General features: G+C 39.1%; 49 protein-coding genes (2 of these 49 only partly in view). 23 read left to right on the top strand and 26 right to left on the bottom strand.

The genetic code is table 11. From position 1 onward, the window contains the following. The 3 genes from thiO to H6G59_RS06735 form a co-directional block, all read right to left on the bottom strand. Nucleotides 1–1,869, bottom strand: partial view of a glycine oxidase ThiO gene (thiO, locus tag H6G59_RS06745; protein WP_190712682.1) — the 5' portion only. The gene continues 93 nt to the left of window position 1, outside the view; the window shows 1,869 of its 1,962 coding nt (coding positions 1–1,869); the start codon lies at nucleotides 1,867–1,869; the stop codon falls past the left edge of the window. A 169-nt stretch (nucleotides 1,870–2,038) separates the two neighbouring features. After that, the gene (locus H6G59_RS06740) at nucleotides 2,039–2,479 is read right to left on the bottom strand and encodes a hypothetical protein (protein WP_190712680.1); all 441 of its coding nucleotides are present in this window, start codon (nucleotides 2,477–2,479) and stop codon (nucleotides 2,039–2,041) included. Nucleotides 2,480–2,495: 16 nt separating this feature from the next. Next, the gene (locus tag H6G59_RS06735) at nucleotides 2,496–2,834 is read right to left on the bottom strand and encodes a 2Fe-2S iron-sulfur cluster-binding protein (RefSeq protein WP_190712815.1); all 339 of its coding nucleotides are present in this window, start codon (nucleotides 2,832–2,834) and stop codon (nucleotides 2,496–2,498) included. 74 nt (nucleotides 2,835–2,908) lie between these two features. Between H6G59_RS06735 and cimA the strand changes: the two genes are divergently transcribed. Beyond that, nucleotides 2,909–4,567 carry a citramalate synthase gene (gene cimA / locus H6G59_RS06730; protein WP_190712677.1) on the top strand — a complete coding sequence of 553 codons (1,659 nt, stop codon included), beginning with the start codon at nucleotides 2,909–2,911 and terminating at the stop codon, nucleotides 4,565–4,567. Nucleotides 4,568–4,931: 364 nt separating this feature from the next. Here the strand turns inward: cimA and H6G59_RS06725 are convergent, their stop codons facing one another. Beyond that, nucleotides 4,932–5,441: a DUF29 family protein gene (locus H6G59_RS06725; protein ID WP_190712675.1), complete on the bottom strand. Its 510-nt coding sequence runs from the start codon at nucleotides 5,439–5,441 to the stop codon at nucleotides 4,932–4,934. A gap of 173 nt (nucleotides 5,442–5,614) precedes the next feature. Then, entirely contained in the window at nucleotides 5,615–6,457 is an 843-nt protein-coding gene (locus tag H6G59_RS06720; RefSeq protein ID WP_190712673.1) for a lysophospholipid acyltransferase family protein, read from the bottom strand. Between the two features lie 167 nt (nucleotides 6,458–6,624). Here H6G59_RS06720 and H6G59_RS06715 point away from each other — a divergent pair, with 167 nt between their 5' ends. Beyond that, nucleotides 6,625–7,182: a nucleotidyltransferase family protein gene (locus H6G59_RS06715; RefSeq protein ID WP_190712671.1), complete on the top strand. Its 558-nt coding sequence runs from the start codon at nucleotides 6,625–6,627 to the stop codon at nucleotides 7,180–7,182. A gap of 210 nt (nucleotides 7,183–7,392) precedes the next feature. Here the strand turns inward: H6G59_RS06715 and H6G59_RS06710 are convergent, their stop codons facing one another. Beyond that, complete coding sequence (locus H6G59_RS06710; RefSeq protein WP_190712669.1) at nucleotides 7,393–9,426, bottom strand: tetratricopeptide repeat protein; 2,034 nt, start codon at nucleotides 9,424–9,426, stop codon at nucleotides 7,393–7,395. 419 nt (nucleotides 9,427–9,845) lie between these two features. Here H6G59_RS06710 and H6G59_RS06705 point away from each other — a divergent pair, with 419 nt between their 5' ends. After that, nucleotides 9,846–11,108, top strand: coding sequence for a proton extrusion protein PcxA (locus H6G59_RS06705; protein WP_190712667.1), 1,263 nt, complete (start codon nucleotides 9,846–9,848; stop codon nucleotides 11,106–11,108). A gap of 546 nt (nucleotides 11,109–11,654) precedes the next feature. After that, nucleotides 11,655–12,956, top strand: a complete 1,302-nt coding sequence (locus H6G59_RS06700; RefSeq protein ID WP_190712665.1) for a hypothetical protein — start codon at nucleotides 11,655–11,657, stop codon at nucleotides 12,954–12,956. Nucleotides 12,957–12,992: 36 nt separating this feature from the next. Here the strand turns inward: H6G59_RS06700 and H6G59_RS06695 are convergent, their stop codons facing one another. Continuing rightward, nucleotides 12,993–13,736: a cyclase family protein gene (locus H6G59_RS06695; RefSeq protein ID WP_422601999.1), complete on the bottom strand. Its 744-nt coding sequence runs from the start codon at nucleotides 13,734–13,736 to the stop codon at nucleotides 12,993–12,995. Nucleotides 13,737–14,558: 822 nt separating this feature from the next. Here H6G59_RS06695 and H6G59_RS06690 point away from each other — a divergent pair. Continuing rightward, nucleotides 14,559–15,527, top strand: a complete 969-nt coding sequence (locus H6G59_RS06690; RefSeq protein ID WP_190712662.1) for a YegS/Rv2252/BmrU family lipid kinase — start codon at nucleotides 14,559–14,561, stop codon at nucleotides 15,525–15,527. Nucleotides 15,528–15,569: 42 nt separating this feature from the next. Here the strand turns inward: H6G59_RS06690 and H6G59_RS06685 are convergent, their stop codons facing one another. Together H6G59_RS06685 and H6G59_RS06680 are read right to left on the bottom strand one after the other, a co-directional pair. Then, complete coding sequence (locus H6G59_RS06685) at nucleotides 15,570–15,977, bottom strand: hypothetical protein (RefSeq protein WP_190712660.1); 408 nt, start codon at nucleotides 15,975–15,977, stop codon at nucleotides 15,570–15,572. A 273-nt stretch (nucleotides 15,978–16,250) separates the two neighbouring features. After that, on the bottom strand, nucleotides 16,251–16,655 hold the full coding sequence (locus H6G59_RS06680) for a DUF6335 family protein (RefSeq protein ID WP_190712658.1): 405 nt from the start codon (nucleotides 16,653–16,655) through the stop codon (nucleotides 16,251–16,253). A gap of 826 nt (nucleotides 16,656–17,481) precedes the next feature. Here H6G59_RS06680 and H6G59_RS06675 point away from each other — a divergent pair. Then, nucleotides 17,482–17,940 carry a Fur family transcriptional regulator gene (locus tag H6G59_RS06675; RefSeq protein ID WP_190712656.1) on the top strand — a complete coding sequence of 153 codons (459 nt, stop codon included), beginning with the start codon at nucleotides 17,482–17,484 and terminating at the stop codon, nucleotides 17,938–17,940. Between the two features lie 117 nt (nucleotides 17,941–18,057). Further along, nucleotides 18,058–19,788 carry a DUF3685 domain-containing protein gene (locus tag H6G59_RS06670; protein ID WP_190712654.1) on the top strand — a complete coding sequence of 577 codons (1,731 nt, stop codon included), beginning with the start codon at nucleotides 18,058–18,060 and terminating at the stop codon, nucleotides 19,786–19,788. A gap of 61 nt (nucleotides 19,789–19,849) precedes the next feature. On the opposite strand, the gene H6G59_RS06665 is transcribed toward H6G59_RS06670, so the two are convergent. From H6G59_RS06665 to pilM, 8 genes are all read right to left on the bottom strand, one after another. Beyond that, nucleotides 19,850–21,376, bottom strand: coding sequence for a dihydrolipoyl dehydrogenase family protein (locus H6G59_RS06665; protein WP_190712652.1), 1,527 nt, complete (start codon nucleotides 21,374–21,376; stop codon nucleotides 19,850–19,852). 255 nt (nucleotides 21,377–21,631) lie between these two features. Next, nucleotides 21,632–22,765, bottom strand: a complete 1,134-nt coding sequence (cobD, locus tag H6G59_RS06660; RefSeq protein ID WP_190712650.1) for a threonine-phosphate decarboxylase CobD — start codon at nucleotides 22,763–22,765, stop codon at nucleotides 21,632–21,634. Between the two features lie 26 nt (nucleotides 22,766–22,791). Continuing rightward, a complete protein-coding gene (locus H6G59_RS06655) occupies nucleotides 22,792–23,076 on the bottom strand; it encodes an HU family DNA-binding protein (protein WP_016950232.1) in 285 nt (94 codons plus the stop codon). A gap of 336 nt (nucleotides 23,077–23,412) precedes the next feature. Then, entirely contained in the window at nucleotides 23,413–23,808 is a 396-nt protein-coding gene (locus H6G59_RS06650; RefSeq protein ID WP_190712648.1) for a four helix bundle protein, read from the bottom strand. A 416-nt stretch (nucleotides 23,809–24,224) separates the two neighbouring features. Then, entirely contained in the window at nucleotides 24,225–26,657 is a 2,433-nt protein-coding gene (locus H6G59_RS06645) for an AMIN domain-containing protein (RefSeq protein WP_190712646.1), read from the bottom strand. 308 nt (nucleotides 26,658–26,965) lie between these two features. Next, the gene (locus H6G59_RS06640; RefSeq protein ID WP_190712644.1) at nucleotides 26,966–27,742 is read right to left on the bottom strand and encodes a pilus assembly protein PilO; all 777 of its coding nucleotides are present in this window, start codon (nucleotides 27,740–27,742) and stop codon (nucleotides 26,966–26,968) included. Next, nucleotides 27,739–28,533, bottom strand: a complete 795-nt coding sequence (locus H6G59_RS06635) for a PilN domain-containing protein (RefSeq protein WP_190712642.1) — start codon at nucleotides 28,531–28,533, stop codon at nucleotides 27,739–27,741. The genes H6G59_RS06640 and H6G59_RS06635 overlap by 4 nt, the downstream gene beginning before the upstream one ends. 4 nt (nucleotides 28,534–28,537) lie before the next feature. Further along, entirely contained in the window at nucleotides 28,538–29,677 is a 1,140-nt protein-coding gene (gene pilM, locus H6G59_RS06630; RefSeq protein ID WP_339327930.1) for a type IV pilus assembly protein PilM, read from the bottom strand. Nucleotides 29,678–29,820: 143 nt separating this feature from the next. Here pilM and H6G59_RS06625 point away from each other — a divergent pair, with 143 nt between their 5' ends. Next, nucleotides 29,821–31,119 (top strand): ABC transporter substrate-binding protein, encoded by a 1,299-nt coding sequence (locus tag H6G59_RS06625; RefSeq protein ID WP_190712640.1) that lies wholly within the window; start codon nucleotides 29,821–29,823, stop codon nucleotides 31,117–31,119. Between the two features lie 56 nt (nucleotides 31,120–31,175). Here the strand turns inward: H6G59_RS06625 and H6G59_RS06620 are convergent, their stop codons facing one another. From H6G59_RS06620 to H6G59_RS06610, 3 genes are all read right to left on the bottom strand, one after another. Beyond that, complete coding sequence (locus H6G59_RS06620) at nucleotides 31,176–32,435, bottom strand: bifunctional folylpolyglutamate synthase/dihydrofolate synthase (protein ID WP_190712638.1); 1,260 nt, start codon at nucleotides 32,433–32,435, stop codon at nucleotides 31,176–31,178. A 156-nt stretch (nucleotides 32,436–32,591) separates the two neighbouring features. Then, nucleotides 32,592–32,717 (bottom strand): photosystem II protein Y, encoded by a 126-nt coding sequence (locus tag H6G59_RS06615; RefSeq protein ID WP_016950225.1) that lies wholly within the window; start codon nucleotides 32,715–32,717, stop codon nucleotides 32,592–32,594. A gap of 299 nt (nucleotides 32,718–33,016) precedes the next feature. Continuing rightward, nucleotides 33,017–33,538, bottom strand: a complete 522-nt coding sequence (locus tag H6G59_RS06610; protein WP_190712635.1) for a gamma carbonic anhydrase family protein — start codon at nucleotides 33,536–33,538, stop codon at nucleotides 33,017–33,019. A gap of 344 nt (nucleotides 33,539–33,882) precedes the next feature. On the opposite strand from H6G59_RS06610, the gene H6G59_RS06605 reads away from it, so the two are divergent. From H6G59_RS06605 to H6G59_RS06575, 7 genes are all read left to right on the top strand, one after another. After that, a complete protein-coding gene (locus H6G59_RS06605; RefSeq protein ID WP_190712633.1) occupies nucleotides 33,883–34,395 on the top strand; it encodes a TIGR02652 family protein in 513 nt (170 codons plus the stop codon). A gap of 200 nt (nucleotides 34,396–34,595) precedes the next feature. Further along, nucleotides 34,596–35,030, top strand: a complete 435-nt coding sequence (locus H6G59_RS06600; protein WP_190712631.1) for a VOC family protein — start codon at nucleotides 34,596–34,598, stop codon at nucleotides 35,028–35,030. Between the two features lie 293 nt (nucleotides 35,031–35,323). Continuing rightward, nucleotides 35,324–38,134: a M16 family metallopeptidase gene (locus tag H6G59_RS06595; RefSeq protein WP_190712629.1), complete on the top strand. Its 2,811-nt coding sequence runs from the start codon at nucleotides 35,324–35,326 to the stop codon at nucleotides 38,132–38,134. Between the two features lie 262 nt (nucleotides 38,135–38,396). Continuing rightward, entirely contained in the window at nucleotides 38,397–38,795 is a 399-nt protein-coding gene (locus tag H6G59_RS06590) for a cupredoxin domain-containing protein (protein ID WP_422601964.1), read from the top strand. 702 nt (nucleotides 38,796–39,497) lie between these two features. Further along, nucleotides 39,498–40,325, top strand: coding sequence for a type I methionyl aminopeptidase (gene map, locus H6G59_RS06585; RefSeq protein ID WP_190712626.1), 828 nt, complete (start codon nucleotides 39,498–39,500; stop codon nucleotides 40,323–40,325). Nucleotides 40,326–40,847: 522 nt separating this feature from the next. Then, nucleotides 40,848–42,245 (top strand): amidase, encoded by a 1,398-nt coding sequence (locus H6G59_RS06580; RefSeq protein WP_190712624.1) that lies wholly within the window; start codon nucleotides 40,848–40,850, stop codon nucleotides 42,243–42,245. Next, on the top strand, nucleotides 42,245–42,943 hold the full coding sequence (locus H6G59_RS06575) for a Crp/Fnr family transcriptional regulator (protein ID WP_190712622.1): 699 nt from the start codon (nucleotides 42,245–42,247) through the stop codon (nucleotides 42,941–42,943). The genes H6G59_RS06580 and H6G59_RS06575 overlap by 1 nt, the downstream gene beginning before the upstream one ends. Nucleotides 42,944–42,970: 27 nt before the next feature. Here H6G59_RS06575 and H6G59_RS06570 read toward each other — a convergent pair whose 3' ends face one another. The 3 genes from H6G59_RS06570 to H6G59_RS06560 are packed head-to-tail and all read right to left on the bottom strand — an operon-like array spanning nucleotide 42,971 to nucleotide 44,621. Then, nucleotides 42,971–43,459, bottom strand: a complete 489-nt coding sequence (locus H6G59_RS06570) for a hypothetical protein (protein WP_190712620.1) — start codon at nucleotides 43,457–43,459, stop codon at nucleotides 42,971–42,973. A 21-nt stretch (nucleotides 43,460–43,480) separates the two neighbouring features. After that, nucleotides 43,481–43,807, bottom strand: a complete 327-nt coding sequence (locus H6G59_RS06565; RefSeq protein WP_190712618.1) for a cupin domain-containing protein — start codon at nucleotides 43,805–43,807, stop codon at nucleotides 43,481–43,483. 37 nt (nucleotides 43,808–43,844) lie between these two features. Continuing rightward, on the bottom strand, nucleotides 43,845–44,621 hold the full coding sequence (locus H6G59_RS06560) for an SAM-dependent methyltransferase (RefSeq protein WP_190712617.1): 777 nt from the start codon (nucleotides 44,619–44,621) through the stop codon (nucleotides 43,845–43,847). Between the two features lie 244 nt (nucleotides 44,622–44,865). Between H6G59_RS06560 and H6G59_RS06555 the strand changes: the two genes are divergently transcribed. The 3 genes from H6G59_RS06555 (at nucleotide 44,866) to H6G59_RS06545 (ending at nucleotide 47,909) form a co-directional block, all read left to right on the top strand. Further along, entirely contained in the window at nucleotides 44,866–45,579 is a 714-nt protein-coding gene (locus tag H6G59_RS06555) for a hypothetical protein (RefSeq protein ID WP_242038804.1), read from the top strand. Between the two features lie 201 nt (nucleotides 45,580–45,780). Continuing rightward, a complete protein-coding gene (locus tag H6G59_RS06550; protein WP_190712612.1) occupies nucleotides 45,781–47,010 on the top strand; it encodes a family 10 glycosylhydrolase in 1,230 nt (409 codons plus the stop codon). 119 nt (nucleotides 47,011–47,129) lie between these two features. Further along, nucleotides 47,130–47,909: a Uma2 family endonuclease gene (locus tag H6G59_RS06545; RefSeq protein WP_190712610.1), complete on the top strand. Its 780-nt coding sequence runs from the start codon at nucleotides 47,130–47,132 to the stop codon at nucleotides 47,907–47,909. Between the two features lie 269 nt (nucleotides 47,910–48,178). On the opposite strand, the gene ilvC is transcribed toward H6G59_RS06545, so the two are convergent. Then, the gene (ilvC, locus tag H6G59_RS06540) at nucleotides 48,179–49,174 is read right to left on the bottom strand and encodes a ketol-acid reductoisomerase (RefSeq protein ID WP_190712608.1); all 996 of its coding nucleotides are present in this window, start codon (nucleotides 49,172–49,174) and stop codon (nucleotides 48,179–48,181) included. Between the two features lie 334 nt (nucleotides 49,175–49,508). Between ilvC and H6G59_RS06535 the strand changes: the two genes are divergently transcribed. From H6G59_RS06535 to H6G59_RS06520, 4 genes are all read left to right on the top strand, one after another. Further along, nucleotides 49,509–50,867, top strand: a complete 1,359-nt coding sequence (locus tag H6G59_RS06535) for an NAD(P)/FAD-dependent oxidoreductase (protein ID WP_190712606.1) — start codon at nucleotides 49,509–49,511, stop codon at nucleotides 50,865–50,867. Between the two features lie 202 nt (nucleotides 50,868–51,069). Next, entirely contained in the window at nucleotides 51,070–51,603 is a 534-nt protein-coding gene (locus H6G59_RS06530; RefSeq protein WP_190712604.1) for an REP-associated tyrosine transposase, read from the top strand. A 136-nt stretch (nucleotides 51,604–51,739) separates the two neighbouring features. Then, nucleotides 51,740–53,053 (top strand): FAD-binding oxidoreductase, encoded by a 1,314-nt coding sequence (locus H6G59_RS06525; RefSeq protein ID WP_190712602.1) that lies wholly within the window; start codon nucleotides 51,740–51,742, stop codon nucleotides 53,051–53,053. A gap of 81 nt (nucleotides 53,054–53,134) precedes the next feature. Next, entirely contained in the window at nucleotides 53,135–54,484 is a 1,350-nt protein-coding gene (locus H6G59_RS06520) for a (Fe-S)-binding protein (RefSeq protein ID WP_190712600.1), read from the top strand. 255 nt (nucleotides 54,485–54,739) lie between these two features. Here H6G59_RS06520 and H6G59_RS06515 read toward each other — a convergent pair whose 3' ends face one another. Next, the gene (locus tag H6G59_RS06515) at nucleotides 54,740–56,107 is read right to left on the bottom strand and encodes a cytochrome P450 (RefSeq protein WP_190712598.1); all 1,368 of its coding nucleotides are present in this window, start codon (nucleotides 56,105–56,107) and stop codon (nucleotides 54,740–54,742) included. A 153-nt stretch (nucleotides 56,108–56,260) separates the two neighbouring features. Between H6G59_RS06515 and H6G59_RS06510 the strand changes: the two genes are divergently transcribed. Continuing rightward, entirely contained in the window at nucleotides 56,261–57,559 is a 1,299-nt protein-coding gene (locus H6G59_RS06510; RefSeq protein ID WP_190712596.1) for a cation:proton antiporter, read from the top strand. Nucleotides 57,560–57,609: 50 nt separating this feature from the next. Here H6G59_RS06510 and H6G59_RS06505 read toward each other — a convergent pair whose 3' ends face one another. Then, a protein-coding gene (locus tag H6G59_RS06505) for a saccharopine dehydrogenase family protein (RefSeq protein WP_190712594.1) crosses the window boundary here: on the bottom strand, nucleotides 57,610–57,671 show its end. It continues 1,051 nt past the right edge of the window; only the last 62 of its 1,113 coding nucleotides appear in the window; the start codon falls outside the window, past its right edge — the gene reads right to left on this strand; it ends in the stop codon at nucleotides 57,610–57,612.

Below are 57,671 nucleotides of genomic sequence, written 5' to 3'. Positions count from 1 at the left end.
AGTTGCTAAATTCATTGCATAAGCCATTGCTGGGGCATTTTCAGCCAGTGCGATCGCACTATTAATTAATAATGCATCAGCCCCCAATTCCATCGCCTCAGACGCTTCGGAAGGCGCACCAATGCCCGCATCTACTACCACAGGTATATTGGCATTTTCAATAATGATCTGAATATTGGCAGTAGTTTTTAGCCCTTGTCCAGAACCGATAGGCGCGGCTAAAGGCATGACTGTTGCACAGCCCACCTCTTCTAACCGCTTGGCTAACATGGGATCAGCATTAATATAAGGCAATACCGCAAAACCTTCTTTTACCAACTGTTCAGCAGCTTGCAAAGTGCCAATGGGATCAGGTAATAAATATTTAGCATCAGGAATGACTTCTAACTTGACAAAGTTATTATCTTCCTGTCCTAATAATTTCGCCATTTCTCGTCCCAAACGGGCTACGCGAATTGCATCTTCTGCGGTTTGACAACCAGCGGTATTCGGCAACATCCAAATTTTATTCCAATCCAGCGCTTCCGCTAAACCTTCATGTCCCGCTGCTTTAGTTTGGACTCGTCGCACTGCTACAGTCACGATTTGGCAACCACTAGCAACGACACTGCGCTGCATTTCCTCAATACTGCGATATTTACCAGTTCCCGTCATCAAGCGAGATTTAAAAGTTTTGCCAGCAATAATTAATCCTGAATCTTGAATGTGGAATTCTGATGATGGTAAAGATAAATTGGTGCGGTTGCCGTTAGTAAAATTAGCAGAATTAGTGAGCATGGATGTAGTGGTAGATGTCTGAGCTTGGAAGCGCGAATAATGAAAATTAGTCAATAGAGGATCAGCTGTTTGTGAACAAATTAAATCAGCAATTAATGTGGCTGTGACAGGTGCGAGTAAAATTCCATTCCGGTAATGACCTGTAGCCAAAGTTAAATTTGGACAATGGCTATTGCCCAAGATGGGTAATTCATCGGGTGTAGCTGGGCGAAATCCCCACCAAAGTTCTTGAATAGGATAATTCTCTAATTGGGGATAAAGACGAATTGCTGCTTGGAGTAAGCTTTGAATCCCACCTGGGGTGTTATGGGGAGTAAAGCCCACATCTTCACTAGTTGCACCCAGAATAATAGAACGATTACGGCGGGGAACAATGTAAATATTTTCACCGAATAAAACCCTTGTTAAGGGTAATTCCGGCAAGAATTCTGGTACTTGCAAACTGAGCATTTGTCCTTTGCGGGGACGTATAGGTAAGGGTAACAGTTCATTAGCCCAAGCACCAGCGGCTAAAAGATAATGTGCGGCGCGAATTAATCCAGTATTTGTTTGTACACCGATGACTTGTCCTTGCTGTTGTGCGATCGCTTCTACTTTAATCCCATCTTTGAGTTCTACGCCCAAAGACTGAGCCGCAGTACGTAAAACTTGGGCTAAGGCGCGATTGTCAACTTGACCATCTTCAGGATACCACCAGCCACCGATGACATCTGCTCCCAATCCTGGTTGATATAGTTCAATTGCTGATTTGTCTAACCAATAAGCAGGAGATTGATCATTAGTTCTCGTTTCTGGTTGTTGATAAACTGGTGCCAGGATGCCACAAGGCCAATAACCTGTGCTTAAACCAGTCAGTTTTTCGAGTTTAGCAGTCCATTCGGGATATAAGGCACGCGATCGCCAACATAAAGAAAGCATTGCCTCATTGGCGATATTTTCCGCATCAGATGCTAACATCCCGGCAGCGGCGTGGCTGGCAGCAGCTGAGAAATCACGACAAAGCACGGTAACATTCGCCCCGCGCGATTTGAGTTCAATGGCGCAAGCCAAGCCGATTACGCCACCACCAATAATTAAAACGTCACTAGTCATTAGTTATTAGTCATTAGTACATAACTAATAACTTATCAGGGGTCAACAAAGGGCTGGTGATTAGGGAAGAGGTGATTGGGTATTGGATTTCGGATTGTATTTAATTAACTCCAATCTAAAATCTCAAACCTAAAACTCATCTCCCCATCTTTACCTCCCTAGTCACCAGCTACCACAAAGCCCGAATAGGTTGTTTTTCTTGATTCGTGTCACCTGAACCACTGTCTGTTGAGACTGATTGAGTATCAGTGGTAGATATATCCGTATTGCTTGTACTGGGTGTATTGTCAGTGGTGGATGTTGGCTCCGTAGAAGCATTATTTTGAGCTACACTAGTGCGGCGGGTTTCACCATCAAAATCGTTACTAGTGGTGGTTTCCGAATTATTGCTAGTAGCGGTTTCCGAATTATTGCTAGTAGCAGTTTCAGGATCATTCCTGGTAGCAGTGCTATTAACATTAATATTAGCTGGGAGGACGCTAGACGCTCTGCGACCAGGGGGAACATTAGCGCTTTGTTGTCCGCCCATGGGAAAGTTAATACCTAGCAACGTACCCAGCAAAATCGCCACGCCTCCTGCCATCAAAATCAGAGGTGTCCATCTGCCCATCTTGTTTGTCTCCTTTTTAACCTTCTGGTGTCCAAACTAATTGAGAACCTTGACCCCAAAATCCATCAAATTTTGTGACTTTTACATCGCCTAAAACCTGAGTTTGACAAGCTAAACGCAAATCAGCTGTAGGAGAATGGGGCGGAAGCGAACGCCGTGTTTGATCACGCCAATTCGCTACTGATACTTCGCCTTCTACCTTAACCGCACAAGTACCACAACTGCCAAGTCCCCGACAGTTTATGACCTGAGAACCGCCATTATAGAGATCTACACAATTGTTTAACAGCACCTTGCGTAAGTTGGCTTTGCTTTCACACTCAATTAATTTACCTTGAGCTACTACCTGGGGCATATTTAAAATACCAAACTGGCTTTTTGTTGTATATTGGCACATCGCCACAAAGTTGTCTCTCATGTCTTAGTTTTATGACCACAAACCCCTCTCTTCAACTTTGGCTCTATGACACTACTCTACGAGATGGCACTCAACGGGAAGGACTATCAGTCTCTATAGAAGATAAATTACGCATTGCTCACAAACTTGATCAATTAGGGATTCCCTTTATAGAAGGTGGTTGGCCAGGAGCAAATCCTAAGGATGTACAATTTTTCTGGGAACTTCAAGAAAATCCCCTCAAACAAGCAGAAGTAGTTCCTTTTTGCTCTACTCGTCGCCCTCACACCATAGCCGCAGATGAACCCATGCTGCAAGCGATTTTAGCAGCAGGTACTCGCTGGGTGACAATTTTTGGTAAATCTTGGGATTTACACGTTACAGCCGGACTCAAGACCAGTCTGGAAGAAAATTTAGCCATGATTGGTGACACAATTGAGTATCTGCGTTCTCAAGGACGGCGTGTAATTTACGATGCTGAACATTGGTTTGATGGCTACAAGCAAAATCCTGATTATGCTTTACAAACATTAACAACAGCAATGACATCAGGTGCTGAATGGTTGGTTTTGTGTGATACCAATGGCGGAACTTTACCTCATGAAGTTTCTCAGATTGTTAAAGATGTAGTTAAGGAAATAGGGAACAGAGAACTCTTAACCAGGAATGAGGAAAAAGCTCTTACCCAATTCCCAATCACCAAAATTGGCATTCATACTCATAACGATTCAGAAATGGCTGTAGCTAACGCCTTAGCCGCAGTTATGGCTGGGGCAACGATGGTACAAGGTACAATCAACGGTTATGGGGAACGCTGCGGTAATGCTAATTTGTGTTCTCTGATTCCTAATTTACAACTAAAGCTTGGTTATAGCTGTATCGGTGAACACCAGCTAAATCAACTTACAGAAGCTAGTCGTTTTGTCAGCGAAGTTGTCAATCTCGCACCTGATGAACACGCGCCTTTTGTCGGTCTTTCGGCTTTTGCTCACAAAGGTGGTATTCATGTATCGGCGGTAGAACGTAATCCTTTAACCTATGAACATATTCAGCCGGAACTGGTGGGAAACCAACGTCGTATTGTTATTTCTGAACAGTCTGGTTTAAGCAATGTTTTAGCTAAAGCCCGAACTTGTGGAATTGAATTAGATAAGGATCATCCCCAAGCTAGACAAATTCTCCAACGCATGAAGGAATTGGAAAGTCAAGGATATCAATTTGAAGCCGCAGAAGCTAGTTTTGCATTGTTAATGTATGAAGCGTTGGGACTTCGACAATTATTTTTTGAGGTTAAAGGGTTTCAAGTACACTGTGATTTAGTGGAGGTGAAGGAAACTACTAATTCTTTAGCGACCGTGAAAGTAGCTGTTAATGGTAAAAATATTCTCGAAGCTGCGGAAGGAAATGGACCAGTTGCAGCTTTAGATGCTGCTTTGCGTAAAGCTTTGGTAAACTTTTATCCCCAAATTGCCGACTTTGAGTTGACTGATTATAAAGTCAGAATTCTCAATGGACATACAGGAACAGCCGCAAAAACTCGCGCTTTGGTAGAATCTGGGAATGGTCAACAACGTTGGACTACTGTAGGCGTTTCTACGAATATTTTGGAAGCTTCCTATCAAGCTGTCGTTGAAGGTTTGGAATATGGTTTGTTGTTGCATTTCCAAGCAGAAAAGGCGTTGAAGGTTTAGAAGTAATTAGATTTTGTAGAGATGTTTTATCAAATGTCTCTACGAAGATATTTTTCCTAAACCTATTGACAAGTTTCTGGCTTTGAATTATGCTTATTTTATAATGGGAATCTGTGCGCGCATATATACTATGATTTTGATTTCCCAAAGTTATTATTAATGTCTGAATTAGGATTTTCAGGTGAGTAAACTACACCTCTTTTCCTCACGCAGAGTCGCAGAGAGTAATTAAGAGTGTGGTCTAAATACATACAAAATCTTCACATCCAAAAAACCTCAACGCAAACCAACATCCTTTTCGCGTAGCTTGGCGTAAGCCATAAATCCCTAAATCCTCTAAATCCTGATTCTGACGTAATCAATTCTACCCCCAATATTCTCCCCCAACCAATTGACTAATATAATCATCCATAATTGCTGGTAATTCCTTAGCAGAATAAATATAAGTTAAAGATAGCAATTTATTTGCAGTAGTTAAAATCTCATCTTTATCTATAATTGCTGAAAGTTGTGAACGAGTATATTTACCATTCATCACTTCCAAACTAGCATCGGCTATAGCATCTTCAATCACCTCCTCCTCTATTAAATCTTTCCATTCATCTTCATTGACATAATAGGATTTTTTATTATCTTTCTGATTTACCTTCTTAATTTCTCTAATTGAATTACGAATAGAAGCAACCCAAGAAGAAGTTAATCTCCGTTCTACTTGGTTTTTAATCAAATGAATCAATAAAATTGTTAAATAAGATTGGATATTTCGCAGAATAGCTTGTTTATTCATTCCTTCCAATTCGTCCACGATTTCTAAAGCTTCTGCGTAACGTCCTTGTAAAATACTATTTCTGAGGTCTATTAATTCCTGAGTCATCTGTTTTAACCTCAAATTATCAAAAACTTAAAATCCCATTTATCCTTTAATATTACCAAATATTTCTAACTGATTTTTCTTTTCCCAGTTAAGAGTTAAGAGTTCCCTCTCTCAACGAGTGAATTTAATTTTGTCCGACTACTTATCTAGGGGCGAAAGTCCGCCCCACTATATCAATTACCAGCTTGTTGGATTAAATTATCCAATTCCTGCTGCATCTGACTTTTCACTAACTCATAGCATTCATTAACATAAGTGCGATCGCTTGCGGCTTCTTTTCCATAGCGTTCAAACACAATTGGTGGACATACTCTGGTGTGGATAGGCACAGGCAAGGGAATATTAGGCAGAGGCCCAAGGGCTAAACCCCAAGGTAGTCCCAGATAAATAGGAAAAACTAAGGGATCAACCCCAAACAGCCACGGCATACCCCACTTATGGAATTGCTCAACAACTTTGTACAAATCTGCCAAAATAAATAGGGTATCATGGGCCCCCCAAGAAATCGCCGGCACAATCGGCACATTTTCCCGTAACGCCAGCTTGATAAATCCACGTCGTTCAGCAAAGTAAATTTTGTCCCGCATTTCATGGGGACGGAACACATCTTCTGCACCACCAGGATAAACTAAAACACTAGCTCCAGACCGTAAAGCCTGATAAGCCATTTGCGGATGAGCGATAACAGCCCCACCCTTCATGGCTATTTCTGCTAAAGCAGGGAAAACTTGCCAAGCTTTGGGATGCATTAAACCGTAAATTGGTTTTTCAGCACCAAAGCGGCGTACCCAGTCGTACATCATCATCGACGTGTCGGGAGAAGCGAGTCCCCCATTATGCGAGCCGACAATGAGGATTTTTTCATCTGGGACATTTTCCCAACCACTAGTTTGAACTCGAAAATAGTAGTTATACAAAAAGCCTAAGAGGGGCATGATTGTTTCGATGAACTTTGGATCTCGCTCGTCCAAAGACCAACCGGGTTTTGTTTTTTGAGGATGTTTTATTTTTAACATCTAAACATTTTATCAGGATTATAAAAGAGCAACAATCTGATCTGTCATAGTTGGATAATAATATCAGTGGTAAAAATCGGCTATGTCCGTAGCTATCTTATGGAAGAATCATTTCAGATCAGAAAAAGTGTTTTCTCTTTCACTCTAAAAATTCCCTGTAATAGATTATGAATATTCAGACAAGCCTTAAAATCATTTTAGCTGATTCAATTATTGGCACGGTATTACCAGAAATAGCCTTACTGGACTTACCTAATTGGTGGTTGGCTGGGGGTGCAGTGCGAAATACCGTTTGGCATTCTATATTTGGAACAGAATGTGGGTTAGTCATCAACGATTTTGATATTGCATTCTTTGATGACGGGGGAAACCGTTCCCAAGAACTAGCAGCAAAGGCTACTCTCACAGCCCAATTTCCTGATTATGTGTTTGATATTAAAAATCAATCCAGTTTTGCTCGTTGGCGCGATGGTCGTAGAACTTATTCTAGTGTAGAGGATGGCATTAAAGATTGGCTACATACCGCCACTGCTGTAGGCGTAAAGATAGATACACAAGGAGAATGGCAATTTTTCACCCCCTATGGATTAGATGACCTATTTGCTGGGATTATTCGACCGACTCCAGCCCACACTCATAACCCAACTGCGGATAAAAAAGCATCTGGATTTCTAGAAAAGTGTTCCTGTCTGCGGTTGATACCGTGTTCTGTTAAAGACTTATAATTAGGGAACCGCGCGGAGATGGGGTGACGCGGAGACGCGGAGAATTTTTTTGATCAGAATTAGCTAGTCTTGATATTAGAGGTTGTTTAAAAAGTCTCACAATTTACTTAAAAACCTTTCTCCTTGTAGGAGAGAGACTTTAAAACCGCCATTTTATTGTATAGGAGGAGGATGAGGTTTTTAGGGTTTATCGGTTTCATATAAATCAACTTATTTGATTAATTCTTGAAACCTTGGTTCCTTTTTAATATCATCAAAATCTATATCACTCGCAGCATCTTCTCTATATTGAGGATTAAGTTGAATCGCCTTTTGGAGATTTTCTAAAGCTAATTCAATTTCTCTTTGTAGTGCATAACAAGCTGCTTTATTGTAAAAAGCACTAGCATAGTCTGATTTTATTTCTAGGGCTTTGTCAAAGTTGTTAATTGCTTCTTCATCTTCTCCTAACATGACCAAAGTGTAACCCCGTTTATCCCAGATTTTAGGGGAATTGGGTTGGAATTGCAACGCTTGATCAAAAGAAGTGATTGCATCTTCATAACGTTCTAATTCTACCAAAGATAAACCACGGTTTAACCAAGCAACTCCATCATCAGGTTTAATTTGGGTAGCTTTATCAAAACAGTTAAATGCTTCTTGATGTTTGCTTAAATTTCCACAAGCCACACCAATATCACACCAGGCTTGATGATAGTCAGGATTAATTTTAATGGCTTGATTATAGGAAGCGATAGCTTCTTTATAACGTTTTAATCTACTCAAAATTAGACCCCGCTTCAGCCAAATTCCAGCATCATCAGGTTGAACTTTTACCGCTTGTTCATAAACTGCAAATGCATCTGCATAACGTTTTTCTGAAAAAAGAATATCTCCTTCTTTGACATAATCATCAGCAGAAACTTGTGGTTGAGGTGGTTCTGGGACTTGTTCTGACTCAGGAATAGCTTTAGTTGTGATTTGGATTAATTCTTGTAACTGAGAATTTTGCCTCTGTTGAGCATCTAATTGTAATTCTGCAAGTTGATTAACAAATTCTGTTTCTAACTTTTCTAACTTCTTCAAAACCCGATTTTTTTGTTGTTGCACATTATTTTGTAATTCTGAAAATTGCGAAGTCAACTCACCACCAGATTTGTCTAAATTGGCAATTACTAACTGTTGGTAGTTTTGAGCATCTAATTGTAATTCTGAAAGTTGATTAGTAAATTCTATTTTTAATTTATCTAAACTCTCCAGCATCGTATATTTTTGAGTTTGAGCATCACTTTGTAATGCGGAAATTTCTGATTTCACTAAATTATTTAATTTTCCTAAGTCCGCTATTATTTTATCTTTTTGAGTTTGAGCATCTAACTGAAATTGAGATAATTGAACTGCAAAATCTGAATTTAATTTTACCAAACTTTCAATAGTCTTATCTTTTTGCTGTTCAGTTTCCGAATGTAAAACTTGAAATTGAGATATACAATCAGCACTATATGTTTCTATATTGCTAAGAGCTAAATCTTTTTCTTGTTTAGCGCTTAATTGAAATTCTCCTAATTTATCAGCTAAATCAGATTCTAATTTACGTAAATTTTTAGCTGTTATATCCCTTTGGAGTTGAGCGAATGAATTAAATTCATCTATTTGAGTATTTAATGTTGCTTGTAAAACCTTGATATGCTCTTGAGCCGTGTTTATTTCACTTTCTAATGTTAACAAAAATTCTTGTTTTGATAGAGATAAATCAGATAATAAGATAGATAAATTTTCTTCTTCTGCTTGGATTTTTTCTTTTAAAGATTTAACTTTTTGAGCTAATTCCTGAGTTATAATATTAGCATCTTGAATAATATTTTCTGCTTCTTGCTTGACCGTAGTTAGCTGAGTTTGTAACTTTTCCATTCCCTGTATTTGCTGCATTGCTCTGTCAACAATTTCCCGAATTGCTGCTCGGCGTAATAACCACAATACCGCAATTAAAGCCACGGGAAATAAACTTAAAATAGTTAACCAGACATTAAGCAAAGTATTTGTGCGAGTAAAAGCACGTTCAAAATTAGACTGCACTTGCTTTTGAATTCTGTTTTCTGCTCGCAGTCGGGTTAATTCTTCTCGTTCCTGATTTGATAATATCTGAGAAGATGGTGCAGATAGCGCAGGTTGTCCACTGACAAAACCAGTGGATAGCAGCAAGGGTGAAAATAAAATCGCGCTTTTCAAAGCTAAAGCTAAGATTATTGGGTTTTTGCTCTTCATGACAACCTTTCCTATCCGTTGATTAGTTTTGGAAGCGGCGTGCCTATATGCAATCTATAATAGATGATTGGTGTGAGATTACCGGACTCTATTAGTCTGTCAACTTCTATCTTACTCCCTTCCCAGTGTAAGATTACCTATCTTCTTCCTTATTTCTTTGCGTCCTACTATTTGCTACGCAACGCTACTGCGAACGAGATTGCAATAGTGTCTTAGCGGTTAATTTAATTGGTATTCTTCTGGTAGGAAGGTAATAATTTTATATTACACCACGCGGTTTGAACAAAAAGTCCTAAATCATATCTTGCATCATCATCTCATTACCAATATCAAAGTCTAGAACCGTGGTTATTTCCTACTCTTCATTTGTGATATAAATTTTAATAAAATTAAAAAATTAACCGTTTACATTAGCTGTCATGAAATTATCTTTTTTCGCGCAAAAAACCCAATTAATCCGCCAAAAATTTACAGAATATTGGCATTTATTTAATCAATGGTTTATAAATACTCCAGAAAGAGCTATTTTAGATGCTTATCAAGCGGCTGAAGCCATCCAAAAGATAGAAATAGAACAATTTAATGGGCAAAAAATTTCTCCTGAATTAGCCAATTACACAGAAAATGTGATGTCTTATTGGCAGGGAAATCTCAATAGAAATTTAACTACTATTAAAGTGAGATTAGCGGAATTTAATTTAGGAAGTACATTTATTAATACTTCAGATTCTAGTATTTTAGAAAAGCTCAAATTTATTGATGAAGTAATAGCTAGATATACGCCGCGAGATGGATCAATTTTTGAACCTCTGCCAATTAATCCTAATCCAGTTCAAAAATTATCCAATTTACCCGATAAAGATGTCACAAATTCCGCACCTACAATTCAAAAAACGGGGGTAATTCCTAGATCTATTGGCATAACAATTAATAAAATTACCCAAGATTTTGCCCCTAAGGCAGAAGAAGAATTTGTGAAAAAGTATCGAATTTCTAGAAATAGGACAAGAAGGGCAATCAAATTTTTGCTGTTGTTAATTATTGTACCACTATTAACTCAGCATTTTTCTAAAATTTTGTTAATTCATCCTCTAGTAGAAAACTTTAGAATCGAAAACAAAACACAAATTTTTCTAAATTCTGAAATGGAAGAAGCAGCTTTGAAAGAATTAACAAATTTTGAAAAACAATTAAAATTTGAAAGTCTTTTACTTCCAGCACCGGAAATTTTACCAGAAAAAATTGAAGCCAAGCTTAAGAATAAAGTTAGGGAAATAGCCGCAGAATTTACTTATAAAAGTAGCAATGCTATCAGTAATGTATTTGCTGATGTAATTTCACTGGTTGCTTTTGCTATAGTTATTGCTTTCAGCAAAAAAGATATTATCTTTGTAAAATATTTTCTAGATCAAATCATCTATGGTTTAAGTGATAGTGCTAAGGCATTTTTAATTATTTTATTTACAGATATATTTGTTGGTTTCCACTCCCCGCATGGGTGGGAAATTCTTTTAGAAGCAGTAGCAGAACATTTGGGTTTACCAGCAAGTAGAAACGGAATATTTCTATTTATTGCTACATTTCCTGTGATTCTAAATACTATATTTAAATACTGGATATTCCGCTATCTCAGCCGTTTATCTCCTTCAGCTTTAGCAACTTTGAAAGAAATGGATGAGTAAAGAAAGAATGTAGTACCGAGAATCCCTACCTATACTTATCTTTAGGGAACCGCACGGTGACAGGTCGAGTTTTTTTGATAAGCAATTAGCTGAATTTGATATGAAATGTCTCTACAAGGGTTCTGGATAAGGCATATTTAATTTAAATAAAATTCGATGTCTATTAAAGTATTTTTAGTAAAAAACATTTTTTTGTATTAATCAATTAACAAATTAAGATTTGAATAGCATAACGTAGTCAAAAATATAGTAACAAAAATACCAAAAATTCCAATTAAGAGTAATCCAATATTTTGCCGCTTAGATTTAGATTAATAAGTGAGAATTAACTACTTATTGATTTTGTCAAGATATCAATAATTTTTTATGAATATCTAGAAAGTGTTTGTGCAAAATCTAAGTTTATCTGTTACTAATTAAGATTGATAATTGCTTTTTATCTCCTATGAAAGTAATTATTAAGAGTACTGAGGTATAATAGCTTATCAAGGTTTTTTACTTCGGGCATACAAACAAATTTAGAAACTAATTTCCTGATTTAGACTTATGAGTATCTTCTTCAATCAAAAATTTCAAATCACAGCAGGTGTTGCCACGTTAATACTTGCTAATTTAGCTAATAACTATCTAGCTCCACAGTCTGTGAATAAGCAGCTAATTCAGCAACAACAAGTTACACCTAATTTAGCTTTTATTCAGCCGTCAAATACTGCTAAAACTCAAACCCCTCTGACTGAAGCGCCCATTAGTAATTTTATTAATCAGCAAATATCTGAACTAAATAGCAGCCAGAAGTCTAAAAGTACATCTGTATTCTATTCTGTTATTGATGAGTGGAAAAAATATCAATATAGTGTGAATGGTAATCATGTTTTAAAACCAGTAAAATTACCAGCTACCAAAGTTAGTTTTAATCAAGCAGATTTATTAACGGTTCTTACCAATACTAGAAAATATTTCCAAGATCATGCCCAAGAAGACCCTGATATTTCTCGAAATGGGCTGTTATTAAGCCAGGGAGTTACTCTAGAAGATATTCTCAAAACTTTAGATTTTATGATTACAGTTTTACAGGAGGATATTAGTAATAATCGCACCACTCGGTTACAAGATCCGAATTTTATTAACGCTAATTTTCGAGTAATTAAATGGTCTGCTTATAACCCTGAAAAGCCAAAACAGAAGCAATTACGAATTACAAAATATGCTGTTTTTACCCATTCTGGTTCTCGCAGCAAAACTTCTAAATATAATATACCAATTTATAGTTTAAAAGAAAATTCAGATGCAGATAAATTTTACATGAAATATACGAAGCAAGATGTTTTGTCAGGTATTTATGAACCTGGGGGTAAAGAATTTGGGAAAGTTGAACCTTTGGCATATTTAACTCGTGAAGGTTTAGAAGAAGCTTTAATGCAGGGAACAATCTTAATTAATTTTACAGACGGTTCTAAAGCATTTTTTAACGTTGATAAAAATAATGGCATATCTTATGTGAAGGGATTAAAAGCAACATCACAAAAACGTTATTGGTATTTTAGAAAAGTTGATCAAATTAAAGGTTACGGACACCAAATAGATGCAAAAATATCTATCAAACCAGGAGTAACTTTTGCCGGGGATGTATTAAACATGGGGTTAGGAAGGGTGATTATTATGGAGTATAATCAAGCTGGAAATAAACGCTTACAAATGGGAGTAATTGCAGATACAGGTGGAGCGTTTTTGCCAAATCTTGCTCAACTTGATTTTTTGGCGGGTATTTTTCAGAATCAAAGAGAATTTAGGCAGCATATTCAGCAATTACCAGAATATGCTACTGCATATATTTTGGTGAAAAAGTAACAAATTTCTAGCTCAAAGTCTTAGTTGTGGCTGAAATCAAAATAAAGCCATTACAGCCGCAGGAGAACCGGAACCACCCCGCAATCGGAGAATACCAATCACTAGAGTAGCGCCTTGAGGCGGTAGTTGATCTAAATTGGTTAGGTTTTCTAATACAATCAGCGATTGGCTTCGAGACTGCTCTCTATGCGATCGCTCTAACAACAACCGATTAGTAGTAAAATGAATATCTTGCCCTGAATCTACACCATGTGTATCAATTCCTACTCCAGCAATTTTTCTTTCAGTAATTAAAAACTGGGTTGCATCACTCCCAAAGCCTGGAAAATGCATATTTCCTTGTTCGTCGTGGTTCAAAAAGGCGCTTTTATCTAGCCATTTAGCTTGCCATCCTGTATAAAGTAGTACGGCACATTCAGCAGGAATAGTCCCAAATTCTGCTTCCCAAGTCAGAATATCAGCAATAGTGAGGAGATAATCAGCATTCACTGCTGCTTGCTTGCAGATATCTATAACTACCGCAGGTACTACCAGAGACTGGGCTGGGTATTCATCAATACTTGTAGCATTCGTATAAAAACTATTAGGGGCATTAATATGAGTAGCGCTATGTTCCCCTAAAGAAAAACGTCGCAGATAATAACCATCATCTTGCAGTTCGGCAACAGTAGTAAATGTTACGGGAGGATCACCCGGCCATTGAGGAATACCCGTGTCGATGACATGACTCAGATGAATGACACAGGAATAGGCGATACTATTTTGCTTCTGGGTATGTATAATAGCGTTCCTCTCTGATTTAGCTACTGCTATTATTTTAAACAATTCAAAAGTCAAAATTCAAACCTGTTTCAGTTGAGGTCTAATATCGTTTCACTTTAAAGTGGATACAAATGAACTGACGCTCTTAATCGGAGACTGTGAGATTCTTATGTAGCTTTAGGGACTTCCAAATAGAAAAATCCCCTAATTTTATGGTGGGTTACGGACTACCGTCCTAACCCACCCTACGATTTTTGGGTAATTTATTTTTTGATGTTCCCTTAATTAAGTGAATTGATATAAATCGCCGACTGTAACCCGCCCAGAGCAGGTTAACATAATTAAGTATAAATTACCGCTTTTATTGCTGCCGTCGAGTAGAAGTCTTTAACCCTTGAATTTCTAATAAATAATCCCCCAATTCCTGCAAATACCAGGTCTATGGGGGTTCTAAATGTTGCAGCAAAAAGTGAATATATTGTTAGTGAACAGCCAAAAGGTTAAGTTTTTAGTAATATAAGGTTAAAATTTGGTAAAAATATACGCATATTTAGCGATCAATAGTGCTTAAGATTTGTAAGACGATATTTGGAAAGTTATCAAATATACTCAACAATTTGTCATATCATGTTCGGTTGAAAACTGATAATTAGGGTTTGTACTGAGAATTTTGGTGACAAGTCATTTAGGAAACTTAGTATAAAACTACTCATGGAACGTTTCTATCAGGTTTCTGGATAAAGAATATTTAATTTCTAGAGATATCTAATAGATAGGTAGAAGTAGACACTACATTACCTGGAATATACTACTATATGAGTAAACCTATTTTTTAGCTCTATGAATCGTTCAGCCTGCCTGATATTTAATCCGGTTGCGGGTCAGGGGAATCCAGAATTAGAATTAGATCAAATTAGGGCATTATTAGAGCCAACAATTGACTTAGATATTTATTTCACAACTGAAGAAATAGATGCTGATCAACTAGCTCAAGCAGCGGTAGAAAGGGGAGTAGAGGAGATTATTGTTTCCGGGGGAGATGGAACTTTATCAGCTGCTGCTGCTGCGGTAATTAATACTAATATTCCCTTTGGGATTATTTCCAGGGGAACAGCAAACGCTTTTGCAGCAGCTTTAAATATTCCCAATACCATCGTCGCCGCTTGTGAAACAATTTTAGAAGGCAAAACCCGCACAGTAGATATAGCTTATTGTAATGATAGACCGATGGTCTTATTGGTCGGTATTGGCTTTGAAGCGGGAGCAGTCGAAAAAGCAGACAGGGAAGCCAAAAATCGTTTTGGAATGATAGCCTACATTTTAGCAGGCATCCAAGAACTACAAAATTTGCAGAAATTCGCTGTCGAAATTGAAACAGAAGACAAGATAGTGAGAACCATTGCGTCAGCGGTGACAGTGGCCAATGCTGCACCTCCCACATCAGTTTTAGCTCAGGGTCCAGCGGGTATTATTTTTGATGATGGATTGCTAGATTTAACAATTGTAGCTCCAGATAATAAAGCTGGTGCGATCGCAGCCACGTTCCATTTACTTCAAAGTGCTTCCACAGGTACCGCAACGGAACGTAATGATATTGGCTATCTGCGAAGTCAAAAGTTTAAAATCACAACTGACCCACCACAAAAGATAGTCATAGATGGGGAAATAGTGGGTACAACTCCTGTAGAAATTAACTGCATACCAGGTGGCTTGAGGATTTTTGTGCCATCAGTAGAGGAAGAAATAGTCACTGAAAAATTAGAAGGACTGCCGCATTTGAATGTGGAAATAAAACACTCAAATGAATAATGGGTGCAATCAAGTAATTACACCCAGAATACAGCATCTTCACTAAATAATGCCGGTTCCTTTACCTCGTTTATCGCCTTTTTCTGTCAATTCACCGGCTTTATCTTCTTTAACTTCTTGTAGTTCCTCAAGGCGTTCTGCGGCATCTCTGGCTATTTCTTTTCGCGCATCCCCTGGAACTTCATAATACATCTCTGGTTCAACTGGATAGTTATTTAAAAGACCTTCTTGATCAACAGTGTAACCATCAGTGGTGCGGATGCTTTCATCATTAGTTTGGTCATCTGTAGGCGCACTTGAGAGTTGTTCTTCCGTAGGAATTTTTTTATAATTTTCTCCTTCTCTGGCTATGCGCGCCGCTGTTTCTGCTGGAATGATGCCCCGATCATATGTATCTGAATCAATACGATGAGCCGAATCAATGGGTTTCTTCCCTGCTTCCTTAGCCATCAATTTTTTCCTCATTCTGTTTTCATAACTTCGAGACTAGATTATACTTATAAAAAACATAAATCTACTATCTCAAGAAGTAAAGAAATAGAAAATATCAACTAATATTCTCTATCGGAAGATTTATTCATCATGGAAAAACAACTAAATAACTGGTTTTTATCGTATTAATTATCAATAATGTGAGGTAATAACCACACAGTTAATTATTGGCAATTTTTTCCGAATCTCTTGTAAAGAAATCCTCTTCCTGTATCGTGTTTACTCTGCTTGTCACTCCTTAACTTCGGCAGACCGAGGATCTAGTTCCCATCGAGCTTCATCACGGTGTTCTAAAATATCCTTCGTATGGAGAAAGGTATCATCATTTATTTCTAAACCTACCGCTGCTTCTAATTCCTCCGTTATATTGTGTTCAGGAGTAGCCACAGTACCACCCACAGCTTCATCTCCTACAGTCTCTTGCCAATAAACATCAACTTCATCAGCAATAATATTATATTCCGCCGGAAATTCAGGACTGCTTTCTATATACTCTTGCCCATGATCTCGCCCTGAACGTTGACCAACATTATATCCCGGTAAGTCTTTTACTCCAGTTCCATAGGATTCAGTAATTTTCTGTGGCAGATCAACAGATTGATTTTCGTCTTCCTTTTTCTGTCGTTTTTTTGTCATAAAAATAACCTGGTGGTGCATCTCGATTATAACGGTTTCACACAGCAGGTTGATCTAACTAAAGATGTATAACTTTAGTCATAAACCAATATATCTCTTTATAACCAAGTGAACTAATTTCTTAAAGATTAATAGAGTAGATCTGTATTAAGTAAGGCGTTTTTGTTTAATTAATTTTTTCGTTATTATCTTTATTGATTTATTTTTTAATATTATTTAATTTCTCCTGATTTTTTGTAGTAATAAAACAGGTCATATGGCAATCTTATTTGAGTTGTAAATTGATGGTATGAGAATCCGATTTGATTCTTGAAAAAATCTCAGTTATTTCAAAAATCAAATATTAGTCCTATATAATTACACTACTAGAGTAAATACGGCTCAGAAAGATGAAAAATTTTTACTATAGCAGTCCTAATATTAGCCGTCATAGCGCAGCGTGACGTGTGCCTGCTGTTCTGATTCTTTTCGTGTTTATCAGAGGGCTTCTTTAGTAATCATGCTATTGCTTGCTGAAAACTAGTCTAGAAATAGCTTTGACGAATTCCAGAGATGTCAACCACATCTACTTGTAAATAATATACAACTATCCTAGGATGGACATTAACAAAGATTTTAAGCTAAAGTTGTTATGAGTTTGTTTTAGAGCTAGGATGTAAAAATGCAACTGTCAATAAGCAAAAGAGTTGCTACAGCCTGTGATAACTACAGTGCTAAATACCAACAAGATAGGTATAAGCAAAAAATGTGTCTAAGATCCTGACATCTATAAATCAACACTCAACATTGAACGGGAAAAATGTCCCAGTAGTTAAGAAATTGAAATATGCAAAAACCAGCTATTTCTAAAAAACCAATTCGTTCCTTAGAAGATGCTCTAGAACAGTGTCAAGCTCTGGGTATGCGCGTCAGCCGCCAGCGCCGCTTTATTCTGGAACTACTTTGGCAAGCAAATGAACATCTTTCTGCCAGAGAGATTTATGATCGTTTAAACCAACAAGGTAAAGATATCGGACATACGTCTGTTTATCAAAATTTAGAAGCCCTATCCAGTCAGGGTATCATTGAGTGTATTGAACATTGTGATGGACGTTTATACGGTAATATTAGTGATGCCCATAGCCACGTCAACTGTATAGATACAAATCAAATTCTCGATGTTCACGTGGAACTATCTGAAGAGTTTCTCCACCAAGTTGAGGTGCAAACAGGAGTGAACATTACTGGCTACACCATTAACTTTTATGGCTATCGTAACTCACCATCCGGTCAAGATAGTGATTAATTATGAGTTATTGGGCATAGGGCATAGGCATGAATAATAGATAACGATCAGATTTAATCAGCTAAGTATAAAATCTGGTTCCTAGTTGGGAAAAAAGTATTTGTATTTGAGTATACTATGCGCGATCGCCCTTTAAGATTATTGCTAATTGACCCAGATCCCATCTTTCGTCTAGGGCTAAGGGTGGCGCTGGAAAGCATATCCGATATACAAATAATAGCTGATGTCCCAACAGATATCGCCGCTTTGCAAATTTTAGCCCAAATTTTAGCCCAAGACCCTAACCAAGTGAATTTAATAGTTTTAGAGTTAGGTAATGGTTATTCTAGGGAATCTCAGCAACTAGGTTTGCAATTCTGTAAACAACTCAAAGCATTATACCCCCAGATACCTATATTGCTTTTGAGTGTTATCTCCACACAAGAACTGCTGTTAGCAGCCAAGTCTACTGGTGTCAATGGCTATTGTCCTAAAGGTATATCTATTTCTGAATTAGTCCCCATCATTCGAGAAGTAGCAGATGGTGGTCACTATTGGTCTATAGTCGCGTCTTTGTCATCCTCTTTGCCTTTTACTAGTCTGCGGAATAATGTTCGTTTGTCAGGAATTAACTACATTAACTCTACTCTCACCGCAGTCACAGGACAATTAAAAATTCCTGGACTACCACTATTAGATAAAGCTATTCTCGCAGGACAAAGACGTGAACTGTTAGCCGCTCGTTGGTTGGTTAATCATTTATTAGCTGCACCAAAGGAAGAACAACCAATACAGCCTTCTCAACAACTACCTTCACCTAATTATCCTACTAACGCTATTAGTCCATTAAACTCACAGCAGATGCCAACTTTTCTGCCGCCCTTACTGAGTCCAAGAGTGCTGCAATCTACAGTATTTACATCCTGCGTTACTAAACTTCAGTTTCCTCTACAGAATCTCACAGATATACCCTTAGAAATTGACATCTTTCGGGAAGAAAAAAAACGAGAATTACTTTATATCATCCTGCAAAAATTGTCGCAACAATTGGATGATTTACGCAATAATGATGTCAAATTAAACTTAATACAAGATTTAAAAAATAAAATACTCATTGATTTATGGCAAGAAGTAATTAGAGATTTTTTTGGAAAATTTTCCTGTATATATTTAGGCGATAACAAAATAGAAATAGCCGGTTTTATGCTGGATAACGCAGCAAGCATCGAAACACAAATTCTGAATAAAATTCCCTTAACCTTCGAGTTGTTTTCTTATTTAGTTTTGCAAACAGATTTGTATATTGATAACATATCCTATCGAGCAGGTAGTGAACAAGCAAATTCTCAAGCATCAATAATTTTAGAGAATTTGTTGATTCAGGTAGCTAATGCTGTAGTACAGCCATTACTAAACTTTTTAGCAGATATAGAAACGATTAAACAAGGTTATTATGATCGGCACATGATTTCCACCAGAGAAATTGAACGATTTAGAAATAACTTGTCGTGGAAATACCGACTGCGGAATTATGTGACTGAAGCCCAAGAAATTTTTGAAAGCCGCTATGAGCTATTTGTATTTGCGCCTCGTGGTATTGCTAAAATATCAATATATGCACCTCGCGGCCCAGAGTTAGCAAAACTTTCTGGTATTCCCCTAGTAGTGACATTAGTGCTAGAATTTCGTGATGCGATCGCACCCCGCATACAATCTATCTTATCCTTTTTAGGTAGTGGATTGGTTTTCATTCTTACCCAAGTAATTGGAAGAGGATTGGGTTTAATAGGGCGGGGAATCCTCCAAGGTATTGGTAGTGTCTCCTTAATAGAAAAAACCCCGAATCGCCATAAAGAACGGACTAAATAACTACAAAAAACCCTCCTCCTTCCTCCGCGCGTACTTTGCGTTCCTCTGCGTGAAAAAAACACTATAAATTCCAATTGCGGCGAAAATAGAAAAAGCTTTGCAAAAACTCTTGTAAAGCGTAATTTTTATGAAGTCTTTGCTTACCCCATTCCCTTGCAGTTTCTACCAATATTTCCGAGAAGCTGGGATAAACAGGAGCCAAATTTGCTAAATGCTTAACCTGAATATTTTGTGATATTGCTAACGCAATTAGATTAATTAACTCGGCTGCTTCCTCTCCTAATATAGAACATCCTAAAATTTCTCCATTATTTCGGACAATTAATTTACAAATACCAGTAATTTCGCCTTTTATTTGGGCTGCTGCTGATGTTTTAAAATACTGTTTTAAAACTAAAACTTCATTTTTACCATATTGGCGTTTAGCTTGGCTCTCTGTTAAACCAACTTGTGTTACCATTGGCTGAGAAAATATTCCCCAGGGAATAGGCCGATAATTAACTGCAAGGTTAGGAAAAAATAGAGCATTTTTCAGCGCTATGTTGGCTTCATAATTAGCAAGATTGGCAATATCAAAACCACCAATAACATCACCACAAGCGTAAATTCTGTGATTGGTGGTTTGTAGTTTTTCATTGACTACCAAGCGGTGGGGATAAAATTTCACACCTGCTGCTGCTAAATTGAGAGATGCTATATTTGGCTGTTGTCCCGTTGCGACTAAAATTTCATCAGTTTCAATGGCTATATCTCCAGCCTGAACCCATTTTTTACCTTCAATTTTCAAGACTTGAGTTACTACTGTTTGGGTGATAACACGCACACCATCAACTTCTAACTGTGCGAGTAGTAATTGGGCTATTTCTGGATCAAGATGAGACAGAAAATGGCGATGTTTAACTATTAAAATGACATTACAACCCAACCTTGCTAAAGTCTGGGCAATTTCAATGCTTTGAGGTAAACCACCAATAATTACCCAATTTTTTGGGGGGTTGGATTGATCTAAAGATTGCCAAATATTAGCTAGGGTTAGGTAGCCAGTGGCTTGTAGTCCTTCTATTTCTGGAATTGCTGGACGTGAACCGCAAGCAAGCAAATATGTCCGTCCGCGTAAAATTCGGTCTTTTACCGCAAAACCCAATTGGGGAGAAGATTGAAATTGACCACTGTCAAAGATCATATCCACCCCTTGGGCTGCTAAATTAGCGAGGGAATTGATATGTGAAAGATTTGCAGTCATACCACGAGCATATAACATTGCCTCTTTCACGGCTTTGGAAGAACCGAAATTAGACATTGCTGGTGGTGATTTTTCGGTTAATCCTGCTGTAGGAGGATTGTTTACGCTGTTGAAATAATTATCTGATGCCGTATTCACCTGCGGGGCAAAAATCCCCAGATTTACTAAATCAAGCGATTGCTGCGCCTTTTTCGCTAGTTCGCTGAGTGCATGATGATAATTCAAGTCATAGTTAACTTGAGGCTGTACTAAAGCCACTGTGGCGTGTAATTGAGTTGCAGCTAAGGCGGCTTGGTATCCGGCAAGACTACCGCCGATTATGACGATATCGTAATCAATCTTCATCGGGAACAGGGAAAAGAGGACGCGGGGACACGGAGACACGGAGATATAGAGATATGGGAAAAGAAAACACGGGGATAGGGGGAAAGAGTTGACTCTCAGAAGACAATCTCTCTTTCTCACCCTTCGGGTTCGGAAGTGATGCCTCCGGCACGTCCTTCGGACGAACGGACTCGACGGAAACCGCCAAGACTCCGACTTCCTCACCGCGTCTCCCCATCACCGCGTCACCGCGTCTTCTTCCCCATCTCCCATCTCTTAAGACTCAGCACTCAGCACTGATTTAAGGGCTGTTAGTAAGCGTTGGTTATCTGATTGAGAACGAACAGCAACTCGGAAAAAGCGATCGCCCAATTCTTTAAAACTAAGACAATCTCGAATTAAAATCTGGTACTGCTGGAGTAATTGTGATTGTAACTGGGAGGTAGATTGTTGAGACTCCACCAGTAAGTAGTTAGCAGCGCCTTCTAGGGGTTGTAATCCGGGAATTGAGGCTATACCTTGAAATAGTTGATTTCGGGCGGGTGGTAGCCATTTCCAGGTGTGTTCTTGAAATTCTGTATCTTGGAGGGCGGCAATAGCGGCGGCGGCGGCGAGGGTGTTGACAGGCCAGGGATCTCGCCATGATTGCCATTTAGCGAGACGGTGAGGGTGAGCGATCGCATATCCTAGTCTTAACCCAGGGAGACTGTAAAATTTGGTGAGCGATCGTAAAATCACCAAATTTTCATGTTCCTGCACCAATCCAATCAGGCTTTGTTCCTCATCAGGGGGCAGAAAATCCATAAACGCCTCATCTACCACCACCAAAGCAAACTCTTCCAGATAAGGCAAAATAGAATCCCGTGTAAATAACTTTCCCGTTGGGTTGTGGGGGTTATTCAGCAGTAAACCGCAATTGGGAGGTGGGGAGATGGGGAGGTGGGGAGATGGGGAGATGGGGAGATGGGGAGATGGGGAGATGGGGAGATGGGGAGAATAACCTTCTAGCTCCCTGTTGTCTGTTTTCAAATCAACCGGAAACTCCAGAACTTTAGCATTATAAGCCGCTAGAGTGCGGTAATAGTCGCCAAAGGCTGGAGTAATTAACATTGTTGCGGATAATTGCGCTAATTCCCTACCTAATAAAGTGAGTAATTCTGCGGAACCATTGCCCGGCAGAATCCACTCAGAAGCTATTTGATGGAAATGACCCAGAGCTAGTTTTAGTTCACTATAATCTGGGTCTGGATAGTGCCTAAGATTACCTAATTGGGACACAATCGCAGCAATAACGCTGTTTGGTGGTCCCAACGGGCTGATGCTGGCAGAAAAATCCACAATAGCATCAGGGGGACAGCCAGCCAGTGCTGCTGCCCAAGCTAAATTCCCCCCGTGCGCTTGTTGTTGCATCAAAAAACGATTTCCTAGAACAGAACTTACTCTTTTGGGGGTGCTACTCTTTCTCTAAATAGTTTCCCAGCAGAGAAGGCGGGAACCTTAGTAGCTGGGATTTCCATTTTTTCATTGGTTTTGGGGTTGCGGCCTTCACGAGCTTTGCGTTCCCGTGATTCAAAAGAGCCAAATCCTACCAAGGTGACCTTATCACCAGAGGAAACCGCTTCAATGATTGTTTCTATGGCAGCACTTAAAACAGCATCAGCTTGTTTTTTGGTGACACTAGCCTTTTCTGCCACTGCATCAACTAATTCGCCTTTGTTCATATCAAACTCCTTGAGGTTTACTGGAGATTCTTTGAGGATGCACTTTGTCGCATCTTTACGGAAATCTCTGTTTGCAGAATTACAAAAATCGTTCCTTAAGAGTATTTACACTCAAAATCTCTGTAAATCTGATTGGCGCGACTTTTCAATGAATCATTCTAAGGCGTTGTAGCCCGAAGTGAACAGATGAAAGCATTAATTTATATAGATTTCAGGATTTTTTGTGTTTTTTGGGTCATTGTTGTACTCGAAACACCCTCTTTTTAGGAATAAATACTTAGTGGGGATTGGGGCGGTGGGGTGGTGGGGTGGTGGGGTGGTGGGGAGATGGGGTGACTAGTTTTTGTGAGGTTTAATTACCCAAGAGGAGGAGTTATTGATCAAATTGACTAATTTACCGAGAATTTGGTTATACGTATGATAAAGTTTTCGTCCTGTCTCAATATCCAGATAATGACATTTAACTGCAAATTCTATCCAGGTTTGCGTCTCTGCCGCTTCTGCTTCTGAATCGCTAAGTTTGGATATAAATGCAGCTTGATAACGTCGCTTACGCCAAGCCTCCGCTAAATTAGCACAGACAGAGCGAGATGAACGACGGATTTGATCTGTCATTGAATACTTTTCTTCAACAGGGAATTTTTTTGAAGCCTCAAAAATAGTCATAGCTGCATCAAAAGCCATTTTATAAACTTCCAAATCTCTATGACTTTTAATGCCATCATTACCCATCTATTTATCACACCATTTATAGTTTCCAGGTAAGTAATAATTTAATTACAGCAGATTTCAGGTTGCAGGAGTTACACAATTTAAGAACAAAGCCATATAAAAAGCGAGTTTCAACCCTGTTCTCTGTTTCCTGTTCCCTGCTGCATTAACAAACCAGGGAGGATAAGTTAGAACTGGACTTTAGACTATTTTCAAAAATAAACCCGCAAAACCCTTATTCTAAAAGGCTTTCATCATTTATGGGCTTTTGAGGATGATAAAATCTAAAATCCTTGCTGGGTATGGGTTGTAGTCTTAAAAATGGAATTTAGTCTAAACTCCAGTTAGAAGGCAAGAAGCAAGAGACAGGAGGCAGAAAGCAGAAGGTTATTCTCCCCATCACCCCACCTTCCCATCTCCCTATCTCCCCAAACAGTCTATTGTCTACCAGGAACCTTCAAACCCCGACGCTCAAGGATTTGCCGCACCTGTGGACTAGGATTATAGTTATAACCATAGCTGGAACGCTCAGAGTCATCCATTACCTGTGGTGTGAGCAACACAATCACCTCTCTGCGTTCATTAGTTCTGTTTGATCTTCTAAACAGGGAACCAATAAAGGGAATATCACCCAAAATAGGAATCTTGGTGATACTTGTCCGGTCTTGGTCTTGAATAATACCGGAGAGAATTAGCGTTTGACCATCTCGCAGACGAATTGTGCCGGAATTAAGGGAGCGTTCAGATACCAAGAAGATTGTTTGAGAGCCTGTACCAACGTTAATGTCTGCGGGTGCCTGAGGTGCTTTAACTACAGGTGCAACTGATAAGGAAACAAAACCGTTATCGTCAATGCGATCTACTTTTACAGCCAGGGTCAAACCCACATCTGTTTTTTCTGCTGTTACAGTTTGTGTAGTAGCACCATCACCACGAGTGATTTCGTTCTTGATGTTTCCTACTACTTCCTGAGTAAGTTTGACATTAGCCGTTTGACCTTCTTGAACGATTAAGCTTGGATCGGTCAAAATTTTAGCATTGCCACTTGTAACCTGAGCTTGCAAACTAGCTAAAAGACGTTTGGGGAATTGGTACAACGTGGGTAGCTCGTATGTGTACTCAGCAGGAGTACCAGGAGTTACAGTAGTTTGAAAACCAAATTGAGTAGGCTCCCCAGTAACAGGATCAATCGCAGTCGGGACAATTGCAGTTGTAGTTGTTCCTGGAACGGCTGGGGTAAATTCTGTTAGACCTGGTCGTGTAGGGTCAGTTTGTATCCCAGCACGGGGATTTAATGCACTTGTGTCATTAAAAATATTAGCGCCACTAAGTGGATTAATGGTAGTAGGTGTGCTAGTTACACTGTTTCTTGCTTCAGTGCTAGTAGGAGGCCTGGAACCACCAAAATTGAGACTGGCTGCACCACCATCAACAGAGAAGTAATTATTACCAATCCCAAAAGAAAAGCTGGTATTGTAAAGTTGCTCTCCCGACAGGTTCACATCAATAATCTTGACATTCACCACCACTTGACGACGACGGATATCAAGTTGAGTTAATTGAGTTGTTGCCATCTCAACCATTTTAGGAGAACCAATCAAAGTAATGGAATTGGTACGCTCGTCTCCTAATGCCTGTAAACCCCTCAATAAAGGTGTTGAGTCTGTATAATTAATGCGTTGAGTTTCAACTCTTGTTTCCGTTGTTGTTTGAGTTTGGGTAATAGGTGCTACTCCCGTACCTACTGGCACAGCATTGACACTAGTAACTTGTCTTTCACGGCTGACAGCACTTTCTGCACCTAAAGCCACTAAAAAGTTCAAAGCGACTCCCACCGTGACCTGATTCAATCGCAGGCTACGCATGACATTATCACGGGTGGAATTAGGCAGTTTAGTGCCGACAAAAATCGTCCTGCCACTGCGGTTCGCTTCTAAACCACTCAAGCGCAAAACGTAATTAAATACATCTTGCACAGGCTCGTTTTCTATATCTAGGGAAATTGTCTTTTCATTCCCAGCCGCTGCACCAGGCTGACCAGGCTGACCAGGCTGACCCCCAGCAGGTTGCGCTCCTGCTGCTTCGCTACCTACATAAGCTAAGTTAAGACCCGCTGCACGAGCCAGCAGCGATAACACTTCCCTGACTGGTGCATCTCGCAATACTAAACGCGGAACTCGTTCTTGAGTGCCTAAATCAATAGTAGTGGGAGAAGTATCGATGTTAGCTTGGGTAATATCTCCCACTGGAGGAGCAACTGCTCTGGGTAGGAAAGGAGGTGCTTGATTGTAAGGTTGATTGGAACCGGCTGGTTGTGCTGGTTTACCATCAATTGTGATTTCTGGGTTAGGCACTAATACATTCGGTTTTTTGCCAGACTCGACAGGAGTATTAGCTTGTGTTGTGGGTGCTGGTGCTGTGGTGTTTGTACTCGGTGTTACGGGTACCGCTGCTGCCGCGTCTGTGGATTGTGTAAAGCCGAGAGTCAGACTGTTATCTTGTCGCACTATGGGCTTACTAGTAGGGACATTATCGCTACCAGTTACTGTCACCCGGACACTATTGGCATCTAACTGATTAACTTCTACAGATACAATTCCCGGTGCGGGGTTTTCTTGCCGGAAACTCTTACCTTGGGGTAAACGCAGTTGCGTATTGATGATATCTGCAACTAAAGATTTGTCTCTTTTAGTAGTGAAAACCTGGGGTCTGTTACCGGAAGAAGTCTTTAAAATTACACTAATTCCCCCATCGGCGGGATTTAGTTGCACGTCAGTAATTTGACTTGTTTGTGCTAACACTGGTTGTGTTGCCAAAAGTACAGAAGAAGCCACACTTGATATTAAAACATTACTATGAACCTGTTTCACAGTTCATTCCTCACATTAAATAAAACCTTGTTTGTATGTCTACTAGTACAGCTTGGCGGAAATAAAACTACTATTCAAAATACTTAAAAAGCTCATACTATAAACTTTTTAAATTTTGAATTTTGTATCCTGTATGGAATCAGTAGGTTATATTTGGAATTCACGGCAGTACTAGCCTCTAACCTCTTTTTCATCAGTTCTGATGTACGCAGTGGATGAAGGTTATTTAACCAATCATCTGTAATTAAACTTGTCGTACATTGGATTTGCATTTAAGTTACAAATCAGCACTCAGAACTTGGTAATTGTTACTTCTGGGCTGGTGGTGCTGAAGCGGCAGCTACTTCTGCTGCTTCCTCTGGAGTCAATGGCATCAAAGCCTCTAAATCAAAGGAAGTTGCCAGTTTTCCTGGGCCAACCTGCACTACCTTCTTGTTTTCCTCTGAGTTTTGTATTTCTGGGGGAACTAATTTTGAGTCATAGTTTTTGACTAGCAACAAAGGCTGTAAACGCTCAATGTTACGCATAATCGACTGCGTTTGTTCAAAAGTTCCTTCAATTTCTACCTTGATCTTGCTGCGTTTGAGCTTATTGTTGACTTCGGCTCCTAAGCTATCATCAATAATTATTTCTGGTTTATCTCCTGATGGTACAAATTTTTTCAGTGTGGCTCTGACAGAATTGGCGGTAAATTTACCATTGCTAGCATCTATCAAACGACTGGTATCCATCAGCAACGTGGACAAACTTTTTTCGTTAGCAAATAAAGCTAAAACTTGGACTTGTTGCTGCTTGGCTTGGGCTAACTCCGCCAGTACATTGTCAATTTGTTGAGCTTGGAGTCTCTTTTGGTCAACTTCTCCTTGCAGTTGCTGACTTTTTGTTTGTTGCTGCTGATAGGTATCCCAAGCGGGCATGACCATGTTAAGTATCATGTAACCAGCCGCAAGAAACCCTAGTCCTCCGACTATACCGCCAATGATTGGTGCTGTTAAAGTTACGCCAAAAACAACGGGGTTGGATGATGGGGCATCATCGAATCCGTTAGCGTGTTGTGAAAAACTTAAATCATCACTCAGCGTCATTTGGAAATGACTCCTGTTTTTTGGATACTACGAAGTCTAGTCACTAATCCGACTGTGCCTTTTTGTTCTAACTCACGAATTAATTCAGATGCTGGTGTGGTACTCAGACCTGCCTTAATTGTGTATTTAACCACTTGAATTGGTTTAATTTTCACACTACTTTCATTAGATTGACCATCAGGTTGAATAGCACCTGTTTCTGGAGGTGCATCGATTAACTCTGCTGTGCTAATTTTACTTTCTGAGGCATTGACGAACTTGGACTGTCCCAGACTCAGGACGAAGTCGTTAACATCCCGAAAAGAGCGAGCATAGCCATTAATTTCTAAGCCTCCAGCTGGATTGCTGGGGGGTTTTCCTGGGGTGGCTTGGGTTTGAATAACAGGGGCGATTTGCTTGATATTGTCAATTTGGACATTTTTGGGAATGCGATCGCGCAAATCTTGTAACATTGCTGACCAAGGACGAATCTGATCAAACACAGTTACTAAAGCTTGTGTTTGCACTTTAATCCCTGTTGTTTCAGCCTTGATTTTGTTAATATTGGCTATTTTTCCATCTAACTCCTTATTTTCTTGATCCAGTTTTCCTATGAGTTGCTCTAACTCAGCGGTTTTCATTTGCAAAAACCATAAGCTACAGAATGCCAACGCAGGTAAAAACAAACCTACTCCAACTCCCAAATACACTGGTCTTAAATTTCCGAGTTGTATAGGTTGTCTGATAGGCTTTCCTGGGTCGATATCAACAGGTAAGCGGTCTTTGAGAAAATTAATATCCAGACTATACACTTTGTTAAACCTCCCGCATTCCTAGACCAAGTACTATTCCCAAGCCTGGGCGTTGCACTGATGGGTATTTTTCAGCTTCTACTTCCAAAGACAAATCCCTGATGGGATCTATTTGGGTGGTGGGGAAACCTAAACGTTGGGTAAAGAACTCATCTAGCTGTTGGAGTCCCCCCCCTGTTCCAGCTAGTAAAATCTGCGCTACTTCTAAACCTTCACTTTGATTGATGTAAAAATCGATAGAACGGCGCAGTTCGTCTGATAATTCCCCCAGCACTTTCAGCATGGGAGCCATTCCCGGATTAATCCCAGTAGTTCCGCTTTTGATCGCATCATTAGAAGTTGCCGGAATAGTCATTCCCATCAACATATCCATATCTCGTGATGTGGGTAAATTCATTGCCCTGGATAGAGCCGATTGTAGCTGATATGTGCCTATTGGCACGGTGCGCGAAAATTGCGGTACACCATTGATAATGATGGCAATTTCCGTACTGTCAAACTCAATATCAACTAACACTGCTGCTTCTTGAGGACCAAATAGTCTCAACTGATCACGAATAGTCCGAATGAGTGCAAAACTGTTAATTTCTAAAACATCAATTTTTAATCCTGCTTCTGTAAACGTATTGATATAGGTATTAGTTACCTCCTTACGAGTGGCAACCAAAAGCACCTGTACTTTTTCAATTCCATCTTCATCTACAAAGTACCCAAGTTTCTGGTAATCTACATCAGCCTCTTCTCGTGGATAGGGCAAATACAAAGCTGCTTCATGGTTGAGTACCATCTCCCGTAACTCTTTGTTATCCAATTCTGCTGGCACAGGGATAACACGTACAATAGCATCTCGCCCAGGGACACAAGTAGCAACGCGAGAAGCCTTGATTTTATTTTCAGCCATTGTTTGCTGAATGAGTTCCGCCATTCTTGGGGAATCATTAATTTGACCGTCGGTAATTATTCCCTCTGGGACTGGTACTGTTGTTAACGACTCTATTTTTAAGCCTTGACGTTGCTTGCGTAGCTGAACTATGTTCATTCGTTCTGGTGCAAGCTCAATGCCAATCCCTCTATTAGATTTCCCAAAGAGATTACCGATGTTGACGATATTACTGAAACTATTGAGACTATTGAGGACTTTCACGACAGTCTTACCTGCTACATTGCTAAATGAAAAATTTAAATCCTGTTCAAAACTAATTTAGTACTAAGTAATCTATATAGCCTATAATCTCGACATTTCTGCATAAGCTTTTCACCCTTTTCAATCGTAAAAATATTAACACGATGATTCAATTACGAAAATTCCAACAAATGACGGTTTGGGCATTAATTGGCTTACTTAGCAGTTGGGTAGTAAGTTGTAGTACAAGTAATGTTAATACAGCTACAAAACCTGCTGCTTCAGAAGCCGCAACTATTGAGTTTTGGACTATGCAACTCCAACCTCAATTTACCAACTACTTCCAAAGCCTCATTGCGACTTTTGAATCGCAAAACCCCAGTATCAAAGTTAAATGGGTGGATGTGCCTTGGTCGGCGATGGAGAACAAGATTTTAACAGCTGTCTCCGCAAAAACGCCACCAGATGTTGTCAACCTTAATCCAGATTTTGCCTCCCAACTTGCAGGACGAAATGCGTGGTTAGATTTGGATGCAAAAGTCCCAAAAGAGGTTCGTTCCTCCTATTTACCCAATATTTGGCAAGCTAGTACCCTCAATAGTAAGACTTTTGGGATTCCTTGGTACCTCACAACGAGGTTAACTATTTATAACACTGATTTATTAAAACAAGCAGGTATCAAGAAACCACCTGCAACTTATGCAGAAATAGCGCAAGCAGCACAACAAATCAAAGATAAAACGGGTAAATACGCATTTTTTGCCACTTTTGTCCCCCAAGATTCTGGTGAAGTATTGGAATCATTTGTGCAAATGGGAGTCACCTTAATCAATGCTGAGGGTAAAGCCGGGTTTAATTCACCACAGGGAAAAGCTGCTTTTCAGTATTGGGTAGATTTGTATAAGAAAGGATTACTACCTAAAGAATCATTGACACAAGGACACCGTCATGCAATTGATTTATACCAATCCGGTGAAACTGCGTTTTTAGCTTCTGGGCCTGAATTTTTGAAGACGATATCTAATAATGCGCCAAAAATTGCTCAAGCTTCAGCTATCGCACCCCAAATTACAGGTGATACAGGTAAGAAAAATGTCGCTGTCATGAATATAGTCATTCCCCGTGCCACTAAATACCCTGACGCAGCGGTTAAATTTGGTTTATTTGTTACTAATGATGAAAATCAACTAGCTTTTGCTAAAGCTGCTAATGTTTTACCTTCAACAATCAAATCACTTGCTGACAGCTATTTTAAAGAAGTTCCTAATAATGCCTCAACTGTGGAAAAAGGACGTATTATCAGCGCCCAACAGATGCAACAAGCTGAGGTTTTAACCCCAAAAATCAAAGACTTCAAACTCTTGCAAAAGGCAATTTATGAAAATATCCAAGCTGCAATGTTGGGTGAAAAAACGGTGGATAAAGCTGTAGAAGATGCAGCACAACAATGGGATAATCGGTAATTCGTAATTCGTAATTCGTAATTCGTAATTACTAACTGTTCCCTATTCCCTATTCCCTATTCCCTATTTCCTAAAAAATGACCGAGTAAATAGAGAGAACCAGATAAAACTACTAAATTATCTGTAGAGGTAAATGCAGCATCTAAAGCGGAGAATACATCTGGATAGGTGCTGCAAAAACCTAAATCTGGGCAAGTTTCTAGGGCTAATTTTCTTAAGTGATCAAGATTGGCGGAATTACTATCGGGAACTGGTACTAAATATAATTTATCTCCTCTTTTGAGGAGTGCTTGAAAAATATCAGCATGATCTTTAGTAGCCAGCATTCCCATTACCCAAGTTATATTTTGAGTATTGAGACTATCTACATAATGACGTAAAACTTCTGCTGCGGCTGGATTGTGTGCGCCATCAATTAATAGTTTATGGTCTTTCCAGGTAATCCATTGCATTCGGCCTGGCCATTTAGTTTTTTCCATACCGTTGACTATGGCTGTTTCAGAAATTTTCCAACCTTTTTGTTGCAATATTTCCAAAGCGGCTAAAGCCAAAGCTGAATTAGTTAGTTGAATTTGTCCTTTTAATGGAAGAGGGTATTTTATTAATCCTGCACTTTGAATTTTTTGATATTCTGCCCAATCTGTAGCTATGGGAAATCCTGGCTGAGGCATGACTAGAGGGCATTGTAATACTACGGTAAGCGATCGCACGACTGTTTGTGCCTCTGCTGGTAATTGACCTACTACTACAGGACATCCAGGTTTGAGAATCCCAGCTTTTTCTCTGGCAATATCTCTAACAGTGGGGCCTAATTGCTGCCAGTGTTCCCGACTGATAGAAGTAATTACTGTCACCAAAGGCTCAGAACAGACATTAGTTGCATCTAAACGCCCACCTAATCCGACTTCTACCACCGCCACATCAACTTTTTCTTGTGCAAAATATAACCAAGCCGCTGCGGTAATTACTTCAAACTGAGTAGGTGATTCTTCTTCAAAGTCAATAGCAGCTTTGACTTCTAGTATTAATTGACAAAAAACGTCTGTATTAATTGATTGTTCATTTATACAAATGCGTTCTGTCCAATCTACTAAATGGGGAGAAGTGTAGCGTCCTGTCCGATAACCAGCTTCAGTCAGTACAGAGGAAAGGTAAGCACAAACAGAACCTTTGCCGTTAGTGCCAGCAACATGAATGACAGGAACTTGGTGATGAGGATTTCCCAGATTTGCCAATAATTTGACAATGCGGGAGAGTCCCAGATTGACACCAAAGTGTTGAAAGGGTTGCAGTAAAGAGTCAATGCTTACAACCATAGGCGACAGGTGACAGGTGACAGGTGACAGTATATATTTTTCTGTTCCCCTTCGGATGATGCCTCCGGCTCCCGTCAGGGATACGCCAGTCGCCACAAGTCGGGAAACCCGCCCAAGGCGCTGGACTCACCTGTTCCCTGTTCCCTGTTCCCTTGATTAGGCTTCTTTGTTTAAAAAGTTTTGCACTTGTCTTAAAGCCGCAGCACCGATATTAAACACAGCCCAACTAGCAGCAATCACTACTGGTGCTAAAACAATTACTACACGGGTATCGATGTCCATATTAGAAGCCCTCTGTTAATTAGAATTTAAAGTTTTGTCAACAGTTCTCAATTTTTATTTTTAGCTTAAGTGGGGTATTTTTCCAACCTTAAGTGTAAAGAATAGTTAAGTCATTCATTGGTCATTGGAGATGTCTATTGGTCATTGGTCAAACAGGTCATTGGTCAAACAGGTCATTGGTCATTGGGAATAGGTAATTAAGTTATTCTTCATTTTCCCCGCGTCCCCGCGTCTCCCCATCACCCCATCACCCCATCACCCCATCACCCCATCACCCCATCACCCAAATACTCAGTCACTTAACTAAAACCAATATCAGTCCCTTTACCGGCGTGAACTAGGGCTAATTTATGGTACTTTTCGGCGTGTTCGATGAGTTCTGTTGCTTCGGTATCTGTGAGTTGACGGACGATTTTAGCGGGGATGCCTACGACTAGTGAAAAGGGTGGTATATCTTTGGTGACTACTGCGCCAGCACCAATGATGCTACCTGTACCAACTCTAACTCCACCTAAAATTATTGCGCCTATACCAATTAAACTACCAGATTCGATATGGGCAGAATGTACCACAGCACGATGTCCGATGGTGACATGATCTTCTAAGATTGTGGGACAACCAGGATCACCATGTAGAATGGCTCCATCTTGAATGTTTGTGCATTCGCCAATTTCAATGCGTTCTACATCCCCTCTAACAACGGCTCCATACCAAATGCTTACTTTGGCTGCAATGCTGACTGAGCCGACAACAACGGCGTTGGTGGCGATAAAGGCAGCTTGAGAAAAATCGGGAGATGTCCAGTAGGAAACAGTAGACACGATAGAATATTGATATGGTACCCAGGAACACTGGAAAAACTCCAACTTTTGAGGCTGGTCGCACAACCAGGATATCACAGCCATTTGGCCTCTGGGCTGAGGAAGGAACTAGTACAGATTGGCGGAATTAAAGACTAAAAATTAAAAATTAAAAAAGCAGATTACACAAGCTTTTTAACAATTTTTAATAGTAGCTTTGTTTTCGTCGTGTTTTACTAGTTTGCTCAGGCAGTAACCCCCTGATTGTGTGGAACAGTGAGCAAGTAATTAAAAGTAGCGGAGTTGGAGTGTAAAATTAACCCCAATGGTGCTGGTGAAGAGAAAACTATGTTTGTACGCACTTCATGATGAATCCAGCCTTGCAGTACCCAATATTTGGCCCTGAAATACAGTGTCCCCACTGTCGCCAGACTATTCCCGCGCTGACACTGACCGATACCTATCTTTGTACGCGTCATGGCGCTTTTGAAGCAGATCCGAAAACTGGGGAGTTGGTACATCTCCAGTCGGGTCGTCATTGGCGCAGATGGGATGGAGAATGGTATCGACAACATACTCATCCTGATGGCATTCGGTTTGAAATTCACGAAGCGTTAGATAAGCTATATACCCAAGGCTATCGTGCTACAAAGGTGATTATTGCCCGACGTTATGAGGAGTTGATGACGGGCTATCTAGAACGCAGTAGTCCTTGGCGTGCTGGACAACCAGAAGGTGCTTCTGCTCGTTTGTATGGCTTACCAGTTGAGTTTAGTCCAGATACTGCTGATGAACCTTGCTGGGAAGTGATTAATTTTGATTTGGACAAGGAGCTAGGTGTGCCGGTGCGTTATCCTTATTTCCGGCTGTTTGAGTAAGGAGTAGCGAGTACCGAGTACCGAGTAAGCAGTACCGAGTCTGGAGTGCTGAATGATCATAATTAGTAGTTGCTCTTAGTCAAAGGTATTCACCTACTTGTTTACAAGGAGCATTACTTGGTTCAAAACTATAATAAGGTAATTTGTGTTACTCGTTACTCAGCACTCGGTACTCACTACTCACTACTCACTACTGAATTATGCATCACGTTTCTATTCGGACTGGGAATATTCACCATGCGATCGCTTTTTATGAGCAGTTAGGATTTACGGTTGGCGATCGCTTCACTACAGGTTATACTTTAGCTTGTTGGATGGAAGGCTTGGATAGCCGCATTGAATTAATCCAAATTCCCCAGCCAAAACCAGCCCCTGATGCTTTTGCAGATGAGCATTATGTGGGTTACTATCATCTTTCCTTTGATTTAACTGATGTTACGCCAGATTTGTATGGTTGGTTGGAAAATTTAAAGGCGCGAATAGCTACAGTCAGTGATTTACAGCCTTTGAAAATCCTTTTAGAACCAACACAACAGCAAATAGGCGATCGCATTTTGGAAGTCGCTTTTATCGCTGATGCTGATGGTTTACCTTTGGAGTTGATCCGGTTTTTGTCGAAGCTGGGTAACTCGTAAAGAGGGAACTCTTAACTTCCCTTGCGTCCTCATCTCCGTGTCAGTTCTAATTACAAGTATTCATGCGAACTTTATATTAACAGTTTTATACTGTTGACTGAATTTTTAACAAAGTGTGGGGGTTTAATTCCCCTGTCTCTAAAGGCAGCAAGTTTTGTGTCGGGGTCTAAATCCCCGTTGCAAAACTTAATTACGAATTACGAATTAATTTAGTCGCTAATTTTCCAGAAAGTTTAAGCCACAGATGTATAGGTAAAAAAGTGTAGTCTTATTTACTTATATCTAAAAACTATATGTTTGTTATTTCGGTCTTCCATAGATATCGTGTTCCCCTATTATTGTTCATATTATCGATAATTGCAGCGGTTTTGTGGAAGCATACTTCTTCAATTAGCCAAAAATTAGTCAGATCCAACTGGGAACATTCTCAGCAAATTTTCGTAGAAAAAAAAACAAATAATCTCACCTTGACAAAAAATATTCAGAAGACAGTGCTGGAAAATGGTCTAACTGTCTTAACAAAAGAAGTACATAATGCACCAGTCGTAACGGTGCAAGTTTGGTATAAAGTTGGTTCAGGTAATGAAGAACCTGGAATAAATGGTATTGCTCACCAATTGGAACACATGATGTTTAAAGGTACGAAAAATCGTCCTATTCAATTTGGACAATTATTTAGTGCTTTAGGTAGTGACTCCAACGCTTTTACTAGCTACGATCAAACTGCATATTACAATACTGCGGAACGAGACAAACTCAACGCGCTGCTGGTGCTGGAAGCTGACAGAATGCAAAATTTGCAGCTTGATAACCAGCAATTAGCAAGTGAGAAGCGAGTAGTCATTTCTGAGTTACAAGGTTATGAGAATAGTCCAGCATACCGCATCAGACGCGCTGTGATGCAGTCTGTTTTTCCTGATCATGCTTATGGTTTCCCTACTGGTGGTACTCAAGCTGATGTGGAAAAATTAACTATTGAGCAGGTGCGGGAGTACTACCACAAATTCTACAATCCTGATCACGCAGTGTTGACGATTGTGGGAGATTTTCAAACTCAACCAACTTTGGAAACTGTAAAAGAGGTTTTTGGTAAAATCCCCAAAAGTCAAAAGTCTTCCCGCCTCTCCACTTCTCCACTTCCTCACCGCTTTACCTCATCTCCCATTGTCTTGCGAGAACCTGGTGCAGGCAAACTGTTACAATTGATTTATCCAGTCCCAGATTTAACTCACCCGGATATCCCGATGCTGGGTGTGATGGACTATATTTTAACTGGGGGAAAAAGTTCTTATTTGTATAAAGTATTGGTGGAATCGGGTTTAGCTACTGATGTTTCGGCTCGTGTCGTAACTTTGCGGCAATCTGGTTGGTATCATGTTTTGGTGACTGCTGCTGCAAATCAGGATTTATCAAAAATTGATGGAGCGATCAAAAGCGCAATTGCTAATTTCCCTAAAACTGGGGTGACACAGGAACAAGTTGAAGGCGCTAAAACTCAATTAATTGCATCCGTAATCTTAAATAGTCGGGATATCACTAGTCAAGGAATGCAATTGGCTAATGATGAGCTAACATCTGGTGATTATCGTTATACAGAACGCTATTTGGAAAATGTTCGCAAGGTAAAAGCGGCAGATATTCTAGCTGTGATTGACAAATATCTGAAGTCAGAAATGGGAACTGTGGGATTTTTTGAGCCAGATCAAAAGTCTTCAAAAGCGGTTAATCATCAAAATAATTCCCCAGCAACTCAGGAAAATTTGACTTCTGGAGTTTTTCTGACTGCTTCTGAGGTGAGGAAGTATTTACCTTCTGAAAATACTGCAACTCAGATTATATCGAATCAAAAATTACCACATAAGTTGACTTTGGTCAATGGTTTGCAGGTATTATTATTACCAGATCAAAGTAGTCCGACGGTGACTTTGAGTGGCTATATCAAAGCAGGGAAAGAATTTGATCCACATGATCAAGCTGGATTAGCGGCTTTGGTAGCAGATAACTTGATGAATGGTACGAAAACTAAAGATACTTTAGATATTGCCAAAGTTTTAGCAGCACGGGGTGCAAGTCTGGATTTTACAGCGCAGCGTCAAGGTGTGCGGATTCGAGGTAAGAGTTTAGCGGAGGATTTCCCGATTTTGCTGGGTACTTTGGCTGATGTTCTGAAAAATAGTACATTTAATGCTGGGGATTTAGAACTAACTCGTCAACAAGCTTTAAGTAAGGTTGATGTGGAATTGGATGATCCTGATGAAGTGGCTAACAGAACTTTCATACAATCTATTTATCCGCCTCATCATCCTTTACATAGTTTTGCCACTAAAGAAAGTCTACAGAAAATTACACGTGATCATGTGATTGCTTTCAAGTCTCGACATTATCGCCCAGATACGACAATATTAGCACTGGTGGGAGATTTTGATTTCGAGAAAGCGCATTCGCTCATCGAAACTGAGTTTGGTGATTGGCACGTGAGCGGAAATCCACCAATATTACAATATCCGCAAGTGGTAATTCGGGATCAAGGAATGCGTGTTAATCCGTTTCTTCCTGGTAAAGCCCAAGCGGTGACTTATATGGGTTATACAAGTATTAAACGGGAAGATGCTAGATTTTATCAAGCTTTAGTGTTGAACCAAATTTTGGGAGGTGACACTTTATCTAGTAGACTGGGAGCAGAAGTGCGCGATCGCTTGGGTTTGACTTACGGAATTTACAGCAACTTCCAGACTGGAAAGAATGCGGGGACGTTTTTGATTGAAATGCAAACCAATCCAGAAGATACTAATAAAGCGATCGCTAGTACCCGTAAACTTCTTAAGCAACTACATCAACAAGGTGTGACTAAACTAGAAGTCGAAAACGCTCAACGCACCCTGATTAGTAACTATCATATTTCCCTCGCTAAACCAGAAGAATTAACAGATACGATTGTTATGAACGAGGTATATGGACTAGATACTGTAGAATTGCAGTCTTTTGCCCAAAAAATCCAGAAAGTTACCCAGGCTGAAGTTAATCAAGCAGCCCGTGAGTTAATTCAACCTGATAAAATCGTGGTAGTAACAGCGGGGCCAGCAATTATGGCAGAACAGAGATGAGGTGATTGGGAACTAGGGATTGAGAATATGCTCAGATAATGGATAATGGTAATAAGCTAATAATCATTCAAATTGCATCACCGTGTCTCCCCTTCTCCGCGTCACCGCGTCTTTCTGAGGCTAGGGATTATGCAACTTAAAGACGGATTAACTTAGGTGTTACTGATAGATAAGGCAAGAAATGAGTAGTTTACTGACAAAAATTTCCAAACATCTATATTCAGTCTCTTATTTATTGACATTCCTGGTTTGTATCAGCTTCATGAGTGCAACTCCAGCAAGAGCAGCAAATTTATCGGGTGATATACTGAAACAACCAGCTACAGAAATTAAAGTCAGTTTGGGTAATGCCGCTGGTGAACTTATATTTGAGCCAAATCTTCTAGAATTACAAGCTGGTAAACGCTACAATCTCTACCTGAATAATCCTAGCCCTGTAAAACATTATTTTACGAGTAAAGATTTTGCTGATGCTATTTGGACACAAAAAGTCGAAGCAGGTAATGTCGAAATTAAAGGTGCGATTCACGAACTAGAACTAAAACCTGGTGCAGAAGCAGAATGGGTGTTTGTTCCTCTCAAACCGGGTAAGTATGGTTTACGCTGTACCATAGCCGGACACACAGAAGCCGGAATGGTTGGAGAGATTGTGATTAAATAGGGTTTGCTGATAGCGTAGCGTAAGCCATAAAAATCTTTTGATGATGACTTTGAACGTGAACATCTCATAAATCAAAGAAAAATGGAGCTTCTTCTTTCCGTTTCACTCCAGTCAAAATAACAAAATTGTTGTTGATGGTTGCCAAAATTATGAAGTGAGAGTGTTGACTGCAACCTGGAAACCTGATATAGTTTATCTTGATAAGGAAGAACTATCTGACAATATATAGAAAAAATAACAAGGATTTTTAATAAGATTCTATTTATTTTCAATCTTGTTAATGCTGATTAAGAAGAGCATCTATATTAAAAATTAATATATTAATCCCTTGGATTTTACTTAAGATTATCAAAAAAAAGTCAATAGGTCAATATCAATCGCTGAAAAAACCTAAACTCGTCAAATTATTGATATTGTTGTCAATAATATTGAGAATAGAGGTAAGTTATTGCTAAAAATTTAATTTTGTACAACTTTGTCAAAATAGAGATTGGAAAAACTTATTTATGGCAACGTACCACCAACAGAGTAAAGTTGGGTTGAGATTCTTTCTTGTGCTATTTCCTGTTCTCTGTCACCTGTGACCTGTGTTTCTCCAGAGGCGCAAAATAAGTTAACTTAAATATAGATATTTTTCTCAACTAAGCTTGACAACTAAATTGATACTTAGGCAGTCAAGCAGCAGCAATTATTAATTTTCCCATGAACATTTTCAGTAACTTGCTTTCTAAACCAGCCCAGCCAAAACCCGAAAAAAGACAACGCCGAGGAATTGAAATTAAATCGCCGCGTGAAATTGAAATTATGCGGCAATCAGCTAAAATTGTGGCAACCGTTCTCAAGGAAATTTCTGATCTAGTCCAGCCAGGAATGACTACGGCTGATTTGGATGCTCATGCGGAAAAACGCATCCGAGAAATGGGTGCAACACCTAGCTTTAAAGGATATCACGGTTTTCCGGCTTCGATTTGTTCTAGTATTAATAATGAAGTTGTACATGGTATTCCTAGTCCGAAAAAAGTGATTCGGGCAGGAGATGTATTAAAAGTTGATACAGGAGCTTATTATCAAGGTTTTCATGGTGATTCCTGTATTACAATCGCTGTGGGTGATGTGACTCCAGAAGCTGCTAGACTGATTCGCGTCGCGGAAGAAGCTTTATTTAAAGGAATCGAACAGGTAAAAGCTGGTGTACACTTAGCAGAAATTGCAGGTGCGATTGAAGACCATGTAAAAGCTAATAATTTTTGTGTGGTAGAAGAATTTACTGGACATGGTGTTGGTCGGAATTTGCACGAGGAACCTGCGGTATTTAATTACAGAACTCGTGATATCCCTAATGTGAAATTGCGCTCAGGGATGACTTTAGCAATTGAGCCAATTTTAAATGCTGGTTCTAGATTCACGCGGATTTTATCTGATAGGTGGACGGCTGTAACTGTTGATAATGCTATATCTGCTCAGTTTGAGCATACGGTGTTGGTGACAGATACAGGTTATGAGATTTTGACTGATAGATCGCAAGTTTAATAACCTAATATCCAGATACCCGACTGCTCAAATAAATCGGGTATCTATCTCCTGAGAAATTAACTAAAAATTAAATAAGTTTAAGAATGCGATAGCGTAAGCGCTGACTTGTCAGTTTGCATTTTTTTGTGTCTTTAGACATAAGCATCTGCAAACGATAACTTGCTAAAAAGTAGAAGCGATATGAAAACTCTAAATTAATAATTATGAAATATACAAAATGTATGACTTCTGTCTAGATGTATTAAAACTTATATAGGAATCATAAATGATATTTGATAGCTTGCGTGGCGTAGCCATAAAATTTTAAGTAGTATAGGTAGGGCTATGCCTTACAGAACCAGGATATCGTGGGTAATGCCCACCCTACGTAAAATTTCAAAAATCAAATATTAGTCCTATAGTTGCTAAAAATGTAGCGGTTGTCAGTTGGATGAGAACAGACAGTGATCATAAAGCTTAGATACAGCAAGACTTTCAACCCTATTCCCTATTTCCTATTCCCTATTCCCTACAATAACAATGAATGAAATTGATTTAGCTTTTACTCCGGCTTTAGAGTTAGCGCAATTAATCCGTCGTCGGGAAGTGTCACCCCTGGATTTGGTAGAAATATATTTAGAACGGATTGAACGCTTAAATCCCCAACTGGGAAGTTATTTTACGGTAACGGCAGATTTAGCTGTTGCTGATGCTAAAGCCAAAACAGAATTACTCACAACCACCTCAGAATTACCACCATTTTTTGGTGTGCCGATTTCTATTAAAGACTTGAACGCCTTAGCAGGTGTTACTTGTACCTACGGAAATCCAGCATTAGTCAATAATATCGCTAACTACGATGATGGGGTGGTAACGCGGATTAAACAAGCTGGATTTACGATTCTTGGTAAAACTGCAACTTCCGAATTAGGTTCCTTTCCCTACAGTGAACCTGCGGGATTTCCCCCAGCGAGAAACCCTTGGAATTTGGAATATACTCCTGGTGGTTCTAGTGGTGGTGCAGCCTCATCGGTAGCAGCGGGATTAAGTGCGATCGCACAAGGTTCCGATGGTGGTGGTTCAATTCGTGGCCCTGCGGCTTGTTGTGGTGTGGTGGGCATCAAACCAGCGCGGGGAAGAGTCACCAAAGCACCTGTAGGCGATCGCTTGGGGGGAATCGCTGTTAATGGTCCAATCGCCCGCACAGTGGCTGATGCAGCGGCTATGTTAGACGTTATCTCTGGCTATTTTACCGGTGATCCTTATTGGTTGCCAGATCCTGAACCCTCATTTCTGGCTGCAACTCAACAAAAAACCGATAATTTAAAAATTGCTTTTAGTACCAGCATTCCTCCCTTGGGAACAGCAGACGCTAATTGTCAACAAGGGGTTTTGCAAACAATTAAGTTACTAGCACAATTTGGACATCAAATTGAAGAAAAATGCCCAGATTTCAGCGGTTTAGTTGAACCATTTCAAATTGTCTGGCAATCTGGAATAGCAGCAGCAGGTCTTCCAGCAGAAGCGTTGCAGCCAGTGAATCGCTGGTTATTAGCTAGAACCAGTTCTGTAGCTGAATATCTGCAAGCAGTTGCCAAGATGCAGATAGTTTCACGGCAAATTATCGCCTTTTTCGATACTTTTGATGTGCTGGTATTGCCAGTTTATTTGCATTCTCCAATTCGCGTCGGTGAATGGGCAAATTTGAGTCCAGAAGAGACATTTGAAAATATTATTAACTGGGTTGCACCTTGTCCTGTAGCCAATGCAACTGGATTACCAGCTATAGCCATTCCTGTCGGTTTTGATAATAATGGTTTACCTATAAGTGTGCAGTTAATGGGTAAACCAGCCGCTGAGTCTACTTTAATTAGTCTCGCAGCCCAATTAGAAGCCGCTAATCCTTGGATTCAAAATCGTCCCGCATTTGCCCTATAATGCAGGCTTCCTTAGCACAAATAGCCCAAATTCAAGTGTTTGCAGATTTAGAAACCACAGATCAACTAAATCTGCAACCTTATACTGTAGTGAAAAGTTATGAAAAAGGGGAGATAATTTTTCATGAAAGTGATTCCTTACCCGCTAAATTATATGCTGTTGCCAGTGGTGTAATTAAAGTTAGTAAAACAGCAACCACAGGTAAAGAAACAATACTTCGCAACTTAGGAACTGGGGAAATTTTCGCCGCACCTGCATTGTTAGGTAATGGCATTTCTCCAGCCACTGTCACCGCTGAAACTGATTGTGAAATTCTCACCGTCGAACGAAATGCTTTATTAACAGTGATTCAACAAAAGCCTGATATTGCTTTGCGAATGTTAGTCGTTTTCAATAACCGCATTCAGCAATTACATGAAACAGTTCACGGCTTAGTTTCCGAAAGGGCAATTATTCGACTTGCGAGATTAATTCAATATTTTGCAACTACATCGGGAACCGAAACCACGCCAAAAGGTGAAAGGTTAAAAGAAAGTTTATCTTATTATCGCATGGCGCGAAGTATTGGCATTACCTATGAAGAATGTGTGCGGTTAATTAAAAGTATCAACTCTACAATTGCCTATCATCGAGGTGGAGAAATCACAATAATTGATATTCATAAATTAAACGATATTGCAGATGGAAACATTGAGTAGGGTGGGCATTGCCCACCAAAACAATTATCATACTGTGGCAAGTTTTTCTTGTTCACGGGCATCAACAACTAAAACCAAACAAAGTGCAGCAACAGCCTTTTCCCATTCCTTACGTACTGTAATATCTTCCACACCATCAAATAAACCAACCAAACGAGGAACAGCCTGTTCTAAAGCTGCGTGTGGAACTGGACGATGTAACTCAACGAGGTGATTGATACTTTCTTGATTATTGAGAAAACCAACTACCCATTTTGTTGTATGATCAGGACTATCAGGAACACGCTGAACTCCTAATTCATTTTTTAGCCAGTTATAAAAAGGTGGTAAATGTGTAGCTAAAACTGCACCTGCTGTGGGTAAAGTTTCTCGCAGCAATTTAATATCTAAACTGTCTAATTCTTGTTTTAATTGTGGTGAATTCAGTACCTCATTTAAAGGTGTGGAAAGAATTGCTTCTATTTCTGGTGCAGAAAAAGCTAAATTTTGGGTAAAGGTAGAAATTAGTGATGACATTTTGCAACTCTCCAAAAATAATTAATTAATATCTGCTGCTTTTTCAGAAAGTGTCAGCAGGAATGATAGATTAGATTCAGCCTGTAAAGCATGAGGCGCGTTAGCAGGCATAAAAACAAAAACGCCGGGTTCTAATTTAATCTTTTCCCCTGATAAAGTTAGTAAACCTCTACCTTCTAAGACATTGACAGTAGCATTGCGCGTAGAGGTATGTTCAGATATTTCGGTGTTAGCTGCTAGACAAAAGAGTGTGTATTGACAAGCTGTATCTTTTACTAACACCTTGCTTAAAACTCCCGCACGGGGATATTCAATTTGTTTTCGTAGTTGGGTGACAGTAGAACTCATATCAATGTAAGAGTAAAATTTCCAAAGTGTCAAGATATTAATCAGTAACAGCACATATAAGGATGTAGCCTAGTTCTTGCTGATACTTATGGAAAACATAACGCATTTCTAAAACCCGTTGGCGGATAGCAGGCTGTGTTAAGATATTCCAGAAAATCTGCATAGTGTTGATAATGCCTTCATCTTGCAACATTCGCCACCAATTCAGTAAACTCATAGCACCGATTTCATGTGTCTGTACTTGTAACCCTGCTTGTGTAAAAACATGAATCCAGTTAGTTGCTGAAAGAGGTGTAGAATTAACTCGAATTACTTTGGCTAAATCTGCACTAATTTCTACTTCTTTGTCATTAGCTAATAATTCATGGGAGAGAAATTTACCTCCCGGTTTCAGTCGGTTGTGAATTTCTGTTAACAGCTTGGCTTTCCCCGGTGGGGACTGCATTGTCAGAATTGCTTCAGCGAAAACGTAATCAAACTTTCCTGGTATTTTATCCAGGTGGAAAATATCACCTTCAATAATTTCAATTTCATTTTCTAAGCCAGCAACGCGGATATTCACACGCGCACTAGCGACACTTTCGGGATTTTTTTCTATTCCCAATACCCTTACATGGTAGCGTCGAACCAGAGAAATAGCACTATAACCAAAGCTAGAAGCTAATTCTAAAACTGTCTCACCTGGTTGAAAATTCGCCCATTGGCATAATTTTTCTGTAGCTATGCGTCCACCGGGACGCAGATATTTTTTACCTGCTGCTGCTAAAACTTGGTGTCCAGAAGCAGTTGAGAAGTTGGGGATAGTGTTGGTCATTTGTTTGACCCTCTGTATCTGTTCTATCCCCAATCTGTCAGAATTTTATCATGTTGTCTTTGAGGTAGCTCAAAGAAGAGGAAATATGACAATAAAGTCAGGAGGGGAGAATATAAAACTCTGTGATAAGTTACTTGAATAAAAAGGGAATACTCTATTTATAGGTTATGTATTCTATACACAAACACTGATGAAAGTTGTAGAGGAAACGCACACTAGATTAGTAGTCAAGCACCAACCAATTATGAACTGGTTATGGGGAAGCTTATTATTTATAGGTGGTTTGAGTTTTTGGATTTATTTCATATTTTTCGATTTTGCTTCCCTCCGTTTCACCTGTACTCGTTCCGCACCTCCAGAAATTAACTGCGAATTGAAACGTTTTACTTTGGTGGGAAGCATGGAAAAAGTCAAGATATTTGATCCTCAACAAGCATATATCAAGACCATACTTGGTAGTAAGGGGAGTAGAAGCTATCAGACTATTATTGTGAGTAGGTTTGGAGAATTTTCTCTACTACCTAATATTAGTTATCAAGAAAATGAGAAGTTTATTATTAAGGTAAATAGTTTTATCAACTCTGGGGAAAGTTTCTTTGTAGCGACACAAAATAGACGTATTTATCTCTTTTACATTAGTTTGTTAGCGTTCGTTCTCTCAGGAGTTGGTGCTTTTTTAGCAACATCACCTTTAAGCATCTGCACTTTTTATAAGAGTATTAATAAGGTATTGATAGAACGTAAAGGTTTGCGTGGTAATAAAATTATTGAATATCCGCTAGAAGAGATTGTCCGTTTTTATATTCAAGACAAGCGAGTTAAATATTCTAGGCTTTATCGGGCGGTAATTTTTATAAAAGATGGCAAAGAAATTCCCATTCATCTAGAATATACAGATGAAAAAAGTGTAAAATACGTAGTTATGAAAATACGCCAATTTCTGAACGTTAATTTATAAATTGATATAGACAAGAGAAAATAAAATTAACTTGATTTGGTAAATATCGTGGTAGATAAAATAAATTAGTTACCTTTTTAGGTAAAGTAAAGTTAAGATTTTTGACTCTTAACCGTAAATTACATACCCTAAGCTGTATCTCATTCTTAATTGACTCAATGACTATTTAATATTAATAGTTTTAAAAACTAGCCAATCATTATGTCTGACAAGAAAAAAGAACCAAGTGGATGTGGATGTGCCAATATTCCCTTTTCTGTGATCATAATTATTTTTGCAGGTGGTTATTGGTTGTTTACCCAGAGAAACAATATAGATGTAAGTAAACTTGTATCTCAAGCTCAACAAATCACTAATCCTATTTTCAATTCTACACCAAATATTACAGCAAATCCTACACCAATTATTGCCCCAACACCTCAAGCAACTCCTACAAAAAGTCCTTCTCCTGCGATATCCAGTATTGCTAAAATTACTCCTAATAATCAACCAACTCCGAGTCAAACCAGCATACCAAAAACAACACCATTACCTGTAAATTCTTGGCAGAAAAAAGCCATAAGAGGCATTTATTTAAGTCGCTACCAAGTTACTAATAATGCTACTGAAAAAACGATTCGTGAAAGAGTGCGTTATTATCGCGCTCAAGGATTTAATACTATTATTCATGGTGTTTGGGGTAATGGTTGTACTATGTACAATAGTAAGGTGATGCAGCAAACTCTCGGTTATAAAAGTTGTCCAAATCTGTTTCAATATCAATGGTTAGATTGGTTAATTGATGAAGCACATAAACAAGGAATGCAGGTTCACGCTTATTTTGAAAAAGGAATTAAAATAGATAAAAATAGCCCTATTTTTGATTTAGCTATTGAGAAGAAATGGGTTGTTCCTGGTGTAGATAAAACCTATCCTGCCATAGAACATTATGTGCTTGATGTAGAAATTCCGGAAGTTGCGAATTTCTTTAAAAATATTTTAGTAGAATTTGTGCAGCGGTATCCAAAAATTGATGCTGTGCAATGGGATGATTATTTAGGTTATCATGCTGAATTACCAGGAAAGGTAGACCGTACTGCTAAGTTAACTGCTTTTGTGCAGCAAATGATTACTGGCATGAAAAAAGCTAATTCAACCGTTAGTTTTGATATTTGTCATCATAACCCTTATTGGGCTAAACGATATTTTGCGGCTGATTGGGAAAAATGGAATGTGGATAGAGTCTTTATTCAGGTTTATAATGATGCTAATTTTCAAGAAGAATTAAATTATGTGAAAAATTATCATGGTATTGCTATTAGTGAACCACAATTTCATCGTTTAAAAGCATTATTAGATAACTCAGAAGTTAAGAGTGTTTTAGTTTTTCCTGCGTCTGGAAAACCTGAAGAAACTGCTTCTACTTTCAATAATTTGATTAAAAAACAGTAAATCAACATGTTTAACTCCATCTTTGTAAGCAAATATTTGGTCAGGGAAGAATTTATTGATGGCAATTTTGATAAAATATTGGTAATTATTCTCTATTCCCTGTCACCTACGCCATAGTTATGTATCAAACAGACCCGCCGCGTTCTGCCAAGGAATTCCTCCCAACAATGTATGACCTACCTAGTGAAAACCCAGAGGAACCCGGTTTGCCAGACGAATTTCACCTTTTACAACCTCAGTTATTACGAGAAACTTTTTGTCCGCCTAACTTCCCGGAAAATCAGGTATTTATTGCCACAGACTTAAATCTTTACTACGATGTCCATCATCCATTATGGTATAAACGTCCTGACTGGTTCGCGGCCGTTGATGTACCAAGGTTGTATGCACAAAAAGAATTGCGTCTGAGTTATGTGGTTTGGCAAGAAGGCGTTAATCCTTTTGTGGTGGTAGAATTCATTTCACCCGGAACTGAAAAAGAAGATTTAGGGAAAACGTTACGAGATGCTAGTCAACCTCCAACTAAGTGGGAAGTCTACGAACGAGTTTTAAGAGTACCTTATTATATAGTTTTTGATCGCTACAATGACCAGTTAAGAGCATTTCAGTTGCAGGGAAGTAGTTATTCTGAATTGGAAATTAATCAACTGCGTGTTTGGTTAAATGATATTGAATTAGGTTTAGGACTGTGGCCAGGTGTCTATCAAGGCATTGAACGACAATGGTTACGCTGGTATGATTCTTTAGGTAACTGGATTCTTACACCTGAAGAACGGGAAAGAAAACAAGGTGAGCGAGAAAGACGACGCGCAGATAAAGAAAGACTACGAGCAGAAAGATTAGCAGAACAATTACGCGCTCTTGGTGTTGAACCTGATTTTGGTAATGATGAAGAATAGGAGGCTTTGGTGAATGAAGGGATGAATTAGTCTCACGCAAAGGCGCAAAAATCAATTATAACTCTATTATAACTCTATCATTTCATTACCCAGAGATTTTATGCAAATGAAATAAACTATTTTTTAGCTTTCTACATCATTATTGAAGATGTGATTTTGTACGCCTATAAAAACTACGATAAGGTGGGCAATACCCACCCTACGTATATTTCAAAAACCAAATATTAGTTCTATAGGTAAAGAATTCCCAATTCCCAATTCTCCAAAAATTACGCTTTCTTCAACCAGCTAAACATGGCGCGTAAATCTTTACCAACTTCCTCAATCGGATGTTCTGCTTCTTGACGACGCATAGCGGTGAAACCAGGTTTACCTGCTTGGTTTTCTAATACGAATTCCCGCGCAAATTGTCCAGATTGAATTTCGCTCAAGATTTTCTTCATTTCTGCTTTGGTGTCAGCAGTAACGACTCTTGGTCCACGGGTATAATCACCATATTCAGCGGTATTAGAAATACTGTCGCGCATGGTCGCTAAACCACCTTCTACAACTAAGTCAACAATTAATTTGACTTCGTGCAGACATTCAAAATATGCTAGTTCTGGTTGATAACCTGCTTCAACTAAGGTTTCAAAACCGGCTTTGATTAAAGCACTCAAACCACCGCACAATACTGCTTGTTCACCAAACAAATCGGTTTCGGTTTCTTCCCGGAAAGTAGTTTCCAGAATACCTGCGCGTGTACCACCGATACCTCTAGCATAAGCCATTGCGCGATCGCGTGCCTTGCCTGTAGCATCTTGATATACTGCAAATAAAGCAGGTACACCTTGTCCTTGTTCGTAAGTCCGACGCACTAAGTGTCCTGGCCCTTTAGGTGCAACCATTACCACATCAACATCAGCCGGGGGGACAACTTGTGCAAAGTGAATATTAAAGCCATGTGCAAAAGCTAAAACATTTCCTGCTTCTAAATTTGGTTCAATCTCGTTTTTGTAAATTGTTTTCTGCACTTCATCAGGTAATAAAATCATGATGAAATCGGCAGCTTTTGCAGCGTCAGCCACACTTTTCACAGTCAAGCCAGCAGCTTGGGCTTTTGCTGTTGACTTACTACCGGGATATAATCCTACAATTACATTTACACCACTGTCTTTTAAATTAAGGGCGTGGGCATGACCTTGTGAACCATAACCAATAATAGCAACAGTTTTTCCAGCCAAAAGGTCTAAATTGGCATCTTCATCATAATACATCCGCGCCATAGAAGCATCTCCTGTCCGCAAGCATAGTTATAAAATTGGCAGACTTTTGATTTTACCCCAAATTGTGTTACCAAAATAAATACTCTAGGTCAGAATCTTGTTGAAGAGACATCTAAGTATATTTTTTGTCCTTGACTGGGGATAAGTTAATATTAACTATACTTATCTGTATCTAAATAAAATCTTATAGTCAAAAATTTTACTTTTGTGTGGAAATTATGAATACTTTAATTTTTTTTTAAGGTGTTCAACATAAACAGAAATATTTATGATAACTTTGATACAAATTTGTTAAGAATAGTTACAGCATCGGTAATACAAGGAAACATTTCTTATGGTTGATTTACATGATCATAACCCACAACATCAGGTAGTGATAGTTGGTGGTGGCTTTGGTGGACTTTATGCGGCAAAAAGCCTAGCTAAAGCTAATGTCAACGTTACCCTGATTGATAAACGCAATTTTCATCTATTTCAACCACTCTTGTACCAAGTAGCTACGGGTGCTTTGTCTCCAGCGGATATTTCCTCACCTTTGCGTTCTGTTCTCAGCAAAAGTAAAAATACAAAAGTGCTGTTGGGTGAAGTCAATGATATTGACACCAATGCACAACAGGTAATTCTCAGTGGCGAAGTAGTACCTTATGATACGTTAATTCTCGCCACCGGGGCGAAGCATTCCTATTTTGGCAAAGATAACTGGGAAGAATTTGCACCCGGTTTGAAGACTGTGGAAGATGCAATTGCAATGCGTCGGCGGATTTTTATGGCGTTTGAAGCCGCTGAAAAAGAAACTGATGCAGCTAAACGGCGTGCTTGGTTAACTTTTGTAATTGTTGGTGGTGGCCCAACAGGTGTAGAATTGGCTGGTGCGATCGCAGAATTGGCAACCAAAACCCTCAAAGAAGATTTCCGCAACATCGATACATCAGAAGCGCAAATTTTACTTTTAGAAGGGATGGATCGCATTCTCCCACCTTTTGCCCCTGAATTATCTCAAGAAGCAGAAAGTTCTTTAACACAATTAGGCGTAAATGTCCAGACAAAAACCCTGGTGACAAATATTGCTGATGATATTGTGACTGTCAAACAAGGTGATGATGTTAAACAGATAGCTGCGAAAACAGTATTGTGGGCTGCGGGAGTGAAAGCCTCGGCGATGGGGAAAGTTTTGACAGAAAGAACTGGAGTGGAGAGCGATCGCGCCGGGCGTGTTATCGTTGAACCAGACCTGAGTATTAAAGGATATCCCAACATTTTTGTAGTTGGTGACTTAGCAAATTTTGCCCATCAAAATAATAAACCCTTACCTGGAGTTGCACCAGTCGCCATGCAAGAAGGCGAATATGTAGCTAAACTAATTCAGAAACGCCTGAAAGGTGAAACATTACCACAATTTAATTATGTGGATAGAGGTAGTTTAGCAATGATTGGGCAACACGCCGCAGTTGTTGATTTAGGTTTTATTAAACTTACAGGTTTCCTCGCGTGGTTTGTTTGGCTATTCATTCATATCTACTTCCTGATTGAATTTGATAACAAATTAGTTGTCATGATTCAATGGTTGTGGAGTTATTTTACCCGCAATCGTGGCGCAAGATTGATTACAGGAAAAGAAACTATTCCATCTGTACCAATTGAAAGTAATGGACATTATCAACCAGTGAAAACTAGACAACCAATAAATGTGTAGTTTACTCGTTCCCAGTCTCCGGCTGGGAATGCCATTTAGAGGCTCTGCCTCCCAAAATACCATAATATAAACTCTATCTCCCAAAAAACTCGAAATCAATTCATGTATCTCCTATTTCCTAATTATCGTTGATAATACGATGTATAACTTCTGCCTCCCATATTAAAATCAAATCACCACATCTACCAAACAAAATCACACAATGGGACGCAGCCGCTATCATGTATTAGGAACCCAACCACATTTTATAACTAGCACAATAGTCAATTGGATGCCATTATTGGGACAAACTAAACTTGTGCAAATTATCCTAGATTCCCTCAACTTTCTGCAACGACAGCAGCGTTTGACATTGTATGGTTACGTCATCATGGAAAATCATCTTCATCTTATCGCTGCGGCTGCAAACTTATCTAAAGAAATAGGAAATTTTAAATCATTTACGGCTCGTTGTATTATTGATTTACTTCATAAAAATAAAGCTGAATATATACTTAGTCAATTGGAATTTTATAAATTAAAACACAAGATAAAACAAGAGTATCAACTGTGGCAAGAAGGTTTTCATCCCCAGGCGATTTTAAATGAGGAAATTTTCAGGCAGAAATTAGAGTATATGCACAATAATCCGGTGCGACGTGGTTATGTTGATGAACCGTCTCATTGGCGTTATTCTAGTTATCGGAATTATATGGGATTACCGAGTTTATTAGATGTGGAGTTGATTGATTTGTGAGATATTGAGGCAGAGCCTCATCTTAGCATTCCTAGTCAGAGACTAGGAACGAGAAACGAGAAATAAGAAAAATCAGCTTGTGCATTTTGAGTCAAAATAACCAGTACATTAGTAAAGAGGATATAAAAATAAACTGATGAATGCGATGTCTAACGAAAAGACACAAAGTGTCTACGCATCTACCCTGAAATCTATTATCAACACAGAAAACGCTGTCTTACCTTGGGAAAATCTCGAACCCATTCAGCAACAATGCATCCAGCAAGCGATAGACTCTAAAAGCCATCCCAGTTGTATCGTTTATCCCCACACCCAAGCAGAATTAGCCGCAGTCATAGCCACCGCTAACCGCAATAAATGGCGCGTTCTTCCTTGTGGTAGTGCGAGTAAAATTAACTGGGGTGGTTTAGCTAAAAATATTGATATTGTCGTTAGTACTGAACACATTAACCAACTTATAGAACACGCTGTTGGTGATTTAACTGTAACTGTCGAAGCGGGGATGAAGTTTGCCCATCTTCAGGAAATTTTAGCAAAATCTCGCCAAACATTAGCCCTAGACCCTACCACACCAACCTCAGCCACCATTGGTGGTATCGTCGCAACCGCTGATACAGGTTCTCTGCGTCAACGTTATGGGGGTGTGCGTGATCAACTTTTAGGTATAACTTTTATCCGCGCAGATGGACAAATTGCCAAAGCTGGAGGAAGGGTAGTAAAAAATGTTGCCGGTTACGACTTGATGAAATTGTTCACCGGTGCTTACGGTACTTTAGGAATTATCAGCCAAGTCACTTTTCGAGTTTATCCACTACCTGAAACATCGGCAACGGTAATATTAACTGGTAAAGCAGAAGCCATATCCCAAGCTGCGACAATTCTGCAAGGTTCTGAGTTAACACCAACTCAAGCAGATTTATTATCAAATAAGTTGGTTTCTAATTTAGGTTTAGGGGAAGGATTAGGATTAATTACCCGTTTTCAAAGTATTAGTGAAAGTGTCAAGGAACAGTCAAACCGACTTTTGGCAATCGGGCAACAATTAGGATTAGATGGATCAATTTATTCAACAGAAAATGAAGCTGATTTATGGCAACGATTACCAGAACAAATACATGATAATATTACAAATTCTCTAATTACTTGCAAAATAGGAATATTACCAACTACAGCAGTTGAGGTGATTAATCACATAGAAATGGGTTTGATTCATCTTAGTAGCGGTTTAGGTTTGGTAAGGTTGGAAAATCAAAATCAAGTTTTGTCATTGCGTCAGTTATGTCAATCTAATTATGGCTTTTTAAGTGTTTTAGCTGCACCTGTGGCAATAAAGGAAAGGTTAGATGTGTGGGGTTACACTGGGAATGCTTTACAACTCATGCGGGGAATTAAGGAACAGTTTGATGGTAATTATATTTTAAGTCCTGGTCGGTTTGTAGGTGGGATTTAAGATTTAAGAAAATGAACTGCAAAGGCGCATTCACGAAGTGTCTCGTAGAGAAGAACACGAAATTAAGAGGGGAAAATAGAAATGCAAGTTTCAGATGGTGCTGTTAATAATGTTGCTAGTATTAAGAATTTGAAGGGATTTGATGAAAGTCATCCTCCTGATCCAAAGTTGATTGATAGTTGTGTTCATTGTGGTTTTTGTCTTTCTACTTGTCCTAGTTATCGGGTGTTAGGTAAGGAGATGGATTCACCAAGGGGACGCATCTATTTAATGGATGCTATTAATGAAGGTGAAATTGCTTTAAATACGGCAACGGTTGAACATTTTGATTCTTGTTTGGGTTGTTTGGCTTGTGTGTCTACTTGCCCTTCTGGTGTGCAGTATGATAAGTTGATTTCGGCAACTCGGCATCAGGTTGAGAGGAATTATAACCGCAGTTTACCTGATAAGTTAGTGCGTCAATTGATTTTTTCTCTGTTTCCCAATCCTGATCTTTTAAGAATTTTACTTTTCCCATTATTGGTTTATCAAAAGCTGGGAATTTCTAAGTTATTGCAAGCTACTGGGTTAATTAAAGCTATTTCTCCCCGGTTAGCAGCAATGGAGTCTATTTTACCAGAAATTACTTTTAAATCTTTTCAAGATAATTTACCGGATGTAATTCCGGCTAAAGGTGAAAAAAGATATCGTGTTGGGGTGATTTTGGGATGTGTGCAACGGTTGTTTTTCTCTCCTGTCAATGAAGCAACAGTGAGGGTTTTAACTGCAAATGGTTGTGAAGTAATTATTCCTAAATCTCAAGGTTGTTGTGCTGCGCTTCCTGAACATCAAGGACAAACTGAACAAGCGAAGGTTTTAGCAAGACAAATGATTGATAGTTTTGCTGAGACTAATGTGGATTTTATCATTATCAATGCGGCTGGTTGTGGTCATACTTTAAAAGAATATGGTCACATTTTAGCTGATGATCCAGAGTATGCAGAAAAAGCAACAGCATTTGCAGCAAAAGTTAAAGATGCACAAGAGTTTTTAATTAATGTGGGTTTAACTGCTAAACTTTCACCTTTAACTGATAAAAATTTAACTTTGGTTTATCAAGATGCTTGCCATTTATTACATGGACAAAAAATTAGTGTTCAACCCCGTCAGTTATTAAGAAAAATTCCGGGAGTGACTTTAAGAGAACCAATAGATGCGGCTTTATGTTGTGGTAGTGCAGGTGTTTATAATATGCTGCAACCGGAAGTAGCTGAGGAATTAGGTAAACAAAAAGTGCAGAATTTAATCAATACAGGTGCTGAGTTAATTGCTTCTCCAAATCCTGGTTGTAGTTTGCAAATTAGTAAGTATTTAGAGGATAAGAAAATTTCAGTAATGCACCCAATGGAGTTATTAGATTATTCAATTCAGGGTGTGAAGTTGGAGATTTAGCATCTCACTTTCAACTTGAAAAACCTATGTAGAGATGTTTTCTGAGATGTTTCTACACAGCAATTTTTAAACTTCTGGTATTTTTGTAAGTTTTAGGGAACACCAAAAAATAAATTACCCAAAAACTGTAGAGACTGTAGGGTGGGTAAAGGTGAGTTACGTCGCCACGGGAGCAAATCTTGATCTTTATGACCTTATCTTGTGCGCCTAACCCACCCTACAAATTGGAGATTTTTTTGGAAGTCCCTTATTTCACTAAACCTCAACTGGAACTTTCACCTGTTCCCGCTTACCAGTAGACACCAACCACTTACCACCAGAAGGCGCTAAAGTTACTCCTCTGCGGATAGGTTTGACGGAAATATTATTAACTAAAGCTAAATCTAATTGTGACATAACTGTAGCTAAAACCAGCTTCATTTCAAACATGGCAAATGCCATACCAATACAGGTACGATTACCTCCACCAAAAGGGAGATATTCATATTGTGAATACTGGCGTTCTAAAAAGCGTTCTGGTTTAAATTGATCCGGTTCTGGATATAAATCTGGGCGGCGATGAGTTAAATATATACAAGGCGTAAGTAATACACCTGGCTCAAATTCATGACCCATAATTTTTGTCGGTGTCTTCACCATGCGGGGTAAAGTAATCATCGCAATTGGGTAAAAGCGTAAGGTTTCTTGACAAACAGCAGTCAAATAAGGCAAGCGAAAAATTTCATTGAAATCGGCATTTTTACCAAGCGAATTTAACTCAGTTAGTAGAGTTTCCCGGACTTTTGGTAAATGATGAATCCAGTATAACGCCCATGTTAAAGCTGACGCTGTAGTTTCATGACCTGCAAATAATAAAGTCATTAACTCATCACGTAATTCTATATCTGTCATGGCTTCACCATTCTCATCCCGCGCTGACATCATTAAGGAAAGAATATCGCTACGAGAGGCATCGAAATTATCTCTGCGTTCTTGAATCTCGGTGTAAAGGAGTTGGTAAATTTCTGCTCTGCGACGCAAAAATATTCCCCAAGGACTCCAAGCACCCAAATCTATTTGCAATGCAGGGAAAAAGGTGACAGCAGAACGCAATGGAGAACCTGATAAATCCAACAAGGAAGCCGTCAGTTTTTGCAATCTTGTTAAACGTTCTCCCTCACTCAAACCAAACACAGCTTGTAATATCACTTTCAGGGAAATTTCTTGCATAGAATCCCGCACTGAAAAAGGTTCGCCAATTTGCCAATTACTGATGACTTGTTTAGTCATATCAGTGATAATTTGACCATAGGCTTTCATTCTTTCTCCATGAAAAGGCGGTGTTAATAGCCGTCTTTGGCGTTGGTGAGGTGCGCCATCTAACAATAACAAAGAATTTTCGCCAACTAAAGGTTTGATAAGTTTATTTCCCCTCCCCGCATCAAAATATTCTGGTGGAGTTGTAAAAATTTCCTGAATCGCTTGGGGGTTACTAATAAAAACTATTGGTTGTTCAGTAGTTAGTCTCAGGGTAAAAAAGTCACCATGAGTTTTTGCAGATGTTTCCATCAGTTGCAAAGGATTGAAAACCCATTGTAGACGTTGTATAAATCTTGAGGTTTGGGACTCGCCAGGTAATTGCATGACAAAAATTACTATAAATTATTTTCTCACTAGGCTAACAAATCTACCAAAAAATGCCAAATATTTCCACAAAATCTACCTTTGGGTTATTTGTACCTAAAAGTAACTTCGACTAAATTTGCAAAAGAGTAATTATTTTTTATACAAAAATCAATGGTAGATATTTATATTCTTGATTTGTTGGTAATTGGTCTACTCTTACTGATTGTGACTTTAGGCTCAGGTTGGATTTCGCGTTTACCTCTTTCTTTGGCCATGATCTACCTAATGGTAGGGGTTTTTTTGGGGCCTTATGGCTTAGGACTGATTCAATTACGTCGTGATGAATTCTTCAATGCTGAATTACTGGAAAGACTAACTGAATTTGTCGTTATTGTTTCTGTATTTAGTTGTGGCTTAAAAATAGTTACACTCCTGAAATGGAGGTTGTGGAATATTACGGTGAGGCTGATTGCATTATTAATGCCAATTTCCATTTTTTCCCTGGCTGCTGTGGGGAAATTATGGTTGGGTATGAATTGGGGAGAGGCGATTTTATTAGGTGCAATTCTTGCGCCAACTGACCCTGTATTAGCCTCAGAGGTGCAGCTGACAGATACAAATGACGATGATGAGTTACGCTTTGGTTTAACTTCTGAAGGAGGATTAAATGATGCTTTAGCTTTTCCTTTTGTTTATTTTGGTATTTATGCCCTCAAAGATAGTAATTGGCATAATTGGTTGGGAAATTGGGTTGCAGTTGATGTAATTTGGGCGATCGCATCTGGTATCATCATGGGACTGATTGTTCCCATAGCCATAGTATGGATTGATAAAAAAATCCAAAAATCTCGTCCTGCTGATGCTGTGATGGAGGATTTTGTTGCTATTAGCGCGATTTTACTAACTTATTCTTTAACAGAAATTGTTAATGGCTATGGATTTCTGGCAGTATTTGTGGCAGGGTTAGCTGTCCAAAGGAGTTACACAAATCCCGACAAGCCACTTGCACAATTAGAATTTATTGAGCGATTAGAAAAGCTGCTAGAAGTTGGTCTCATTTTGCTCTTAGGAACAATATTATTATGGGAGCCAATGTTTAAGTATGCTACCCAATCTTGGTTAGTAATAAGTTTGTTATTTTTAGTTATTCGACCTGTGGGTGTATGGGTTAGCACTATTGGTAAACGTCCTCTAAATTCTCACCGTCGAACTTTCAATCCAGTAACCCGCTTGTTATTTGGTTGGTTTGGTATTAGGGGTATAGGTTCTTTATATTATCTTGCCTTTAGCTTAAGCAACGGCTTAAAAGGTGAGGCTGCTGAACAAATTGCCTGGATAACTTACACGACTATTGTCGTTTCTGTGATTGTACATGGAATTAGTTCCACTCCCTTAATGAATTGGTATGAAAGAAATATTGCCAATCGCACAAAGCCTAATATTCATGCAACAATTGATGAGTTTGAATAGTTAGTTGTATAAGCCTATGCTTAAGCTTACATTTGGATAATATTTTGATATTATAGTTTCACCCAATGGGAATTAATTTGTATTTCCCGTTCTTGCATTATTTGTGTAAATA

Source organism: Anabaena lutea FACHB-196 (genome assembly GCF_014698305.1).
Taxonomy (GTDB): domain Bacteria; phylum Cyanobacteriota; class Cyanobacteriia; order Cyanobacteriales; family Nostocaceae; genus Anabaena; species Anabaena lutea.
Note: the sequence above shows the minus strand (reverse complement) of the source record. Positions and strands in the feature narration are given on the sequence as shown.

What these genes read in the sequence shown, in the direction of transcription:
- H6G59_RS06740 (WP_190712680.1), bottom strand. Translation starts at nt 2,479, where the DNA reads ATGGGCAGATGGACACCTCTGATTTTGATGGCAGGAGGCGTGGCGATT.
- H6G59_RS06735 (WP_190712815.1), bottom strand. Translation starts at nt 2,834, where the DNA reads ATGCCCCAGGTAGTAGCTCAAGGTAAATTAATTGAGTGTGAAAGCAAA.
- cimA (WP_190712677.1), top strand. Translation starts at nt 2,909, where the DNA reads ATGACCACAAACCCCTCTCTTCAACTTTGGCTCTATGACACTACTCTA.
- H6G59_RS06725 (WP_190712675.1), bottom strand. Translation starts at nt 5,441, where the DNA reads ATGACTCAGGAATTAATAGACCTCAGAAATAGTATTTTACAAGGACGT.
- H6G59_RS06720 (WP_190712673.1), bottom strand. Translation starts at nt 6,457, where the DNA reads ATGTTAAAAATAAAACATCCTCAAAAAACAAAACCCGGTTGGTCTTTG.
- H6G59_RS06715 (WP_190712671.1), top strand. Translation starts at nt 6,625, where the DNA reads ATGAATATTCAGACAAGCCTTAAAATCATTTTAGCTGATTCAATTATT.
- H6G59_RS06710 (WP_190712669.1), bottom strand. Translation starts at nt 9,426, where the DNA reads ATGAAGAGCAAAAACCCAATAATCTTAGCTTTAGCTTTGAAAAGCGCG.
- H6G59_RS06705 (WP_190712667.1), top strand. Translation starts at nt 9,846, where the DNA reads ATGAAATTATCTTTTTTCGCGCAAAAAACCCAATTAATCCGCCAAAAA.
- H6G59_RS06700 (WP_190712665.1), top strand. Translation starts at nt 11,655, where the DNA reads ATGAGTATCTTCTTCAATCAAAAATTTCAAATCACAGCAGGTGTTGCC.
- H6G59_RS06690 (WP_190712662.1), top strand. Translation starts at nt 14,559, where the DNA reads ATGAATCGTTCAGCCTGCCTGATATTTAATCCGGTTGCGGGTCAGGGG.
- H6G59_RS06685 (WP_190712660.1), bottom strand. Translation starts at nt 15,977, where the DNA reads ATGGCTAAGGAAGCAGGGAAGAAACCCATTGATTCGGCTCATCGTATT.
- H6G59_RS06680 (WP_190712658.1), bottom strand. Translation starts at nt 16,655, where the DNA reads ATGACAAAAAAACGACAGAAAAAGGAAGACGAAAATCAATCTGTTGAT.
- H6G59_RS06675 (WP_190712656.1), top strand. Translation starts at nt 17,482, where the DNA reads ATGCAAAAACCAGCTATTTCTAAAAAACCAATTCGTTCCTTAGAAGAT.
- H6G59_RS06670 (WP_190712654.1), top strand. Translation starts at nt 18,058, where the DNA reads ATGCGCGATCGCCCTTTAAGATTATTGCTAATTGACCCAGATCCCATC.
- H6G59_RS06665 (WP_190712652.1), bottom strand. Translation starts at nt 21,376, where the DNA reads ATGAAGATTGATTACGATATCGTCATAATCGGCGGTAGTCTTGCCGGA.
- cobD (WP_190712650.1), bottom strand. Translation starts at nt 22,765, where the DNA reads ATGCAACAACAAGCGCACGGGGGGAATTTAGCTTGGGCAGCAGCACTG.
- H6G59_RS06655 (WP_016950232.1), bottom strand. Translation starts at nt 23,076, where the DNA reads ATGAACAAAGGCGAATTAGTTGATGCAGTGGCAGAAAAGGCTAGTGTC.
- H6G59_RS06650 (WP_190712648.1), bottom strand. Translation starts at nt 23,808, where the DNA reads ATGGGTAATGATGGCATTAAAAGTCATAGAGATTTGGAAGTTTATAAA.
- H6G59_RS06640 (WP_190712644.1), bottom strand. Translation starts at nt 27,742, where the DNA reads ATGACGCTGAGTGATGATTTAAGTTTTTCACAACACGCTAACGGATTC.
- H6G59_RS06625 (WP_190712640.1), top strand. Translation starts at nt 29,821, where the DNA reads ATGATTCAATTACGAAAATTCCAACAAATGACGGTTTGGGCATTAATT.
- H6G59_RS06620 (WP_190712638.1), bottom strand. Translation starts at nt 32,435, where the DNA reads ATGGTTGTAAGCATTGACTCTTTACTGCAACCCTTTCAACACTTTGGT.
- H6G59_RS06615 (WP_016950225.1), bottom strand. Translation starts at nt 32,717, where the DNA reads ATGGACATCGATACCCGTGTAGTAATTGTTTTAGCACCAGTAGTGATT.
- H6G59_RS06605 (WP_190712633.1), top strand. Translation starts at nt 33,883, where the DNA reads ATGATGAATCCAGCCTTGCAGTACCCAATATTTGGCCCTGAAATACAG.
- H6G59_RS06600 (WP_190712631.1), top strand. Translation starts at nt 34,596, where the DNA reads ATGCATCACGTTTCTATTCGGACTGGGAATATTCACCATGCGATCGCT.
- H6G59_RS06595 (WP_190712629.1), top strand. Translation starts at nt 35,324, where the DNA reads ATGTTTGTTATTTCGGTCTTCCATAGATATCGTGTTCCCCTATTATTG.
- H6G59_RS06590 (WP_422601964.1), top strand. Translation starts at nt 38,397, where the DNA reads ATGAGTGCAACTCCAGCAAGAGCAGCAAATTTATCGGGTGATATACTG.
- map (WP_190712626.1), top strand. Translation starts at nt 39,498, where the DNA reads ATGAACATTTTCAGTAACTTGCTTTCTAAACCAGCCCAGCCAAAACCC.
- H6G59_RS06580 (WP_190712624.1), top strand. Translation starts at nt 40,848, where the DNA reads ATGAATGAAATTGATTTAGCTTTTACTCCGGCTTTAGAGTTAGCGCAA.
- H6G59_RS06575 (WP_190712622.1), top strand. Translation starts at nt 42,245, where the DNA reads ATGCAGGCTTCCTTAGCACAAATAGCCCAAATTCAAGTGTTTGCAGAT.
- H6G59_RS06570 (WP_190712620.1), bottom strand. Translation starts at nt 43,459, where the DNA reads ATGTCATCACTAATTTCTACCTTTACCCAAAATTTAGCTTTTTCTGCA.
- H6G59_RS06565 (WP_190712618.1), bottom strand. Translation starts at nt 43,807, where the DNA reads ATGAGTTCTACTGTCACCCAACTACGAAAACAAATTGAATATCCCCGT.
- H6G59_RS06560 (WP_190712617.1), bottom strand. Translation starts at nt 44,621, where the DNA reads ATGACCAACACTATCCCCAACTTCTCAACTGCTTCTGGACACCAAGTT.
- H6G59_RS06555 (WP_242038804.1), top strand. Translation starts at nt 44,866, where the DNA reads ATGAACTGGTTATGGGGAAGCTTATTATTTATAGGTGGTTTGAGTTTT.
- H6G59_RS06550 (WP_190712612.1), top strand. Translation starts at nt 45,781, where the DNA reads ATGTCTGACAAGAAAAAAGAACCAAGTGGATGTGGATGTGCCAATATT.
- H6G59_RS06545 (WP_190712610.1), top strand. Translation starts at nt 47,130, where the DNA reads ATGTATCAAACAGACCCGCCGCGTTCTGCCAAGGAATTCCTCCCAACA.
- ilvC (WP_190712608.1), bottom strand. Translation starts at nt 49,174, where the DNA reads ATGGCGCGGATGTATTATGATGAAGATGCCAATTTAGACCTTTTGGCT.
- H6G59_RS06535 (WP_190712606.1), top strand. Translation starts at nt 49,509, where the DNA reads ATGGTTGATTTACATGATCATAACCCACAACATCAGGTAGTGATAGTT.
- H6G59_RS06530 (WP_190712604.1), top strand. Translation starts at nt 51,070, where the DNA reads ATGGGACGCAGCCGCTATCATGTATTAGGAACCCAACCACATTTTATA.
- H6G59_RS06525 (WP_190712602.1), top strand. Translation starts at nt 51,740, where the DNA reads ATGAATGCGATGTCTAACGAAAAGACACAAAGTGTCTACGCATCTACC.
- H6G59_RS06520 (WP_190712600.1), top strand. Translation starts at nt 53,135, where the DNA reads ATGCAAGTTTCAGATGGTGCTGTTAATAATGTTGCTAGTATTAAGAAT.
- H6G59_RS06515 (WP_190712598.1), bottom strand. Translation starts at nt 56,107, where the DNA reads ATGCAATTACCTGGCGAGTCCCAAACCTCAAGATTTATACAACGTCTA.
- H6G59_RS06510 (WP_190712596.1), top strand. Translation starts at nt 56,261, where the DNA reads ATGGTAGATATTTATATTCTTGATTTGTTGGTAATTGGTCTACTCTTA.